This window comes from Candidatus Nitrosotalea bavarica (assembly GCF_900167955.1).
Taxonomy (GTDB): domain Archaea; phylum Thermoproteota; class Nitrososphaeria; order Nitrososphaerales; family Nitrosopumilaceae; genus Nitrosotalea; species Nitrosotalea bavarica.
This window is the reverse complement of the sequence record NZ_FUYK01000003.1, coordinates 1-57671: the sequence shown is the minus strand read 5'-3', so window position 1 is coordinate 57671 and position 57671 is coordinate 1. Positions and strand designations below refer to the sequence as shown.

Annotated in this window: 66 protein-coding genes, 1 tRNA gene and 1 pseudogene (1 of these 68 running past the window's edge); 36 read left to right on the top strand and 32 right to left on the bottom strand. The window is 36.7% G+C overall.

What is annotated here, in order from left to right; genetic code table 11:
* Positions 1-477, top strand: the 3' portion of a protein-coding gene (locus tag C0Q33_RS01310; RefSeq protein WP_133120969.1) for a cupredoxin domain-containing protein. The gene continues 15 nt to the left of window position 1, outside the view; 477 of the gene's 492 nt are visible here — the last part of the coding sequence; its start codon lies beyond the left edge, outside the window; its stop codon occupies positions 475-477.
* Positions 478-522: 45 nt separating this feature from the next.
* On the opposite strand, the gene C0Q33_RS01305 is transcribed toward C0Q33_RS01310, so the two are convergent.
* From C0Q33_RS01305 to C0Q33_RS01280, 6 genes are all read right to left on the bottom strand, one after another.
* The gene (locus tag C0Q33_RS01305) at positions 523-1293 is read right to left on the bottom strand and encodes an ABC transporter permease (protein WP_245867278.1); all 771 of its coding nucleotides are present in this window, start codon (positions 1291-1293) and stop codon (positions 523-525) included.
* On the bottom strand, positions 1290-2297 hold the full coding sequence (locus C0Q33_RS01300) for an ATP-binding cassette domain-containing protein (protein ID WP_101476801.1): 1008 nt from the start codon (positions 2295-2297) through the stop codon (positions 1290-1292). The genes C0Q33_RS01305 and C0Q33_RS01300 overlap by 4 nt, the downstream gene beginning before the upstream one ends.
* 230 nt (positions 2298-2527) lie before the next feature.
* Complete coding sequence (locus C0Q33_RS01295; RefSeq protein ID WP_101476800.1) at positions 2528-3022, bottom strand: hypothetical protein; 495 nt, start codon at positions 3020-3022, stop codon at positions 2528-2530.
* Between the two features lie 96 nt (positions 3023-3118).
* Complete coding sequence (locus C0Q33_RS01290) at positions 3119-3883, bottom strand: CBS domain-containing protein (protein WP_101476799.1); 765 nt, start codon at positions 3881-3883, stop codon at positions 3119-3121.
* Positions 3884-3976: 93 nt separating this feature from the next.
* Positions 3977-4606, bottom strand: coding sequence for a RuBisCO large subunit C-terminal-like domain-containing protein (locus C0Q33_RS01285; RefSeq protein ID WP_101476798.1), 630 nt, complete (start codon positions 4604-4606; stop codon positions 3977-3979).
* Positions 4555-4974 (bottom strand): hypothetical protein, encoded by a 420-nt coding sequence (locus C0Q33_RS01280; protein ID WP_101476797.1) that lies wholly within the window; start codon positions 4972-4974, stop codon positions 4555-4557. The genes C0Q33_RS01285 and C0Q33_RS01280 overlap by 52 nt, the downstream gene beginning before the upstream one ends.
* Between C0Q33_RS01280 and C0Q33_RS01275 the strand changes: the two genes are divergently transcribed.
* Complete coding sequence (locus tag C0Q33_RS01275; protein ID WP_101476796.1) at positions 4973-5800, top strand: ATP cone domain-containing protein; 828 nt, start codon at positions 4973-4975, stop codon at positions 5798-5800. The two genes, C0Q33_RS01280 and C0Q33_RS01275, sit on opposite strands and share 2 nt — an antisense overlap.
* A gap of 80 nt (positions 5801-5880) precedes the next feature.
* On the opposite strand, the gene C0Q33_RS01270 is transcribed toward C0Q33_RS01275, so the two are convergent.
* Genes C0Q33_RS01270 through C0Q33_RS01255 form a run of 4 tightly spaced genes read right to left on the bottom strand, consistent with a single transcriptional unit; the run spans position 5881 to position 11335 of the window.
* Positions 5881-7221 (bottom strand): alpha/beta fold hydrolase, encoded by a 1341-nt coding sequence (locus tag C0Q33_RS01270; RefSeq protein WP_101476795.1) that lies wholly within the window; start codon positions 7219-7221, stop codon positions 5881-5883.
* Positions 7222-7265: 44 nt separating this feature from the next.
* Positions 7266-9719: a plasma-membrane proton-efflux P-type ATPase gene (locus tag C0Q33_RS01265; RefSeq protein ID WP_101476794.1), complete on the bottom strand. Its 2454-nt coding sequence runs from the start codon at positions 9717-9719 to the stop codon at positions 7266-7268.
* 6 nt (positions 9720-9725) lie between these two features.
* On the bottom strand, positions 9726-10175 hold the full coding sequence (locus C0Q33_RS01260) for a universal stress protein (protein WP_101476793.1): 450 nt from the start codon (positions 10173-10175) through the stop codon (positions 9726-9728).
* Complete coding sequence (locus C0Q33_RS01255; protein WP_101476792.1) at positions 10172-11335, bottom strand: site-2 protease family protein; 1164 nt, start codon at positions 11333-11335, stop codon at positions 10172-10174. Before C0Q33_RS01255 ends, C0Q33_RS01260 begins: the two co-directional genes overlap by 4 nt.
* A gap of 199 nt (positions 11336-11534) precedes the next feature.
* Here C0Q33_RS01255 and ppsA point away from each other — a divergent pair, with 199 nt between their 5' ends.
* Positions 11535-13769, top strand: coding sequence for a phosphoenolpyruvate synthase (gene ppsA / locus C0Q33_RS01250; protein WP_101476791.1), 2235 nt, complete (start codon positions 11535-11537; stop codon positions 13767-13769).
* Positions 13770-13889: 120 nt separating this feature from the next.
* On the opposite strand, the gene C0Q33_RS01245 is transcribed toward ppsA, so the two are convergent.
* Positions 13890-14360 carry an SRPBCC family protein gene (locus tag C0Q33_RS01245; RefSeq protein WP_101476790.1) on the bottom strand — a complete coding sequence of 157 codons (471 nt, stop codon included), beginning with the start codon at positions 14358-14360 and terminating at the stop codon, positions 13890-13892.
* A 124-nt stretch (positions 14361-14484) separates the two neighbouring features.
* Between C0Q33_RS01245 and C0Q33_RS01240 the strand changes: the two genes are divergently transcribed.
* Complete coding sequence (locus C0Q33_RS01240) at positions 14485-15021, top strand: hypothetical protein (RefSeq protein WP_101476789.1); 537 nt, start codon at positions 14485-14487, stop codon at positions 15019-15021.
* 37 nt (positions 15022-15058) lie between these two features.
* On the opposite strand, the gene C0Q33_RS01235 is transcribed toward C0Q33_RS01240, so the two are convergent.
* The 3 genes from C0Q33_RS01235 to C0Q33_RS01225 form a co-directional block, all read right to left on the bottom strand.
* On the bottom strand, positions 15059-15367 hold the full coding sequence (locus C0Q33_RS01235) for a hypothetical protein (protein WP_101476788.1): 309 nt from the start codon (positions 15365-15367) through the stop codon (positions 15059-15061).
* Positions 15368-15522: 155 nt separating this feature from the next.
* Positions 15523-15951 (bottom strand): DoxX family protein, encoded by a 429-nt coding sequence (locus C0Q33_RS01230; protein WP_245867277.1) that lies wholly within the window; start codon positions 15949-15951, stop codon positions 15523-15525.
* A gap of 83 nt (positions 15952-16034) precedes the next feature.
* Entirely contained in the window at positions 16035-16409 is a 375-nt protein-coding gene (locus C0Q33_RS01225; RefSeq protein ID WP_133120968.1) for a hypothetical protein, read from the bottom strand.
* A gap of 262 nt (positions 16410-16671) precedes the next feature.
* Between C0Q33_RS01225 and C0Q33_RS01220 the strand changes: the two genes are divergently transcribed.
* From C0Q33_RS01220 to C0Q33_RS01205, 4 genes are read left to right on the top strand one after another with little or no spacing between them, the layout of a single operon-like run.
* Positions 16672-16968 (top strand): hypothetical protein, encoded by a 297-nt coding sequence (locus C0Q33_RS01220; protein ID WP_133120967.1) that lies wholly within the window; start codon positions 16672-16674, stop codon positions 16966-16968.
* A 56-nt stretch (positions 16969-17024) separates the two neighbouring features.
* Positions 17025-17273 (top strand): hypothetical protein, encoded by a 249-nt coding sequence (locus C0Q33_RS01215; RefSeq protein ID WP_101476784.1) that lies wholly within the window; start codon positions 17025-17027, stop codon positions 17271-17273.
* The gene (locus C0Q33_RS01210) at positions 17258-17476 is read left to right on the top strand and encodes an Lrp/AsnC ligand binding domain-containing protein (protein ID WP_101476783.1); all 219 of its coding nucleotides are present in this window, start codon (positions 17258-17260) and stop codon (positions 17474-17476) included. Before C0Q33_RS01215 ends, C0Q33_RS01210 begins: the two co-directional genes overlap by 16 nt.
* A gap of 42 nt (positions 17477-17518) precedes the next feature.
* Entirely contained in the window at positions 17519-17929 is a 411-nt protein-coding gene (locus C0Q33_RS01205) for a VOC family protein (protein WP_101476782.1), read from the top strand.
* On the opposite strand, the gene C0Q33_RS01200 is transcribed toward C0Q33_RS01205, so the two are convergent.
* The 4 genes from C0Q33_RS01200 to C0Q33_RS09550 all read right to left on the bottom strand — a co-directional run bounded on the left by C0Q33_RS01200 (position 17926) and on the right by C0Q33_RS09550 (position 19941).
* Positions 17926-18318 carry a hypothetical protein gene (locus C0Q33_RS01200; RefSeq protein WP_101476781.1) on the bottom strand — a complete coding sequence of 131 codons (393 nt, stop codon included), beginning with the start codon at positions 18316-18318 and terminating at the stop codon, positions 17926-17928. The two genes, C0Q33_RS01205 and C0Q33_RS01200, sit on opposite strands and share 4 nt — an antisense overlap.
* Before the next feature lie 38 nt (positions 18319-18356).
* On the bottom strand, positions 18357-18725 hold the full coding sequence (locus tag C0Q33_RS01195) for a hypothetical protein (RefSeq protein WP_101476780.1): 369 nt from the start codon (positions 18723-18725) through the stop codon (positions 18357-18359).
* A 289-nt stretch (positions 18726-19014) separates the two neighbouring features.
* Positions 19015-19803, bottom strand: coding sequence for an adenylate/guanylate cyclase domain-containing protein (locus C0Q33_RS01190; protein WP_101476779.1), 789 nt, complete (start codon positions 19801-19803; stop codon positions 19015-19017).
* Between the two features lie 6 nt (positions 19804-19809).
* Positions 19810-19941: a hypothetical protein gene (locus tag C0Q33_RS09550; protein WP_281258808.1), complete on the bottom strand. Its 132-nt coding sequence runs from the start codon at positions 19939-19941 to the stop codon at positions 19810-19812.
* An 85-nt stretch (positions 19942-20026) separates the two neighbouring features.
* Between C0Q33_RS09550 and C0Q33_RS01185 the strand changes: the two genes are divergently transcribed.
* Positions 20027-20863 carry a hypothetical protein gene (locus C0Q33_RS01185; protein ID WP_101476778.1) on the top strand — a complete coding sequence of 279 codons (837 nt, stop codon included), beginning with the start codon at positions 20027-20029 and terminating at the stop codon, positions 20861-20863.
* A gap of 305 nt (positions 20864-21168) precedes the next feature.
* Entirely contained in the window at positions 21169-22377 is a 1209-nt protein-coding gene (gene ilvA, locus C0Q33_RS01180) for a threonine ammonia-lyase (RefSeq protein WP_101476777.1), read from the top strand.
* Between the two features lie 23 nt (positions 22378-22400).
* Here ilvA and C0Q33_RS01175 read toward each other — a convergent pair whose 3' ends face one another.
* On the bottom strand, positions 22401-23663 hold the full coding sequence (locus C0Q33_RS01175) for an Nramp family divalent metal transporter (RefSeq protein ID WP_165776403.1): 1263 nt from the start codon (positions 23661-23663) through the stop codon (positions 22401-22403).
* Between the two features lie 153 nt (positions 23664-23816).
* Between C0Q33_RS01175 and C0Q33_RS01170 the strand changes: the two genes are divergently transcribed.
* The 6 genes from C0Q33_RS01170 (at position 23817) to C0Q33_RS01145 (ending at position 28170) form a co-directional block, all read left to right on the top strand.
* A complete protein-coding gene (locus C0Q33_RS01170; protein ID WP_101476775.1) occupies positions 23817-24221 on the top strand; it encodes a phosphoribosyltransferase in 405 nt (134 codons plus the stop codon).
* Positions 24222-24400: 179 nt separating this feature from the next.
* Positions 24401-24874: a zinc ribbon domain-containing protein gene (locus C0Q33_RS01165; protein WP_101476774.1), complete on the top strand. Its 474-nt coding sequence runs from the start codon at positions 24401-24403 to the stop codon at positions 24872-24874.
* Positions 24875-24937: 63 nt separating this feature from the next.
* Positions 24938-25012: transfer RNA gene (locus C0Q33_RS01160), tRNA-Val, on the top strand.
* A gap of 137 nt (positions 25013-25149) precedes the next feature.
* A complete protein-coding gene (locus C0Q33_RS01155) occupies positions 25150-26673 on the top strand; it encodes a porin PorA family protein (protein WP_101476773.1) in 1524 nt (507 codons plus the stop codon).
* 329 nt (positions 26674-27002) lie between these two features.
* On the top strand, positions 27003-27431 hold the full coding sequence (locus C0Q33_RS01150) for a CBS domain-containing protein (RefSeq protein ID WP_133120966.1): 429 nt from the start codon (positions 27003-27005) through the stop codon (positions 27429-27431).
* Between the two features lie 226 nt (positions 27432-27657).
* The gene (locus C0Q33_RS01145) at positions 27658-28170 is read left to right on the top strand and encodes a PepSY domain-containing protein (protein WP_101476771.1); all 513 of its coding nucleotides are present in this window, start codon (positions 27658-27660) and stop codon (positions 28168-28170) included.
* A 67-nt stretch (positions 28171-28237) separates the two neighbouring features.
* On the opposite strand, the gene C0Q33_RS01140 is transcribed toward C0Q33_RS01145, so the two are convergent.
* The 3 genes from C0Q33_RS01140 to C0Q33_RS01130 form a co-directional block, all read right to left on the bottom strand.
* Positions 28238-28657 (bottom strand): universal stress protein, encoded by a 420-nt coding sequence (locus C0Q33_RS01140; RefSeq protein ID WP_101476770.1) that lies wholly within the window; start codon positions 28655-28657, stop codon positions 28238-28240.
* A 118-nt stretch (positions 28658-28775) separates the two neighbouring features.
* Complete coding sequence (locus C0Q33_RS01135) at positions 28776-29555, bottom strand: ABC transporter permease (RefSeq protein ID WP_101476769.1); 780 nt, start codon at positions 29553-29555, stop codon at positions 28776-28778.
* Positions 29533-30489 carry an ATP-binding cassette domain-containing protein gene (locus tag C0Q33_RS01130; RefSeq protein WP_245867275.1) on the bottom strand — a complete coding sequence of 319 codons (957 nt, stop codon included), beginning with the start codon at positions 30487-30489 and terminating at the stop codon, positions 29533-29535. The genes C0Q33_RS01135 and C0Q33_RS01130 overlap by 23 nt, the downstream gene beginning before the upstream one ends.
* 311 nt (positions 30490-30800) lie before the next feature.
* Between C0Q33_RS01130 and C0Q33_RS01125 the strand changes: the two genes are divergently transcribed.
* The 5 genes from C0Q33_RS01125 to C0Q33_RS01110 all read left to right on the top strand — a co-directional run bounded on the left by C0Q33_RS01125 (position 30801) and on the right by C0Q33_RS01110 (position 34433).
* Positions 30801-31217 carry a response regulator transcription factor gene (locus tag C0Q33_RS01125; RefSeq protein ID WP_101476767.1) on the top strand — a complete coding sequence of 139 codons (417 nt, stop codon included), beginning with the start codon at positions 30801-30803 and terminating at the stop codon, positions 31215-31217.
* 412 nt (positions 31218-31629) lie between these two features.
* Entirely contained in the window at positions 31630-32001 is a 372-nt protein-coding gene (locus tag C0Q33_RS01120; protein ID WP_101476766.1) for a PPOX class F420-dependent oxidoreductase, read from the top strand.
* 52 nt (positions 32002-32053) lie between these two features.
* Positions 32054-32302 carry a hypothetical protein gene (locus C0Q33_RS01115; protein WP_101476765.1) on the top strand — a complete coding sequence of 83 codons (249 nt, stop codon included), beginning with the start codon at positions 32054-32056 and terminating at the stop codon, positions 32300-32302.
* A 38-nt stretch (positions 32303-32340) separates the two neighbouring features.
* On the top strand, positions 32341-32472 hold the full coding sequence (locus tag C0Q33_RS09545) for a hypothetical protein (protein WP_281258807.1): 132 nt from the start codon (positions 32341-32343) through the stop codon (positions 32470-32472).
* A 110-nt stretch (positions 32473-32582) separates the two neighbouring features.
* A complete protein-coding gene (locus tag C0Q33_RS01110) occupies positions 32583-34433 on the top strand; it encodes a threonine--tRNA ligase (protein WP_101476764.1) in 1851 nt (616 codons plus the stop codon).
* A gap of 6 nt (positions 34434-34439) precedes the next feature.
* Here C0Q33_RS01110 and C0Q33_RS01105 read toward each other — a convergent pair whose 3' ends face one another.
* Positions 34440-34670, bottom strand: coding sequence for a tetratricopeptide repeat protein (locus C0Q33_RS01105; RefSeq protein ID WP_101476763.1), 231 nt, complete (start codon positions 34668-34670; stop codon positions 34440-34442).
* 29 nt (positions 34671-34699) lie between these two features.
* Entirely contained in the window at positions 34700-35572 is an 873-nt protein-coding gene (gene speB / locus C0Q33_RS01100) for an agmatinase (RefSeq protein ID WP_101476762.1), read from the bottom strand.
* 560 nt (positions 35573-36132) lie between these two features.
* On the opposite strand from speB, the gene C0Q33_RS01095 reads away from it, so the two are divergent.
* Positions 36133-36678 carry a PepSY domain-containing protein gene (locus tag C0Q33_RS01095; RefSeq protein ID WP_101476761.1) on the top strand — a complete coding sequence of 182 codons (546 nt, stop codon included), beginning with the start codon at positions 36133-36135 and terminating at the stop codon, positions 36676-36678.
* 134 nt (positions 36679-36812) lie between these two features.
* Positions 36813-36995: a hypothetical protein gene (locus C0Q33_RS01090; protein WP_101476760.1), complete on the top strand. Its 183-nt coding sequence runs from the start codon at positions 36813-36815 to the stop codon at positions 36993-36995.
* A gap of 22 nt (positions 36996-37017) precedes the next feature.
* Here the strand turns inward: C0Q33_RS01090 and C0Q33_RS09465 are convergent, their stop codons facing one another.
* Complete coding sequence (locus C0Q33_RS09465) at positions 37018-40548, bottom strand: DNA-directed DNA polymerase I (RefSeq protein WP_101476759.1); 3531 nt, start codon at positions 40546-40548, stop codon at positions 37018-37020.
* 7 nt (positions 40549-40555) lie between these two features.
* The gene (locus C0Q33_RS01080; RefSeq protein ID WP_101476967.1) at positions 40556-41092 is read right to left on the bottom strand and encodes a deoxycytidylate deaminase; all 537 of its coding nucleotides are present in this window, start codon (positions 41090-41092) and stop codon (positions 40556-40558) included.
* A 118-nt stretch (positions 41093-41210) separates the two neighbouring features.
* On the opposite strand from C0Q33_RS01080, the gene C0Q33_RS01075 reads away from it, so the two are divergent.
* Together C0Q33_RS01075 and C0Q33_RS01070 are read left to right on the top strand one after the other, a co-directional pair.
* On the top strand, positions 41211-42719 hold the full coding sequence (locus C0Q33_RS01075; protein ID WP_245867274.1) for a DEAD/DEAH box helicase: 1509 nt from the start codon (positions 41211-41213) through the stop codon (positions 42717-42719).
* A gap of 64 nt (positions 42720-42783) precedes the next feature.
* On the top strand, positions 42784-43557 hold the full coding sequence (locus C0Q33_RS01070; RefSeq protein WP_101476757.1) for a hypothetical protein: 774 nt from the start codon (positions 42784-42786) through the stop codon (positions 43555-43557).
* 7 nt (positions 43558-43564) lie between these two features.
* On the opposite strand, the gene C0Q33_RS01065 is transcribed toward C0Q33_RS01070, so the two are convergent.
* Positions 43565-44026, bottom strand: coding sequence for a hypothetical protein (locus tag C0Q33_RS01065; protein ID WP_101476756.1), 462 nt, complete (start codon positions 44024-44026; stop codon positions 43565-43567).
* Between the two features lie 117 nt (positions 44027-44143).
* On the opposite strand from C0Q33_RS01065, the gene C0Q33_RS01060 reads away from it, so the two are divergent.
* The 3 genes from C0Q33_RS01060 to C0Q33_RS09155 all read left to right on the top strand — a co-directional run bounded on the left by C0Q33_RS01060 (position 44144) and on the right by C0Q33_RS09155 (position 45043).
* Positions 44144-44398 (top strand): Lrp/AsnC ligand binding domain-containing protein, encoded by a 255-nt coding sequence (locus C0Q33_RS01060; protein WP_101476755.1) that lies wholly within the window; start codon positions 44144-44146, stop codon positions 44396-44398.
* 119 nt (positions 44399-44517) lie between these two features.
* Positions 44518-44913, top strand: a complete 396-nt coding sequence (locus C0Q33_RS01055) for a hypothetical protein (protein ID WP_245867273.1) — start codon at positions 44518-44520, stop codon at positions 44911-44913.
* Entirely contained in the window at positions 44903-45043 is a 141-nt protein-coding gene (locus tag C0Q33_RS09155) for a hypothetical protein (protein WP_165776402.1), read from the top strand. The genes C0Q33_RS01055 and C0Q33_RS09155 overlap by 11 nt, the downstream gene beginning before the upstream one ends.
* A gap of 763 nt (positions 45044-45806) precedes the next feature.
* Here the strand turns inward: C0Q33_RS09155 and C0Q33_RS09150 are convergent.
* The 3 genes from C0Q33_RS09150 to C0Q33_RS01045 form a co-directional block, all read right to left on the bottom strand.
* On the bottom strand, positions 45807-45962 hold the full coding sequence (locus tag C0Q33_RS09150; protein ID WP_165776401.1) for a hypothetical protein: 156 nt from the start codon (positions 45960-45962) through the stop codon (positions 45807-45809).
* A 38-nt stretch (positions 45963-46000) separates the two neighbouring features.
* Positions 46001-46660 carry a hypothetical protein gene (locus C0Q33_RS01050; protein WP_101476754.1) on the bottom strand — a complete coding sequence of 220 codons (660 nt, stop codon included), beginning with the start codon at positions 46658-46660 and terminating at the stop codon, positions 46001-46003.
* 117 nt (positions 46661-46777) lie between these two features.
* Positions 46778-47824 carry an NAD(P)-dependent alcohol dehydrogenase gene (locus C0Q33_RS01045; protein WP_101476753.1) on the bottom strand — a complete coding sequence of 349 codons (1047 nt, stop codon included), beginning with the start codon at positions 47822-47824 and terminating at the stop codon, positions 46778-46780.
* Positions 47825-47967: 143 nt separating this feature from the next.
* Here C0Q33_RS01045 and C0Q33_RS01040 point away from each other — a divergent pair, with 143 nt between their 5' ends.
* From C0Q33_RS01040 to C0Q33_RS01005, 8 genes are all read left to right on the top strand, one after another.
* Positions 47968-48222 (top strand): hypothetical protein, encoded by a 255-nt coding sequence (locus tag C0Q33_RS01040; protein ID WP_101476752.1) that lies wholly within the window; start codon positions 47968-47970, stop codon positions 48220-48222.
* A gap of 179 nt (positions 48223-48401) precedes the next feature.
* The gene (locus C0Q33_RS01035; RefSeq protein ID WP_133120965.1) at positions 48402-48941 is read left to right on the top strand and encodes a DUF192 domain-containing protein; all 540 of its coding nucleotides are present in this window, start codon (positions 48402-48404) and stop codon (positions 48939-48941) included.
* Positions 48942-49066: 125 nt separating this feature from the next.
* On the top strand, positions 49067-52672 hold the full coding sequence (locus tag C0Q33_RS01030) for a hypothetical protein (protein ID WP_133120964.1): 3606 nt from the start codon (positions 49067-49069) through the stop codon (positions 52670-52672).
* Entirely contained in the window at positions 52641-53144 is a 504-nt protein-coding gene (locus C0Q33_RS01025; protein ID WP_133120963.1) for a hypothetical protein, read from the top strand. The genes C0Q33_RS01030 and C0Q33_RS01025 overlap by 32 nt, the downstream gene beginning before the upstream one ends.
* 72 nt (positions 53145-53216) lie before the next feature.
* Positions 53217-53732: a response regulator gene (locus C0Q33_RS01020; RefSeq protein WP_245867272.1), complete on the top strand. Its 516-nt coding sequence runs from the start codon at positions 53217-53219 to the stop codon at positions 53730-53732.
* Entirely contained in the window at positions 53729-54685 is a 957-nt protein-coding gene (locus tag C0Q33_RS01015; protein WP_101476748.1) for a matrixin family metalloprotease, read from the top strand. The genes C0Q33_RS01020 and C0Q33_RS01015 overlap by 4 nt, the downstream gene beginning before the upstream one ends.
* A gap of 128 nt (positions 54686-54813) precedes the next feature.
* On the top strand, positions 54814-55644 hold the full coding sequence (locus tag C0Q33_RS01010) for a cupredoxin domain-containing protein (protein ID WP_101476747.1): 831 nt from the start codon (positions 54814-54816) through the stop codon (positions 55642-55644).
* Between the two features lie 57 nt (positions 55645-55701).
* Positions 55702-56844 carry a 3-hydroxyacyl-CoA dehydrogenase family protein gene (locus C0Q33_RS01005; RefSeq protein ID WP_101476965.1) on the top strand — a complete coding sequence of 381 codons (1143 nt, stop codon included), beginning with the start codon at positions 55702-55704 and terminating at the stop codon, positions 56842-56844.
* On the opposite strand, the gene C0Q33_RS01000 is transcribed toward C0Q33_RS01005, so the two are convergent.
* Positions 56828-57343, bottom strand: a complete 516-nt coding sequence (locus C0Q33_RS01000; RefSeq protein ID WP_101476746.1) for a TIGR00725 family protein — start codon at positions 57341-57343, stop codon at positions 56828-56830. The genes C0Q33_RS01005 and C0Q33_RS01000 overlap by 17 nt on opposite strands.
* 61 nt (positions 57344-57404) lie before the next feature.
* A pseudogene (locus tag C0Q33_RS09440) lies at positions 57405-57671 on the bottom strand (hypothetical protein); the annotation flags it as partial.

Genomic DNA, 57671 nt, shown 5'->3' with positions numbered 1-57671 from the left:
GTCACTGTAATAATACTGGGCATATCTATTACTGCAATTGCAATTGCTGTTGCCTTGTTTGCTGTAACAATCCCACTCTTGGCCACATCGCATACAAATAATCAGAACACTCTCCAACCAAATAACACTGCGCAACAATATGTTGGAAAAAAGAAAGAATTTTACTTGTTTGATAGTGAAATACCTGGTTTTAATGAGACTGAAATGGGAATGCCGCATGATATTTACAGTATGCCTGTCATCGCAGTCTTCAAAGGTGATAAAGTTGTAATTCACTTTTTTAACATTGAAGAACCTGGCGGAGATAATCATTCATTTACTATCTATGACAAACCGTACAACGTTGATGTTATTGTACATCCACGTGAGAATAAAACCATAACATTTGATGCAAATACCACGGGAACATTTGCTTACATTTGCACATTCCACCAACCTACCATGAGAGGCCAGCTCATCGTACAACCTCCTCCATAGTTGACTTGGATGATCACGTGATTACATCATAATTGTAGTAAAAAATCATTCTAGTAATCTCTTGATTGTTATTGAAGCAAGTGCTACAAAAGTAACAGTAGCAACAAGTAATGCCAATATGTCAATTGGCAAATTTTCATAACTTCCAGATAGCAGCATGGACCTCATTGCATCCACTACATAGCTTAGCGGATTTACTTTGGATACATACTGGAGCCAAACTGGCATTACTGAAATTGGGTATATTGCATTGCTTGCAAAGAAAAGTGGCATGGTAAGTGCCTGACCAATTCCCATCATCCTGTCTCGAGTTTTCATAAATGATGCAAGTAGCATGGATAGACTTGAAAAACACATGGCAAATAAAATCACCACTGCAAAAACACCCAGTATGTCAGGTATATCAAGTCGTATCTTGACTCCAAGTGCAAGTGCCAAAGCAAATATCATTACTGCTTGAAACATACCTCTCAGACTTGCAGAAAGTGATTTGCCCAAAACAATTGATGCACGAGGGGATGGAGTGGATAATAACTTGGTAATTATTCCAACATCTCTTTCCCATACGACTGTAATGCCATAAAAAATTGCTATAAACAAAACAGACTGGGCCAAGATTCCAGGAGTGATGAACTGAATGTATGAGAAGCTACCAGTTGGCATCGCCTTGATGCTGTTAAAAGTAACTCCAAAAACTATAAGCCATAGTGCGGGCTGGACTATTCTTATCCAAAGCTCAGTTGTGTCATGGCGTATCTTTCTTGCCTCCATCTCTGCAACTGTAACAGCACTTGAAAGAAACCTTGCAATATTCATCTTGTATGCCTCACAAAATCGCGACGGGCACTGGTTGCATGTGGGGAAATTTCCTCATGAAGTCTCCTTTTAGCATATTTCATGAAAACGTCATCCAAGTTTGGTTTGTTGATTGAAATCGAATCTATTGCAATTTTTTGATCTCGAAAGAAATTACTAACAAGTGGAATTGCAATCTCTCCGTTCTCAGCCAAAATTTGAATGGATTTTTCATTACTATGCATTATTGTTCCTATCTCTTTTGGAAATGTAATGCTTGGATAAGCCACAGTGAGATTTACTGTGACTACATCTCCGCCGACAGATTTCTTCAATTCTATGGGACTTCCCAAAGCTGCTATTTTGCCATCCGACATGATTGCAATTCTGTCACAGAGTTCGTCTGCCTCACTCATATCATGGGTTGTGATTAAAATTGTGGTACCAAACTTTTCTTTGAGCTGCTTTATGCTTTCCCATACGTGCATCTTTGATGCAGGATCAAGTCCTATGCTTGGTTCATCTAAAAGTAAAATTCTTGGTCTATTGACAAGAGCTTGAGCTATTTCCAACCTGCGCATCATGCCGCCGCTGTAATGCTTGACAAGATCCTTGGCTCTATCAGTTAGACCCATGTATTCTAGAGCATCTTTTATTCTCCCATTACGTTGCTTCTTGTCTACATAGGATAGTTTGGAAAATATTAACAGATTTTCATATCCTGTAAGATCCGTATCAACTGAGATGCTCTGCGGTACATATCCCAACATGTTTCTAACAGTCTCTGGTGACTTTGAAGCGTCTATTCCAAAAACTCTCAAGTTGCCTGTAGTGGGGCGGGCTAGAGTTACTATCATCTTGATCATGGTAGTCTTACCTGCACCGTTTGGACCTAGTAGACCAAATATCTCACCTGGCTGAACTAAGAAAGTTACATCATCAACTGCCCTGATGCCTCCATGATATATTTTTGTTAGATTTTTTGTCTCTATTGCCTTTGTATTTTCAAAATTACTAGAATCCATATATTGAGACTTTTTTTTAAGAATATGTACCTATAGAGCAGAGTCTAACGACACACGCAAATTGTTTTAATGAATTCAAGCCAAGATCCGTCAATATTTTCTTGGTTGCTATATAATTTCCTTCTAATTCTATTCCCAATTATCCAAATATTTTAAACAATAATCACAGATTGGATACCCTGTTTCTTCTTGATATTCTGTTTTACATCTTTTGCATATCTTTTTTGACACTATTTCTTGTACTCGTTAAACCAAGAAAACATCTTTGAAAAATTGTTAATGTTTCTATTCATCATCTGTTCATAAAATTCCAATACTGTAAGCCTGTGACCTACATAGGACTGGATCACGTTTTCATTTATGTCTATTTGAAGTAGAACCATTTTTTTGACAGATTCCAAATAGACGTCAAACATTTCAAGTCGTGTATCACTTACTCCCATATTGCCAAAGAACTCTTTTTGAGCCAAATATGAGGCGGTGTAGAAATCGCTTGTTATGTGTAGGTATTTTTTGTACAGGTCAGAATAAAGTTTGACATATGTTGGAATTTTGGAATCAATCTTTTCAATTATCTCTGAAGTATTGTCTTTTATGATATTAGGTGAAGTTGTTTTTTGTTCGGGTGAATCCTGTTCCTTTTTATTCATCTTGATTGCATCTATGACTTGTTTTTTTGTTGCGTTCTCAATTGTGGCAATTCTTTCCAGTGTTTCTTTTGACATCTATTCTATTACGCTGATCTAACCATTAAAGATACCTCATAATTATCACTCAAACTTGGTACAAAAATTGAATTATTTTTCATATGGTACAAATATCTACATCTGATATGCATCAACAATATCTCTTGCAGTGACAATTCCGACAATGGAATTATTATCTGTCAAGCCTAATCTTTTGATCTTGTTAGATGACATGATTTTTGCAGCCTCATTTGCCAAAATGTCTTTTTTTGCTGTAACAAGTGGGAATGAAGAATAATCTCCTACACTGTTATCAAGTTTTTCTTCTTTTGCAAGAACTCTGACCAGATCTCTTTGTGTAAATATTCCGTGCAATGAATCACGTGTTACTAGTATGCTGCCGATGTTTTTTTCATCAAGGAGTTTTACTGCATCTAAAATCGTGGTATCAAATGGGCAATGATAGACTGTTTTACTAATCACCTTCTCAAGACTAGGAGCTTTATCTGTTTCACTAAATGCTCTTAGCATGTCAGATGCTGTGATGGTTCCAATTAGTTTGTCTGTATCTGCAAATACCAAAATCCTTGCCTTTTTAGATATCATCAATTTTGCAGCCTCAAGTATAGTAGTTTCTGGCGTGACTGAAAAAAATGGCTGGATGAGTTCTTGTTTGATACTTTGATTCATAGCTTTGCCGGATGCAACATGCTTGATGATTCCTCTTTCTGTAAATACTCCAATGGGAGTTGGGTTTGTTTCATCCATCACAATTAATGTTGAAAACCTACTCTCGTTCATAAAATCAACAACTGTCTCAAATGGAATTTCTGGCTTGACAGATATGGGATACTCTGACATGTAATTGCCAACTACCAGTTCGTCTATCTTCAATCCCATGAATATAATCTATAATTCATGGTATTTTACTTGAGCGATTAAATATCAAATATGATAATCAATCAATTCAGTTTTTTATTTGACTGGTATCTTTCATTTTGGCTTTCTAAAGCCCCATTTGCCAAGAGATTGCTTTAATTCAAGATGAGTTTTTGCATACACCTGTAAAGGTATTTCTTGCATGGTAGATTCAATTGCCTGCATTGCAGCCTTTGCACCAGATCTAGTCCCTTGTGGATGGCCATGAATTCCTCCGCTTACAAGTAGTCCTATGTCATCTCCAAGAATATTCATAACAGATGGCAGTAAACCTGGATGTAATCCGCCCGACGAGATGGGTAATACTGGTTTAAAGTTTGTCCAGTCCTGCGAAAGCATTTGCTGTTCTCCTTTGAGATTTTTTTCAAGTATGTTCTTGGATGTAATCTCATCTTTGATATCCAGAACTTCATCTTTACTTCCAACCAGTTTGCCAACTATAGTCCCTATGTGTATCTGATCAACTCCAATCATTCTCATTATCTTTGCAAGAACTAGCATTGTGATTCCATGTTTCGGATTTCTGTCAAAAGCCGCATGCATGGCTCGATGAGCATGAATTGCAAGTCTATAATCTTGACATACCTCACGCAAGGTCTGCACTGCAGATACTCCTACAGTTACTACATCTATCATTGCATATTCCCATCCAAGATCGTGTAACATTTTGGCTCGCTTTTCCATGAGTTTTGTCTAAGATCAAGTTTTTTTCTTACCTCGTCATTTACTCCAATGGAACCTTTCTTGACATAAGTTGTAGAAATATTAACAATTGCAGTTGTCTCTTTTCTTTTTGAATTTACTATGATTCTTCCTAATGCGGTCACCCCAACCTCGTCGGCATCATGCTTGTTTAGAAAAACTATTGGTTTTCCGCCCGATTCTATTCCTATAATATCAACTCTTAACTGCATTTTCATGATTTTTCTATTTTCTGTAGGATATATCATTTGAGTACAATTTTCATCTTTGATTGTAAACCTTGGATGTTCACGATGTTCTACAATAATTCTCAGATAACTTTTTACGACTAGAGTGGAGTTTCTCATCATGAGTCAAAAAACTATCTGGATTATCAAAGCAAATGGTGCCCGAGTGCCATTTAACAAATTCAAACTACGAGAAACATGTATCAGGGCTGGGGCAAGCAGAAAGGCTGCAAAGAGAATAGCTGATGGGATATCTCAGAAGATATACGATGACATGAAGACATCTGAAATTTACAAAATGGTTCTAAATTACCTCAAAATTGAAGACGACGGCACTATAATTCGACACAAGTATCGCCTAAAAGAATCCATCATGAGAATGGGGCCTGCAGGGTATGGATTTGAGACGTATGTGGGAGAAATACTTGGTGCCTATGGTCATAATGTTTTATCAATTGGAGCCATAGTACAAGGTAAATGTGTACATCATGAAATTGATCTCATTACAGAGCTTGTTTCTAGCGGAGAAAAATATCTAATTGAATGCAAATATCATAATCAATCCGGACTGTATACTGGACTCAAAGAATCCTTGTATACGCATGCAAGATTTTTAGATCTTGAAGATAAATACAAACATGAGATGTTGATATGTAATACTAAATTATCTGATGACGCACGAACATATGCTCGCTGCATAGGTCAGAAAATAATTTCTTGGCGATATCCTCCAGAGAAAAGTCTTGAAATGATGATTGAAGAAAAGGGTCTATATCCCATTACGATTCTTGGATTAAACAAATTTGAACTTGCATCTTTTGCAAGAAATAATATGATGTTAATAAGAGATTTGATAAAAGCAAATTTGGGTTTGTTATCTAATCGAACTGGAATATCATGCAGAAGACTAGAAAGACTACAGAGTCTCTCAAGACAAATTTTACAATAAAACAAATAAAATTTCAATGGTGTTGATATTTTTCTTGAAGAAAAATTATCGCCTACAAGAATTAAACCGCATGTAAAATCTTAGGACCTTTGGGCAAGCCACTTTCCAACCTCTGGCCATAATTTCTCATGTGCGCCTGTACCTATACACAAACCAACATGTCCTGTTGGAAATTCAATTAGTTTTTTGTCTGTACTACCTATCACATTAATTACAGATGTGCTTGCTGATGGAGGTACCAGATCATCACTGGTGCCAACTATATCCAGAACTGGTATTGTAATATTTTTCAAATTTATAATATCGGAACCTACCTTCATCTGATTTTTTATCAAAAGGTTTTTTCTATACACTTGATCAATTATCTCACGATAAACTCCTCCTATTATTGGTGTACTGTCGTATAACCATGTCTCAATTGCAAAAAACTGTGTAATCTCATCACGGCTTCGGGGTTCGCTGAAATACCTTGGATACTTTAGTATTGTTTGCACTGGATCACGTAAGAGAAATGCAAGGTTGATGAGCCAGCCTGGTATATTGCCAAATGTGTCAACAAGATTGTCGGCATTGAGATGGGCAGTCCAGTTTTCTATTATTGTCTTTTCCTTGTTGATGTCAACTGGAGTTGCATGCAAAATTAAATTCTTGACATTCTCTTGATGTGTGGAAGAATAGATTAGCGCAAAAATTCCTCCCCAGCAGTAACCTAATAGTGATACCTTGTCAGCACCTGTTACTTCCTTGACTTTTTCTACTGCATTTTCTACATATTCTTCTGCATATGTTTCAAGTGTCAAGTCCTTGTCAAATGACTTGGGGGTTCCCCAATCCGTTGCATAAATGTCAAAGCCTTGTCTTTGGAGATTTTTTATTATGCTTACATTAGGTAACAGATCCAAAATGTAGTATCTGTTGATAAGCGAGCCTACTACAAGGAGAGGGGTTTTGTGCATAGTGGGAAGATCGGATGTGTAATGGAGCAGATTGAACCTGCCTTTCATCTCTATGACCTCCGATGGCGTTCGATTGACGTTGTCTCTTAACGGTTCAAGCATTCTGTTTGCATAAGAGAAGAGGTCATAGGAATTTGCAGTAAATTGACTAAATCCAAAAAGTTCACATAGTTTTGTCCAAGCTTCGACATAATCTGTCATACTTGATGCCAGTGCGTCATCGTTTAGATCATCTCGTAGAGTAACATCAAAGGAAGATCTAATAGTTTTTCTTATGTTCTGTGCTGTTCCATTTCTTGTACTAAGAAAAGTCTCAAATGCCTTTGAGCCTGCGTCAAAAAGTGCAGAATTGTATTTTACCGCAAATTCAAATCCCTTTAACATGTAATCATAGTATGGATTGGACTCTAACATCTTGTTAAATGCAGTAAGGGGAAACGAAAGTGACACTGCCGTTGAAAGCACCTTCTCGAGTCTTAAACCATACGATTAATCTCAAACCTGAAAACCTACTTGAGCAAATTCGATCCCTTACGTTCCAACAACTTGTAGATTGGACCTTTCACAAAGTCCGTTATCAAAAACCATGCCAGTGCATACCCCCAAACAAATAACGCATTATTCCATCCTATTGCAGGTACCAAAATTCCTTGGGCAGTAATTATTGTCGCAATCGTCTGTGTTACAATGATTGCCAAAAATAATTTCAACGCAGGTTTCACTGTCCAAAAATGACCACGCGTTCTTGCAACAAAAAATAACATGTGACCTGCAACTGACAACTTCAAATAAATTAATGATTGCAATGGACCTGTCTTCAAATCAAAAACGTTCATTCCTATGTATAGGAGTACAAATGTAGAAACTACTCCTATTATGCCAAGACCTGTGGCAATTCCTAAAATTTTTCTCATATCCCATCTCTCTGGGCTAGTTGAGATCTTTACATTGTCATAAGCAATAGTCATAATGGGTAAATCGTTTAAGATAGCAAGCAAGACGATCATCAGTGGAGTAATTGGATAAAAGCTGAAAGCAATTATGGAAAATACTAAAAAGAAAAGGATCCTGATAGTTTCACTGATTCTGTATATCGCATAATTATTCATTCGCTGGAATATTTTGCGGCTTTCTTGGATTGCGTCTATGATGACCGAAATTCCAGGTTGGGTAAGAACGATATGTGCTGCAGATTTTGCAACATCGGTTGCACCAAAGACTGCAATTCCGACATCTGCCTTCTTTAAGGCGGGGGCATCATTTACTCCGTCTCCTGTCATGCCCACAATGTGTCCTTTTGCCTGTAATGCCCCTACTATCTTGTACTTGTGCTCAGGAAAGACTTGAGCAAAACCATCTGCCTGCTCAACAACACTTTGGATCTCCTGGTCTGTCTTGTCAATTATTTGAGATGCATCTTGTATGTTTGTACCAAGATTCAACTCTCTTGCAATCTCTTTTGCAATATCAATGTGGTCACCTGTTATCATCTTGATATTGATACCCAGGGTCTTGGCAGTCTTGATGGTCTCCTTGGAATCTTCTCTTGGAGGATCATGCAATGAGATAATTCCTACAAACTCCCAGACTCCTTGCAAATTTGTCCTTGCCACTCCAAGAGAGCGGTATCCTTTGGATGCAAGTCTTCTTACACTTTCATCTACTTTTGCAGATATGTCGTCTTTGTTTAGCACAAGGGCAAGTATTGATTGGGGTGCGCCCTTTGACACCATGAATTCTTTTCCCGAATTATCTTCTATTTTGGATTCAACTCTTTTTATTATTGGATCAAATGGTTTGAAAGAAATCTGTTTGTAAGGCTTGGATTTTTCCAAGACACCTGAGGCCTTGGCTCTTGCAATGATTGCATTGTCAATATGATCTGTATCTTCTCCCCTTGATGCAAGAGTAGCAAACATCAAAAGATCAGAGTCTGTGAATTTATCAAATGTAACAAGCTCTGCAACACTTAACTCGTTTTTTGTCAGCGTTCCAGTTTTATCTGCACATAAAATATCAACTCCTGCCATCTCTTCTATTGCAGTAAGCTTGCTGACAAGAGCCTGTTTTTTTGCAAGAACTGTTGCGCCCACAGCCATGGTTACTGACAATACAGCCGGTAGTGCTGCTGGTATTGAGGCAATCATTAGCACCAATGCAAATTGTAGAGTTTCAAGAAGGCTCTCGTGTCTGAACATTGCCACTAGAAAGACAAGTGCGATTAGTCCTACTGCAAGTGCAATAAGATAATTTCCTATTTTCATTAATGCTTTTTGGAAATGACTTTTAGTTCTTGCCTCCCCAACAAGTTTTGCAGTCTTTCCAAAAAATGTCCTCATCCCTGTGGAAACAACAAGTGCATTCATCTCACCTTTTTGTACGATGGAGCTAGAATAGACAACATCTTCTACATGTTTTTCCACGGGCAGTGACTCTCCCGTAAGGGCAGACTCGTCTACATCAAGATATTCACCATCAAAGAGTTTGGCATCTGCTGGAATGATATCCCCTAGTCGAACACGTATGACATCGCCTGGTACAATCTCTTGAGATGAAAGCTCAACCCATTTGCCATCACGTAGTGCTCTTGATCTAATGGATAGTTTCTGTTTTAGTAAATTTATTGCATTGTCGGCCTTGTGTTCCTGAAAGAATGCAACTATTCCATTTATCAAAAGCAGTGATATTATTATCCAAAAATCTTCCCAATGAGAAATAATCGCAGAGATTATTGCAGCTGCCTCTATCATGAATGGAATTGGGCCCCAAAAATAACCGAGAAGCTTTCTAAAAGGATTTATCTTTTTTTCTTCAATCTCATTGTGTCCATATTCTTCCAACCGGTTCTTTGCCTCATGAGAATTGATTCCAGTTTTTCCTGTGGACAAGACTAAAAAAAGATCATCCACTGTAGATTTTTTAATTTCGTCAGCAGTAAGAGACTTGTGAAAGGGACTTGTCATTGCAATCTATTTAATTACAAACACAGGATATTTTGAATATCTTACCACGTCGGTTGCAACACTGCCGAGTAAAAATTGCTTAAAACCAGATTTGCCAGTACCGCCTATGATGATGACATCTGCATCCTCTTCTTCAGCACGTTTGATAATTGCTCCTGGAACTGAATAGATTTCTTCTACTGTCTCAGCCTTTATTTCTACTCCCAGTTCTTTAGCTTTTTTACCTATTGCATTAAACCACTCTTCAGATTCCTTTTTGCTTTTCTCAATGAATTGTTTGAATATCGATTCTGTTGCATATGCTAGTCCTGCAGCATGTACATGAATGACATGTAAAATAATGAGTTTAGAGTTGTACTTTTTTGCAAACTCTATGGCATAATCTGCTGCTTTTAATGATAATTCAGAACCATCAATTGCAACGAGTATCTTTGACATACTTGCTACATTATTCATGAACTTGTCCTCTTTATCTCACGAAGATATTTTTGTCGCTCACTTGCAAGTTCTATAATGTCTGTTTTACTTACAACTCCAAAAAGTTTTCCATCTTTGTCACATACAAAGATCTTTCCAACACGCTTTTGTACCATTTGTATGAAAGCTTTTTCAACTTCTGTATCTGGCTGCATTATTGCAAGATGTTCTGTTTGAATCATTATATCCTGAACTGTAACAGTACCTCTTTTATTTTCTGGAATGTTTAGTGTGTCCTTTAGAGTGATCATTCCTAAAAGATAGCCTCGCTCATCTGTTACTGGGAGTTCGCTTTTCATACTGGTCATAAAAAAATTCTCTAGTACAAAATCAAGAGACATGTCCCGCCTAACAGATATTATTTCAGTGTTCATGATATTTCCAACAATTATTCCTTTTAATGCAGATGTTAGCTCAAATTGTGACATGTATGACTGGGCACCATTGTGCAAAAACCAGCCTATTAATAATATCCACAAACCGCCGACAAAATCACCATTGATGAGTATCATAAATCCCAATCCCATGAATGCATATGATATCAGTACGCCAATTGATGTTGCAATCTTTGTTGCATCATGATAATCCTTTTTCCATCTTACCAGTGCTGCTCGTAAAACTCTACCGCCATCAAGAGGAAATGCAGGAACTAGATTAAATGCACCAAGTATGATGTTTGCCATTGCAGCATAGAACAAGACTCCTTTGATTTGCGCAAGATATGAAATGACATTGCCAGAACTTTCACTTGAGACGGCCCAGTAAAAGAAAGCAAAGATTCCTCCTAATGCAAAACTTGCAAGTGGGCCTGCAATTGACATCTTAAACTCTTGATGAAAATCAGTAGGCTCTTTTGCAATATCTGATACTCCGCCGAAAATAAATAATGTGATACTTTTTACAGGTATGTTATACCTTTTTGCAACCATTGAATGTGCTAGCTCGTGTAATAAAATTGAGAAAAATAAAAGCACACTTCCAGCAGAACCCATTAGCCAGTAACTCACAGGTCTAAGACCTTTGACATAATCTGGCATAAAATATGTGGATAGAGTCCAATCAATTAGGACAAAAGTGATGATTAGCGTAAAATGTAAACGAATGCTGATTCCTTTGATATGACCTATTTGAAGAGACATGATATTACCTTGATACCTACTGTGTATATGATCCTTTTAGTCTGTCAGTGTAATTATCACAAATGATAATTTTACAATTCAACTAAAAGCAAGTTTGATTGATAATTTGTCAATGAGGCAGATGGATAGTTCTATCAATTAAAATTTCCAGCAGAAATAATGCCAAAATAGTTATCCATGCAAGAATCAACTATAACCAATGAAATATGTTCGCTGGCTTGAGGATGTAACAAAGGACGACATCCCTATTGCAGGTGGCAAGGGCGCAAACATGGGAGAAATGATTCGAATCGGTCTGCCAGTTCCATCAGGATTTGTTATAACTACAGCTGCATTTGAAAGATTAATCCAGTTTCATAGTGTTTCAGATAAAATCAAGATGATGTTAGAGGTGCTCAATGTTGAGGATACCAACATGCTAATGTCCACCTCCAAGAAAATCAAGGAACTAATTATTTCTCTTGACTTTCCTAATGAAATAAAGAGCGAGATTATAGTTTCTTACAAGAAACTGTCTCATGCAGACAATAAATCCGCGGCTGATTTGACTGAAGATGATGATGAATTTGTCGCAGTTAGAAGTTCTGCTACTGCAGAAGACTTGCCTGGAACATCATTTGCTGGACAGCAGGCAAGCTTTCTAAATATAAAACACGCCGCAAATCTTGTAAAATCTGTACAGGAATGCTGGGCATCTCTTTATGAACCACGTGCCATTTTCTACAGGGCGAAAAACAATTTCAAAAACCCAAGCATAGCAGTTGTTGTACAGAGAATGGTAAACTCTGACAAGTCAGGTGTGATGTTTACTGTAGACCCTATCTCGGGAGAAAATGTTATGATAATAGAATCCATCTGGGGTTTGGGAGAATATCTTGTACTGGGTGAGGTCTCACCTGATCATTACATGGTAGATAAAACAGGAAAAGTTTTAGAGAAAAAAATAGGTCAAAAACCAATTGCACTGGTTAGAGATCATGCTACTGGAAAATCAATTCAGGTAAAGATATCTGATGAAAAAATTAGTGCCCAAGTTCTAACTGATGACGAGATTTCTAAACTAGTAAAGTATGGAAAACAACTCGAAGAGTATTATGGAAAACCCCAAGATGTAGAGTTTGCAATTGAACAGTACAACATGAGAATTGTCCAGACCAGACCTGTTACAACAAAGGCAAAGACAAGTGAAGGAAAGATTACAGGAGTCAAGATATTGCAGGGAATGGGCGCATCTCCTGGAATTGCAATTGGTAAAGTAAAGATTGTAAAAAATATCAGCGAGATTGCCAAGATTGAGGAGGGGGATATACTGGTCACCATAATGACTTCGCCAGACCTTGTTCCAAAGATGAGCAAGTCTGCTGCAATTATAACAGATCTTGGAGGCGCCACATCTCATGCTGCTATTGTATCACGTGAGATGGGATTGCCAGCTATAGTCGGCACTGGAAATGGAACAAGCATTTTGAAAGATGGACAAATTGTTACTGTAGATGCATATGCTGGCATAGTTTACGAGGGATCTGTTTCTATCAGTACAACAAAAACAAGTGAACCAATACATGTTGAAAAAACACAAACCAAAGTCAAAGTGAATCTTGTTTTTGCAGACAAGATGGATGTTGCTTCAAGAACAGATGGTGTTGGATTGCTACGAATAGAACACATGGTCACTAAATCTGGAATCCATCCTGCAAAACTTGTTCGTGAAGGTAGATCTGAGGAATACATCAAGATTTTGACAAATGGGATAAAACCAATAGCTGCTAAATTTTATCCAAAGCCAGTATGGGTTAGAACTTTGGACGCAAGAAGTGACGAGTTTAGAAATCTGGAAGGTGGGGATGCAGAGCCTCATGAAGATAATCCGATGCTTGGATGGCACGGAATAAGGAGGAGTTTGGATGAACCTGAATTACTAAAAGCAGAATTTGAAGCAATAAAGAGAATGCGTGCAGAAGGGCTTGATAATATTCATGTGATGCTTCCATTTTTAATTTCAGTTGATGAGTTTAGAAAGGCAAGAGAGATTGCTAATGAAATTGAAATGGGCGACAATTTTGATTTGGGGATAATGGTTGAAACTCCGGCTTGTGTATTAGATATGGAAGAATTCTGCAAGGAAGGTATTGACTTTGCAAGCTTTGGAACAAATGACCTAACTATGCTTACCTTGGGAGTTGATAGGAACAATACAAAGATTGCAAAGTTGCACTCTGAATTTCATCCATCTGTTTTGTACATGCTTCACCATGTAATTGACATTTGTAACAAGTATAACGTTGAGAGTTCGATATGTGGCGAAGCTGGGAGCAATCCAGAAATGGTAAAACAGCTTGTCAAGTGGGGGATAAGGAGTGTTTCATGTAACATGGACGCAGTCAACAAAATCCGTAAAGCTGTTTTATCGGCAGAAAAAGAACAACATCAGTAATGTTTCAAACTGTGTAATATTTTTAAATCTAGAAATTATATTATAGCAAAAAATCGGGTGGAGTTTAATTTACGTCACGCCGCAGTGCGTAAATTCCTCCTTTGTTCTGCGGGTTTGTCGCTATCCTCTTATCATGTCGGCCCAGAATTTTCTAGGCTCCATTGGGATGAAATGCGCCTTGCCCTCCGATTTTTCCTTGATCAGGTCTAACGCATACTCGGCCTCGATCTGCAGTTTTTCCTTTAGCTTTCCAGGGAAGAAGCGAGATGGACCTGAAATGGTATAATCCATCTTGACTTCAAGAAGTGTTGCACTTCCAAGCATGGTCAAAGACATATCCTTTGTACCAGTTATCACTCCTTTTGTCCATTTCACATGTACTGCTTCTTTTGGTAGGAAAGTTATTGTCTGACTGCATTTGTCGATCTTGTCTATCATTATCTCTCGCACTATCTCGTTTTCTTTCTTTGAGATGTTTCTTTGCACTTTGGTAATATTCCAAAACTCGGAATCATTATCAACCTGCGAGATGACATTCCAGACTTTTTCTATTGGTGCGTCAATCTGTATCTTGACTTTTATTTCTACCATGTATACATATTAGTGAAACTAGAATAAAGCATGGCAGTATACATTGTAAGACAAAGTATGTGTTGGAACCGTAAATCATGCGACAAGTTTATCATTTTCAAATGGACAAAAGATTGGATATATCATGAAAGAAATAACTGACAAGAAAAAAACAGCCACTATCACATTTAGATTTGATACTGAAATTATTGACAAGCTTCAGAATGAGGCAAAGAATCATCAAGTAACAACCAACACGCTTGCAACTCAGGCCTTGAAGCGATTTCTAGAGTGGGATATTTATCAGCAAAGAGTTGGCCTTGTAAGTCTTAACAAGCCAGTGTTTGTCAAGATCTTTCAAAATTTGAAGGAAAAGGAGATAATAGAAATTGCAAGCACGATGGGCAAGGACGAGATGCGAGATGTTGCACTCTTTATGAAAGGAGAGACTGATGCCAAATCATTTATGGACTGGTTTGAAATGCAGATGTTAAACTCGTCTGTTCATGTCAGCCACATGATTGATGATGGCACACATACTTTTGTTATGAAGCATGATCTTGGCAAAAATTGGTCATTATATAATAAAACTATCTTGGAACTAATTTTTGAGGAACTGTTTCAAAAAAAGATTGATGTAAAATATGACAAGAACATGTTTGCTCTCCGATTTTCTGAATAATAAAAAAAAGCCAGTGTCTTGTCAGGGCATGGCATTTCTATGGGGCAAATGTGTGCATTCTCTGCTTTATCTTCAGGTCATAAGTTCCCATGATGTGGTCACCTTGTGAAACATTGTGGTAAGAGCCAGTTAGTTTTACCAAATAGTTGTCTTGAGTGTCTGCCCAGACTCCGCTTTGATCCACTGAAACAACCTTGACTTGTTCAGTGATGTATTGTGGAATTAGGTTCCAGACAGGCCAGACAGCTGTCATCATGACACCTATGATTGCAAGACCTATTACCCATGCAAGCAATGGCTGTAGATTTTTGTGTGTCGTGTATTCTTTTTGATCCGATGTGGTCATGATATCATTATGCACTTGCAAAAATATAACGAGGGCGTACTCAATGTAAGACAACGTATGACGCAAACTAGACTTGGTCATGTAATAAAAAATTAAAGTTTTGTAATTAAAAGCAGACTATCATCATACGATGTAATCTAGTCTGAATGTGAAAATTATTGTAAAATTCGAGGTATCTTTTTGATTATATGAGATAAGGATATTCTTCCAGGTCCTAACACCATTATGGTTAACAAAATGATAAATGCCAACAATTCAAGTTCTATTCCATTTTTACCTGAAAATGATTGCGCCTTTTTAACATAAATTATTGCGCCAAGCATGTCTATAGCAATTACTGCACTTGCTATCCTTGATAGGACTCCTACTATCAAAAGAACACCTCCTACTGATTCTAGTAATCCTATGAGTATTGCCATCTCTGAAGGAAGACCTATGCTCTGAAGAAAACCGCCAAACCCACTACCAAATTTCATCTGACTGTGAACTATGAAGAACACACCAACTACAATTCGTAATCCAAATTGAGAAAGGTCGTGGAATTTGTGTGTTCTAAGATTGGCATCCATTCTATTTTGTATCAAAAAATGTTGTATATACTCGTTGTTAAGTTGTTTTTCTTAATTCTCAGCTAAAATGTTTGGCCTTGAAATGACATATTGTAATTTTAGACAGTTTTATTATTTGATATGGCCTGCTTGTATTTTTTGTAAGCCATTGCATTGGTAATTAGGAGCAATCCTTGCAAGATGTAACCTCCTACAATCAATACAATTCCATTGTAAAATGGATGTAATGTAGACATGATCTCAATATGTTTTGGGGAAAGTGTATTTCCAACAATCACTATTGTTGCAATGATGAAATTTGGAATGTACGCATATCTGAAATTTTTAGCAGCGACTATGGCAAGGGCAACAAATGAAAATTCAAGGGAAAATGCCTGAATGAGAAACTTGGGATCTCCTAGGGGTATCCCAAATACCCCTGTAATGCAAACTGCAACTAGAACTACAACTACGCTTCTTTGGAAATGATTCATTTTTGATTTGAGATGCATCTGTATTCTTAATAAAATTAATTATAATTTGGATAAAATTCAAAATATGCCATAAATACATTGACATTATTGGACCCATGAAATATTGAAACTATGTTTCTGGACATGTTTGGAACTTGTAAAAACCCATGACTTGTAAGCCCTAATTATAAAACACCTGCGAATATCGGCGTATTTCCTTTGGTGGGTGAAGGAAAAGGGCTAGTGGCTCCATTCTAAGACAAGTTTAAAAGGACGATGTTACGTGTTTGATAATCGTCTTATGACAAAGGACAAGAAAAAAGAAGCAAAAAAGCCTGCTAAGAAGGAAGCTCCAAAAAAAGAACATGCCAAGAAGGAAGCTCCAAAAAAAGAACATGCTAAGAAGGAATCTCCAAAGGGTAAGGTAAAGGAGAAGACAAAACTCAAAGAAGACATAGTTCAGGAAGACGACGGCATAATAGTTGTTGAAGATGATACTGGTCTTGACAAGGAAGCAGAGCTCGAAGCAAGAAAGGCATACCTAGAAGAAGCTCGCTCCCAAGAAGCAAGCGACGATTAGATTTCTTCATAATTTTTCAACATAATGCTTATCCGTGATCATTCCATTACAGGAATATGCGATCTCTTTGTTTGATAGCCGTAAAACCTGGCAAAGTTGATGCTGTTATTACATCTCTGAAAAAAGCAAGAAAGATTGTCAAGGAAATCATGGTTGTAACAGGAAGGGCAGATATTGCAGTTGTATTACAAGGAACAATGGAAGAGATTAACAACGTGGTCATAGACTTTAAGAAAATAAAGGAAATTGTTTCAACAGAGACTTTGATTGAAGTGGAGGTAGATATGGGTTGGTCAAAGCCGTAGTTCTAGTTAAATCTCCGAAAAAATTGATAGCGGCACGACTCCGCATGGTAAAATCAGTCTATGACTCTTTTCCAGTGAGTGGTCAATTTGATGCAGTTGCACTAATCGAAGTCAAGGAATTATCACAGATCAAGGATGTCACGACTGATATTCACAATATTACGGGCGTAGAGCGCACCGAGACACTCGTACAAGTAGTATAAGGTACCAAAATCCTTTAACACCTCCACGTGTTTACTTGGGGTATGAATATCAGACACCTTGGGAGCGTAATTATCGCAGTTTCAGACCTTGAAAAATCTCTGAAATTTTACCACGAGATAATTGGTTTGCCAATTAAGAATTCCCGAGAAAATTGGGTAGAATTGGCAAAAGAGGGTGCAACGGTAATACTACATCCTGCAATCAAGGCCATTAACACTGGAACATCCATTGAAAATGGCATAGTTGTAGGACTTGTCGTAGGCGATATAGACTCTGCAGTAAAAGAACTCAAATCGAAAAATGTCCCAATTTACAGAGACATTATTTCACACAAGGCGGGCAAAAACTGTATTGTGTTAGACCCAGACAAATACATGGTGTCATTATTTGAGCCCTCATTTGATGATGGTGCAAAACAAGCACGTGGTTTCCACGGATTTGCTCCACTCTAAATAATTTTTTTAATTTTTAACATTATTTTAACTACAACATCTGGAGATGTGTTCTTGTTTATTGAGATGTAGTAAATTCCTTCTTTTCTTTGAAATGCAATTACCGTGATTTTTTCATGTCTGAAAACTACGTGGTCCATCTTTCCAAGGGCCGAACTTGCTTTATTTCGCATTGTCAATAAAGTCGAAACAAGAAAGAATTCATTTCTTGCAGATTCACGTGATAACAAAGTGGTTAGTCCTGGTTTTAAAATTCCTGTAAGTGTAGTCCCGTATTCATTTACCAACCCAACATATCTTATTGATTTTGATATCTCTAAAATGCTCTGACACTTTTTCCTATATTGAATAATCTGTTCTTTCCATTTTTGATCTGGTGTCTTTTGCATGTTTATAGTAGAACATTTAAGCTTTAAAAAGTAAGAGGTTACTTTTTCTTTTCTTTGTCAAGGCCTGATTTTAACGAAAGATTTTCCTGTCGTAATTTTTCGTTTTCTTCTCTTAGTGTATCAACTGGTTGCATCTTTGCATGCATTGGATGTCCTGGCATGAATGCATTTGGTGTCATGTTAAACAAGCCTGCTGCATATCTTTGAAACATTGTGTGATAACCTGTTAGTTTACCCATTGTCATATCTGAATCATGTACAATCTGGTCCTTTATTCTTCCAGCATTGGCAATTCCTAGTGGAGGATTTGCACGCGGTGGTAATCTTGGAAATGCAAATGGTGAATTTATCATATCAAGTGGTTGTCCAAAAGTTTCCATGATTCTTCTTGCATCGTAATACCACATGAATGCAATTCTTGCTCTCCTCTATTTCATGTTTACTCACAAAATTACTCGTTAGATATACAAAAGTGTCAAGTATCAGTCGTTTTTTATCAAATTCCGTCGATCACTGATCCTTATAGAATGCCCAGATCGACACAAGTTTAATGTCAAAAACAATATCAATGGATTGTATAAAATGTAAAAAAAATATTAATTCTACGGATTTATACAAAATTGTAATGTATATTGTAGACCAAAAATTTACAGATCATCACTATGAACATGTAGAATGTCCAGACAGATTTACTGTCTAGGCATGCATTGCATAAACACGGTATAGTTTTCCAGTCTTCTTATCTTGGTAAGACCAGTGATTGTCTGGCCATTCAACTGTTTCAAAAAGATTCTTCAAGTTGGGGTGAAGTTTGTCGTAAATGTCATGACCGACAAGAATCTGATTTGGTTTTGATAACGCTGTAATCTTGGCAGCGATACTCACTGCAGGACCTAGAATGTCAACATGTGATCTTACTTCATCAGCCCCATATCGTACTATGACATTCTCTCCAAAGTCCATTCCTATCTTTACTCGCAACTCTGGATAATCATATTCACTAAGAATTGGATTTATTCCTCTTTCAATTATATCAATCATGGTCCTTGCACAGTTAACAGCATTATCTGACACAACAAGGGGGCTTTCTTCTGCAATGAAGTATCCTATTACAGCATCCCCTACATACTTTAAGACATAACCTCCATGGTGACGAATAACTGAACGCATCTCTTGTGAGAATGAACTGATAATGATTCCAAGTTTTTCTGGTGGAAGCAGTAGTGCCATATCTGTTGAACCGACAAGATCTACAAACATGACTATCATGTGCAGTTTCTGGGACACGTGGTTACGTAGAAACTTGTCAGACTCGTCGACAGAATAATCATACTCGTATCCTTTCTTAAGCGAACTCCACACTCTTTTTTGTGTCTCTTTGATGAGGCTCTCAGTATCTAACGTACCAGACTTGCCTCCTCCCAACATCATGTCAATGATGTTCTTTGTGGGCACATCTTTTGGTGGACTAGGGGGATCACTCATTGGTATCTACTCTAACGGGAAATTGACTCCACATACTGGACATACTCCTCTTTCTCCCTTGTATTTTATATCAAAGTATTGTATGATTTCTACATCACAATTCCAGCATACTATCTTCTTAAACGAGGGTTTTGGCATTATCCTTAATCCTATGATGAAATTGGCTTTATAGCGTATTTAAAGTACCTATCGATTTTATGTGGATGTTTTCTGTGGATAATTTGTGCAGATTCCAACAAGCAATCCTGATCCTTTTATAAAATCAATGAGTGACAAGGCAGAAAGTGTTCGTACCTTGTTTTCAGAACATATGACTCGTCTTACAACTAAAGTTCCACTAAAGGTAATGCTAGGGGATGGTACAGTTACAGATCAGGAATCATTTGATCCTGCCCTTGTTAGAAAGTTCTTTGATGATATATTGCAAAAAATTCCAGACTGGAGCAATCAGGGCGTTTCTGCAACTGCCGAGAAAGATCTTCGAAGAAGTTTTATAAAATTTGAGATAAAGGAAGGAAACTATCTTCTTTCTGGACACATGTCGTTACAGTACCATGCGTTGTTATTCTACAAGCTTGACCATAGAGTAATCGAGATTCAAAAAGAACTCTCGGACATATCTGATATGATTGCAAAACTTCAGGTAAAGGTGGGACCTGAGAATGACAAGATCATAGAAGAAAAACTCAAACAGGAAGGATACCAATCCATGGATGACCAAAAATTATTTGAAGTATTGTTTAATCGTGAAGACATAACACAGGATATTGTCCAATCAATTGAGGTGTCACACGCTGAACACACAAAACTTGTTTCAAACAGGGATAGATTGTTTGTAGAGCTTGACAATATGTTAATTGAAGTATATCACACAACATCTGTTATGATCGATGAAAACAGGATGATCGCAGCAGAGGAAGGGTGTCTCTGCAACTTTAATTTAGAATATCTGAAAAATAACATACGACAGGGAAACATCAATCTCTCAAGAATCTCCGAGCAGACAAAGACTAACTTGCCTGTGTTGATGGATAGTGTCATAAGAGCTCTAAAAAATTAAAAAATTGTTTATATGATTGTATATTTTAAAATCAACATAATTTAGCCAAGGGGCCTGGACTGTATCATCGGCGCCAGAGTTTGGGGAGTTGACGCAAGATGACGCAGCGTTGACCCCTTGACTTAGATCTGTAAGGTATTCATGATATTATTTAGCCCTTTCCAGATCGTTGAAAATTCTATTAAATTATTAACTAATTATCCATTTTTTGCTTAAAATCGTATTTTGTAATCAAAAATACATGACACATTTTGAAGTAATAGTATTCAACAAGCCAAATATACCGAGATGGGTTGAAAATTCTGTTGAACATCACACTTGAAGATATACTAAAGTCTCAAAGGATCCAGAAAAATGTTATCCGCAGAACTCCACTTGAGAGTTCCTACTCTTTTAGTATCATGACAGGTTCCCAGGTTTATCTAAAATCTGAATGTCTGCAAAAGACTGGCTCGTTTAAGGTACGCGGAGCTTATGCAAAGATTGCAAGTCTTTCCAAAGAAGAAAAGAAAAAAGGAGTGATTGCAGCTTCAGCAGGAAATCATGCGCAAGGTGTTGCGTATGCATCAGCACTTGAAAAAATTCCATGCACTATAGTGATGCCTGTAAACGCTTCACCTGCCAAAGTTTCAGCCACCAAGGCATATGGTGCCAAAGTAATCTTGGAGGGTTCCATATATGACGAGTCATCTGCCAAGGCAACAGAGATTGCAAAAAAAACTGGTGCAACAATGGTTCATGCATTTGATGATGAGATAGTAATTGCAGCTCAGGGAGTAATAGGTCTAGAAATAATTGAGGATCTTCCAGACGTTGATGAAATCTATGTTCCAATTGGTGGAGGAGGACTAGCTGCGGGAGTTTTAAAAGCAGTCAAGGCAAAAAAGCCCAAAGTCAAAGTGATAGGAGTACAATCATCAGGATTTCCAGCAATGAAAAAATCATTTGATGCAGGAAAGTTACAATCAGTTTCAGGTCATAGGACAATTGCAGATGGAATATCTGTCAAGACACCGGGATATTCTACATTTAAAATCATAAACGAATTAATTGATGATATCGTTCTAGTTGATGATTCTGCAATTGTAAAAGCAATGTTTCTTTTAATGGAAAGAGCAAAGATGGTTGTAGAACCAGCTGGTGCTGTAGGGTTGGCATACCTACTTGACAAAAAACCTGCCAAGGGCAAAAAGGTCGTCCCAATATTATCTGGAGGAAATGTGGACATGTATCTTCTAGGCCAAATCGTAGCCAAAGGTTTGACTGAGATGGGTAGGATGGTCAAAATATTCATACTTTTAACAGACAAGCCAGGGGCACTAAAGGAAGTTGTAGACCAGATATCTTCTCTTAGTGTAAATATTGTCGATGTAATCCATGACAGACTATCTTCAAGCATTCCTGCAGGAACAGCTGGGGTAACACTAAGCTTGGAGACACAAGACCAGACACACGCAGAACAACTAGTTGCATTCCTCAAAAAGAAAAATATCCAGTTCAAGGTAGTTACCTAGGATATTTTATTTTTAAAATTATTCTAGGATGTTGGACTTATCAAAGATAGCGCATTGAATACTAGAACTATTCCTACAAAAAGACATGCAATTATTGTAGTTATTTTTCTATTGACAAAAACTCCCATTAATTTTTTGTCCATTGTAAGCATTACTACAGGTATTACTGCAATTGGTATCATCAGACTGAGAAGAAATTGACTGTACACTAGAATGTGCAAAGGATCAAAACCTAACAGTATGGCAACTGTGGTTGGTATGACATTTACAAATCTTGTAATTATTCTTCGCAGCCACATGTTGACTTTTTTCCCCAAGAGTCCCTCCATTATGATTTGACCTGCCAGGGTTCCTGCAGCAGATGATGCTATACCTGATGAAAGTAATGTGATTACAAAAATTGTTCCAGCAGATATTCCAAATAATGGTACAAGTGTCTTGTAGGCTTCGGCAATTGATGCAATTTGAGAATTGTTGGGATAAAATGCAACTGCGGCCATTAACAATATTGCAGCATTTACCAAGGCAGCTATGGTAAGCAAGAATATCGTCTCTGCAAGATGTAATCTTCGCATCTTCTTTCTATCCTCAAGTGTCTTGCCGATTGCCTTTTCCTTTGTAAGAAAAGAATGTAGAAAAACAACATGTGGCATTACAGTAGCGCCAATTATGCCAACTGCAACAAACAACGCACTAGAATTTGCAAAGTGAGGCAAAAATGAACCTGCAAGTATTCCGTGTATAGTTGGTGGTGCCACTAACATCTCATAGACATATCCAAAGCTTATGATTGAAACAAAAAGCAAAAAGAGCTGTTCCATTAGACGGAATTTTCTTGATGTGAGAGCTAGTATTATGATGACATCCACCGCTCCAAAGATTGCGGCATAAATCATTGGCACTCCAAATAATAGATTTAACGCAATAACCGTTCCAAGATATTCGGCAAGGTCTGTCGCCGCCGCTGCAACTTCTGCACTTAGCCAATATGGTATGATGAATAACTTTCTACCTAATTTTTCCCGCAAAATTTCAGCCATGCTTCTCTCTGTTGCAATTCCTAATTTTCCAGATAGGTATTGAACTAACATAGCTATGGCACTTGAAAGCCATACCACCCAAAGTAATGAATACCCAAAAGCAGCTCCTCCTTGGAGATCTGTTCCATAATTTCCTGGATCCATGTATGCTATGCTTACAATTAGTGCAGGACCAGAATATGCAATGAATTTTCTTAGAAAACCTGTAAAATGAGATAATTTTGAATATAATTTAGATGTTGTCACGATTGCATGCTGGTATGGTCTTCATATAAAAGTTAGCTAGGGCTAAATTATTTAGCCAGATCTAAATTTATAAAATATGTTTTTGAAAATGATTATTAGACAACCACATCAAGTATTTGCAAGTTGGCCTCTAATTGGAAAGGAAAGTCTAGTATGTCTTGGTCAGAGATTGAATCATGTGTAGAGATTCTCTCAGCTGAAATCAAAAAAACACGTTTTGAGTTTGATGCAATTGCTACTATATCGAGAGGGGGACTGGTTCCAGCAAGACTGATTGCTGATCATTTTAATATAAAAAAAATACTGGTAGACAGAAATGTCATTCCCAAAAGAACGCTTTTTGTTGATGATATATATGATTCCGGCACTACGTTTGAAAAAATAATTCCTCTCGTTAAAGATCCTAAAAATTTTGTATATGCTACTCTGGTAGCAAGAAAAGGAGCATGGTATCCAAAACAGCTAGTCTATGCTAAAAAAACTCGAGGTCAAGAATACGTGGTATTCCCATGGGATAAATTGGAATCACAAGTGGCTCCAAAATCTGCTAAAGATTAAGTATTACAATATCATATAAAAAACATGAATCCATTTGCATGCTCAAAATGTTTTGTTGGGTATAGGCCTGGAGAATTGATATCGTGCCCCCGATGTAGTCAGGAATTCTGCGGCACGTGTTTTAAACAGCATACTCACTAGATCAAAAAATTAAGTAGTGGTCTTTGTTCCTTGATAGCATGTCAGCTTTTGGTGGGGATGATGTAGATACACTTGCTTTAATGTTTGACAAACTACAATACATTTTTCGAGGTTATGACTCGTATATCCAGACATTTACTGAAATGCATTCTCTATACAAGCAAGGCCAGTTATCTGAGCGAGAATATTATCATGGAATGACTGATGCGGTTTTGAAATATTCAGCACTTGAATTTCTTGGACTCAAATCCATGTTTGAGATAAAAAAAGCGCTAAATCGAATGAACCGGTCCTTCTCCGCACGCACTTTGACATCGGGCTTGGCATCAGGAAGTGTCTCGGGACAATCTGGTCCTCAAAATTCTATTGCCTCATTTGTTAGCGCAAAAAGCCTTCAAGGTAGGGATGATTTGATGCAAAAAACCTCTATGGATGGCAAGCCATGTGATTCATGTGGTACATTTTCCCATCTGGCAACAAAGTTTTGTAGAAACTGTGGAAACAAATTCTAATCTGTTTGATAAATTATACAATAATTCAAGAACTAAATAATACTCACTCTAAAAATAATTTGCGGATCGGTAGTCTAGCCCGGTTAGGATATCGCACTCACACTGCGGGGGTCGCTGGTTCAAATCCGGCCCGATCCATCTTTTTTAAACTAACCGAAAACTGTACACAGTCATGAAAAATTACAGATGTGAAACTACCTGATGGTTATACTGGTACATGTATGTGCATAACAAACAAGCTTGGTCTTAAATCAAAAATCTAGAAAAATCCATTTGTGAGAATTTCCAAGTCTACTGTAAAGAGAATTTCCTTATTGTTTGCTACAACTTTTGCTGTATTAGTAATATGGTTTGGGGTGTATATTCCAGAATTTGAAAAAATACACAATGATTATCAAGTGTATGTGGAACAAGAAGGCCAAGACCAAGTTGCAAATGGTGTTGGGACAGAGTTATCACAACCTTTTCACCTTAGAGAATCATTAATTCAAAAAGTAATTGATACAAAAGAAGAATTTATAACAATTTCATCCGTAATAAGCGGAACAAGAAATGATAATGGCAAGGAGATCTTTCATTCTGAAAAAGAGTATCAGGTAAATGCCTATTCAAGAACATATCAGGATATGCCAACAAAACAATTTGCGTTCAAACCGGGAGTAGAAAAACATGATTATGAATTTTATCACCCATTAGTTTTTGCAGACAGTCCACTAGTTTATAAAAAAATAGACAATATCAACGGTCTTGAGGTGTATGTCTTTCAAGCAGAAACACATGATGTAGATCTCACAGACGCATTTCCTAAATATGATGGCGTAAGGGTTCTCTCTGATACAGTCTCAACTTTCTGGATAGAACCAATAACAGGACAAATGATTAAATTTGAAAAGAGCTGGGATGATCATCAGGTTATAAACAACAAGAAAATATCCCCGATGGAAAAGGGATGGAAAAAGACTACAGATTATTCTGTTTTTATTTTATCCCAGACAGCCAAGACAAAAATAGATAACATCAATTTCAACAAGAGTGTGATCCCGGCATTTTTGGTATCTATGACAATTGGGCTGAATATAATTTTCATTTTAAGAAGCAGACTAAAACTCTCAAAGGAGATAATGCTCAAAAATGAAAAACTAGTAGCTATTGGAAACTTGGCAGCAAGAGTATCACATGATTTGAGAAATCCACTCTCAGTCATCAAAGCAGAAGTGGATATCATGGCGCTCCGAGGGCCTAAAGATGAAAAATCAATAGCTAGGATAAATCGATTAAAACGAGCAATTGATAGAATGGACAGGCAGATAAATGGAATTTTAGATTTTATAAGGGAAAAACCATTAACAAGTGAATGGATGTCATCAAGACTTCTAATAGAATCCGTTCTTAGGACCATCAATATTCCTTATGGAGTACAGATTGTTGTACCCAAACAAGATGTACAAATATTTGGAGATGTGGCACAGCTTGAAACAGTCTTGTCAAACATCATAACAAATGCAATTCAAGCAACAGGCGATACTGGTAAGATTATCATATCGACTGAAGACAAGCAAGATTTAACAATGCTTGGCGTATCTGATTCAGGTCCGGGAATACCTGAGAATGATCTTGCAAAAATATTCGAGCCATTATTTACTACAAAGCAAAGAGGAACTGGCCTTGGCCTATCTAGCTGTCAAACAATAATAGAAAATCATGGTGGAAAGATTATGGTAAAAAATAACCCTACTACGTTTACTGTACAATTGCCTAAAGTAAAACAAGAGTTTGAAAAATTAGTAATAAACGGCTAGTAGTTATGTACAGGACAAGCACAAAAATATCAAGTATGATAGTATCCTAATGAGTTTAAACTTGGATAGGTGATTTTATGAATACCCTGTTAAAATGAAGAATTTACGCACAAATGGAACCAAATAATACATTGTACCTAAGCATGTCCAGCCCCATTCCTCCATTAGTATTATTTTTTAAAACAACAGATTTGGACTAGACAGATATTTGTTACATGGCAAGTGCAAGTCCATTAAAAGAAAATTTAGGCACATATGCTGGCATGATTGATTATCGCAAATGATAATCAAATTCGACATTTTTATGGAATGAAAAATAGTACGTGGTAATGGATACTTTTGTAAAAGATATGATGAAGAAACAAATTGTTTCAATTGATGTAACTTTGACAGTCAAAGAAGCTGCCAAGATGATGGAAGATACCGGAGTTAGTTGCCTGGTTGTTACCAAAGAAAATGTACCTGTTGGCATAATAACAGAAAGAGATTTTGTAACAAAAATTACCTCTCTTGACAAGTCATCATCTACTCTAGTACAAAATGTAATGTCTGTACCCTTGATAACATCTAGTCCTAGTGATACTGCAAAAAAACTTGCTGAACTGATGAAAGAGAAAAAGATCCACAAGGTACCTGTGATGGAAGGAACGCGTCTAGTGGGAATTGTTACAGCAACGGATTTGATAAAAAAGTGTATTATTGATTCGGATTTGGAACTGAGACAAATTTGTAATTCTTTTGCTCAAATGGCATTTTGATTATTTTATACATGATCTAATTCTAGACATAGAATACAACACGACTCATACCTATTATTGATTTTTAAACTAGAATTAACACATGCTCACTATTTTTAACAGGTATTGTACCGTACACTAAGAAATTAATATTGTTAATGCATGCCTTGTGCATTCTTGACAGAAGTAACATTGTTACTGAACAATGTGTCACAATTCTTTATATCGAGTTTCAAGTAATTACGGCATGAATACATCAAGCCTATCAGCACACAAGAAGATGCTTGCAATCATAATTGGTGTGGCAATATTTGCCACAGCAGGAATGGGCGCAGCGTCTGCACAGAGTGCTCCAGCTACAACAAGTACAGCACCAAAAATCCAGGGTTCAATCAATATTGAACAGCTACTTTTGTCTAATGTCAAAGTAGACTTTTCTACTGCAGCAACAACTGCAGCAGGCGGTTCATCAACTGCACCAATTATTGGTGGAAAAGTGATTAGTGGAAGCTTGAAACCAATGCAAGGTTCTCTTGTATACGCCTTCAAGGTAATTGACGGTAACAACATGGTATATTCCGTGATTGTCGATCCTTCAAGCGGTTCAGTACTCTACGCCTCAGCAGGCCACGCATTTCAAATGGGCGGCTTTGGTGGAGGACATGCAGGAGGAATGAATGGCGGTTTCAAACATGGTGGACAGGGATGGAATAAACAAACTCCATCTACCAGCACAGCACCATCAGGAACAACTTCATAATAGTTTCGCAAGAAACGCTCTTTTTTTATTTTTTAACTAGAAGGAAACTATTTTTATTTCTAAAAACTCATTTGACTAGCATTACTGGAATCTTTGATTTGTGTAATACATAACTTGACACACTTCCAAGAAAAATATTCTTAAAGGTATTGACTCCTCTTGCACCTATCACAATCAAATCTATGCCATGAGTATTGGAATATTCAACTATGGCATGTCCGGGATCCCCTGTTAACACTCTGCTAGAAAACGGTATCTTGTTTTTCATGGCAAGTTTTTTTGTCTGAAGAATAAATGATGGTGGAACCTCCTCTTCTCCTGATTTTTGTTTGACACTTGCTTTTTGCGAAAGGGTGTGAATTACATGAATGACAACAAGTGATGCTTCATTCTCAACTGTGAGATGAATTGCAGTCTCTAAGGCGTTTAGTGAATTTTTTGAACCGTCCAAAGGTACCAGGATTTTTTTAAATCGTTGTGCGGACATTAGATCTCACATATGCGGTATTACTGGTTTGTTATATTCTAATCTGTGAGTGTGATATTGTGTAATTACAAAGATTTTCAGTTGTGACGTCTTTTGTCGATTATTATTTAAAAAAGAACTAGACTGCTTTCATTCTTCTAAAGGAGTAAGTACCCAAGGCTCCTAGCGCACAGCTGTATAATAAAAGAACACCCAAGTCAAGACCTAGTCCATGACTTCCTATTCCTAATATGATATTTCTAAGAGCATCTACTGCATATGTAACAGGATCTATGGTTGTTAAAATTGAGAGCCACTGAGGTAGTTTGTCAATTGGAAATAATGCGCCACTAAGAAAGAACAAAGGAAAGACTACAAAGCTTACTATCATCTGAAATCCTTCAAGACTTGTCATGTAACTTCCAAGAGTTAGTCCAAGAGATGTCAAAGCAAATGAGAGCAGCAGAACAATTACTACTGTTTGTACTAGAGCAAGTGGACTAAATTGTACTCCGATGATTAGGCCTACTATGAGAAGTATTGATACTTGAATTAAAGAATTTGTCATACCGCCAAATGTCTTGCCAGTAAAAATGGTGGATCTTGATACCGGCGCTACCATTACGCTTTTTAAAAAATCAAATTTTCTATCCCATATGATGTATGAGCCAAAAAATACTGATGAAAAAACAACCGACATGCAAATTATTCCTGGAAATATGAATTTCTGATAATCTACTGCATGTGCCGATATTGAAGTTGAAGAGCCAAATCCACTGCCTATGACAAACAACCATAAAAGCGGAGTAAAGGTTGATGCAACTAGCCGGCTTTTTTCTCTAAAAAATACCTTTACTTCTCTTAGCCAGAGTGCATAGATCTTGTCAAAGTAAATCCTAATGCTTGTCGTATTGTACATATCTCTCCATAAAACCGCCTTCGGCTTGTTCTTTGATTGGTCTTCCTGTTAGTTTCAAAAATACATCGTTTAATGTGGGACTAGTAGCTTCAACAGATTCAACTTCGACATGCTTTAAAATTTCTGGAATGTTTCTTTTTGCATCATCAACACTTAACAACAGATATCCATCAACTGACTCAATTTTACTAATACATTCTAGATTTTTTAGAGCATCTGTATTGGAATCTTGTTTTAGTTTGAGTTTGACAATATCTCCTCCTAACATTGATTTTAGTCTAGCCGGAGTATCTAGCGCGATAATTTTTCCCTTGTCTATTATGCCAATTCTGTTGCATAACATATCCGCCTCTTCCATGTAATGTGTCGTAAGAATTATCGTAAGTTTTTCTTGTTTTACAAGCTGTTGTATATACTTCCACATTGTCTCTCTACTAGAAGGATCTAGTCCTAATGTTGGTTCATCTAGAAACAATACTTTGGGATTATGAATTAGTCCCCGTGCTATTTCCAGTCTTCTTCGCATTCCTCCCGAGTATTTTTTTACTTGATCCTCCTTTCTTTCTGTCAAACCAACTAGTTCCAGAGCCGCACTGATACGTTTTTCCCTAACGTCTGGTTTTACGCCATAAAGCAAGGCATGAATTTTGAGGTTTTCATATCCTGTAAGAAGGTCGTCGCTACTTGGAACCTGAAAAACAACTCCTATGCTAGACCTGACTTTTTCAGGATCTTCTAGTATGTCAAAACCATTGACTGTTGCAGACCCAGATGTTGGATTGAGCAGGGTAGCAAGCATGTGTATTACTGTAGTCTTGCCAGCCCCATTTGGCCCCAATAATCCAAAAACCTCGCTTTGTCCTATTTCCAAAGAGAGATTGTCAACGGCAATTAATTTTTCATAACGTTTTGTCAAATTACGTATCTGTATCAATTGATTCTTGGATGGATTGACCACATATTATGTTTAGATTTGAATCATTTTGTAAAAAACTAGATTTAGAATCCCCCGTCCTTGCGCTATTTTTACTCTTAGTCGACAAAAAGGACAACTCGTTGTAATGTTGTGTCTCACAAGTAGAATTCTTGGTCAAAGGTTATTCGTATAAATAAATGCAATTTTAAGAAAAAATAATCAATTTTTTAATGTTTATAGTAGCATTATTAAATACAATATGGAAAAAATAACGTTTGAAAATAGATTGTTCAAAAAAATCACATTGGTGTTCATAGCCAATCAAGTACATGATAATTGCAATGACATATGAGAATAAAAATTTCCCAAAAATTAGTGCGATAGTAATTGAAGACGATATTGAACTAAGGGAACTTTTTGTAGAACTTCTCAAAATACACAATATCCATGTAATGGGAACTGGTTCCAACGGAAAAGAAGCATATGAGTTGTATCTGGTTTATCATCCCGACATTGTGTTCACGAATTTGGATATGCAAAAATATGATGGATATTATGGAATACAGAAAATAATAGAATATGACGAAAAAGCAAAATTCATAGTAATATCAGGACCTGTTTCAAATAGGATTTTGTTAGAGGAGTGGAATGTGTTGCACATTATGGAAAAACCCATTGATATGAAGAAAATAGGTGTCATGATAAACAAAATTATGCATGATTCAATCGTAAATAAGATGAAGTGATGTAGTATGATCGCAATTACGGTCTGTTCCTACGAACGATATTTTAAAATTGTTATCTTTGTTTGGATGATTTCCTTTCAGAATTATCTGTTCCAAGGCAAGCATGTAGCAAAATGAATGAACAAAACATTCCAAGTTTAAATTGTCTAATCTAATCATATAAAATCCCCATCATTCTAAAGAATATCTCATGAAGAAAACTAAGCATTCCAAAGAGTTTATCCAGAAAAAATTTGATGAATTAATGAAAAAACGCAAGAAAGAGGAAAATAACTAGTCACAAGTTATTTTATTTTTTGATCTCTGCTCCGATTCTTTTCAATCAAATCAATTAAATTAAAATAATTTTAAATATTTTTGCAGCAAGTTTGACAAGACTAGGCTTTAATCTGGCATATTGGGTTGTCATTTCATGTCATCCGAAAAACTGGCCCTCTTTGAAGGACAAAAATATCTCTGCCTTGAGACATACAAAAAGAATGGTCAGGGAGTAAAGACACCTGTCTGGTTTGTAATGTCTAATGGGATTATCTATATTGCAACAGCCGCGTCCTCTGGCAAAGTAAAACGGTTAAACCACAACAAATCTGTCAAGATATCTCCATCAAATTTTAAAGGTGAACCAAAAGGGGAATGGATGGAAGGTCAAGCATTTTTTGGAGATGAATCTGAATTAAATCTGACCAAGTCATTGCGCAATAAAAAATATGGTCTACTATCAAAAATAATTGGCAAGTTTGTATCAAGAAATGGAAAGATTGTATCAATTGGAATTAAACTATAGATGTCATTCATAACGGAACCATTTTTATAATTGCCAACTACAAAATTATCACATGTCCTCATCTGAATCAAATTCTATTGGTTGTTCATTACTCATCGATCTTAAAGGCTGTCCTGAATTAAAAAAACTCAAGAATGGAACACAGTATGTCATAGATATTGCAAATGACCCTAGTATTGTATTCAAAGACTCGGTAGGAAATAAAAAAGAGATGAAGTTTAAAAAAAACTGTACTATTACAATAACTCTAGAAAAGATTCTCTATAACCGCGAGGATGTCACAATGAAATCTATACAATGACAATGCTTATGGCTGCCTTGGAATTAGTAGTGACATAGATGGAAAATCTACTCAACACAGAAGAGATAGACTGGCTCATCAAATTCTTGTCAGGAAAGGGTAGTAATGATGAAGTGATTGAAAAGATAGTCAGGATTACTACAAAGCTTGAAAAAATGAGACGACGATAAACTATTCTCATCTAGTAAATTAGCTCTTAAAATTTTCCAATATCTAGTATCGTTAATCATAGTTCGTGTTGGCATAAAGTTTAATTCAACAACCAAAACAAAAACAAAACATGCGAATATTGCAGTTGCACTGTGATTACGTAGAATATACTCCAGTAAAAAAGGAAATAAAATCTGCTGAAGAAATTGACCCACAATCAAAACGCCTCGAAGAGGTAGTTGTTGCATTTGTAGCAGTAGAGGAATCAGACAATGTAGATGTTGCCAAGAGGGCAATTGGTGAAATTTCAGAATCCATGAAAAAAGTAGGCTGTGCCAAATTATTGTTATATCCTTATGCTCATCTAAGCTCAAAACTTGCATCCCCGACTACTGCTTTACTATTACTCAAAGAAATGGAATCTAATGCAACAGGACTTGAGGTTCATCGAGCTCCGTTTGGTTGGACAAAGTCATACAAACTTCAAGTCAAGGGACATCCTTTGGCTGAAAATTCTAAAACAATAACTGCCGGTGAAGAAAAAGAATCATCGTCAAATGCACTAAAAGCCGAATCCAAGATACAATCATTTTGGCACATACTGACACCTGACGGTAAATTGCATGAAATTGAAAAATTCAACTTTGCAAAATATCCAAACCTTGAGGTATTGGCAAAATATGAGGCAGCTAAAAAAAGAGCTGTTGACGAACCTCCACCACATGTTAAATTAATGAAAAAATTAGCAATTGCCGATTATGAACCGGCATCAGATGCTGGCAACATGAGGTTTTATCCAAATGGAAGGTTGATGAAATCACTAATCGAAAGATATGTCACAGATAAAGTAATGGAGTATGGCGGATTTGAAGTAGAAACTCCGATAATGTATGATTCTCATCATCCTAGCATGGAAAGTTATTTCCATAGATTTCCAGCACGACAATACAGCATTGATTCTGAAGGTAAACACCTGTTCTTGAGATTTGCAGCATGTTTTGGACAGTTTCTTATGGCAAAAGACTTTCAGCTCTCATACAAGAATTTGCCATTAAAATTATACGAGCTTACAAGATATAGTTTCAGAAGAGAACAGTCTGGAGAACTTGTAGGTCTTAGAAGACTGCGTGCATTTACCATGCCGGACTGTCATGCGATGTGTGCGGACATGAATCAAGCAAAAGAAGAATTTAGAAAAAGATTTGAGCTATCTCGCGATGTTATCAAGGGACTAGGTATTGATGATATAGATTATGAAATGGCAATTAGATTTACTGAAGAGTTTTACAATGAACACAGGGACATAATTGAAGAGACTGTAGCAAAGTTGGGCAAGCCCGTTCTTGTTGAAATGTGGAAGGAGAGATTCTTTTATTTCGTACTAAAATGGGAGTTTAACTATGTTGATAGTTCTGGGAAAGCATCTGCATTATCCACTGATCAAATCGATGTGGAAAATGGAAAAAGATACAATATTGATTTTATGGATGCTGAAAACAAGCCTCAAAATCCTATAATCTTACACAACTCTCCAAGTGGTGCAATTGAGAGAGTCATATACACATTATTGGAAAAAGCTGCAACAGATCAAAGAGAGGGAAGAAAACCAATGTTTCCATTATGGCTGGCACCAACACAGGTAAGACTTATTCCTGTCAAACCAGAGTTTTTGGAACACTGTGAAAAACTTGCTGATACTCTAACTGAAAGTAACATTCGTGTTGATGTGGATGATAGAAACGAGAGTGTTGGAAAAAGTATTCGAGATGCAGAGACTGAATGGATTAGGTATATCATAGTCATAGGCGAAAAGGAAGTAAATTCTACCACACTGTCAATTCGAGATAGGAAATCAAAAGACCCTAGAAATCTCTCCGTCGCAGAATTTATTGCAGATATTCAAGAAGAGACCAAGGAAAAACCGTTTATGCGAATAAACATGGGTCGAAGTGTTGCAAAAAGGCCGCAAATTATGGTCTAATGCAAATCAAGACGCGTCTAAATCTCTTGGGTCAAGCTGTAATGATCTGTTGAAACATTCTATAGCTTCGTCATATCTGCCAAGGCCACGTAATGCAATTCCTTTTTTGTTTAATAAATCGGGATTGTTTGGTTGCATAATAATTGTTTGATCAAAGTAACTCAATGCTTCTTCAAAATTCCCATCTATGATTAACTGTGAACCTTTTTTGATTAATTCAGAAATGTCTCTTTCCACTAGATATGATATCTATCTTCTACCTTAAGTTACTTGCGGGATAGATTCATTGCAATGACTTCGGACATTAGTTTTGCTGCAACAGATGCGGTTGCACCGTTGTCATATGGAGGACATAATTCTACGATATCCATACATCGAATTGTATTTCCTTCTAATGCATATATCATGTCAAATAGTTCACGTGAGGTAATTCCCATAGCTTCTGGGTTGCCAACTCCTGGTGCAAATGCTGGGTCTAACACGTCTAAATCAATGCTTACATAGATTTTATCAAAAGTTGACATGAAATCCTTGACCATTTTAGGTCCCCTGCCTTCTCTAATGTCTTTGTCAGTAACAGTATTTACTTTATGTTCTGTCTTGAATGCAAGTTCTTCTTTTACAAATGATCTTGCACCAACATGAACAATGTTTTCTGGACCTCTTTTTTCTATAATTCTTCTAAGATAAGCTGCATGACTTAACTTGATATCCGCATATTCGTCTCGCAAATCATAATGTGCATCAAATACGATATATCCAGTTTCTTTTGGAAATGCCATGTATGTTCCATAAGTTATCAAATGCTCTCCTCCTAAAATTATCATCTGTTTGTCTCTTACAGCAAGTTCTGCGGTAATTTTTCCTATCATGTCAAGAACCTCGGTTGCAACTACAGTATGATATGTATTTCCAAGGTCTTCGATATTGACACTTTCCAAGTCTACGTTGAATCTTGTTGAGAAAATTTCTATATTGTTAAAGGCTTGTCGAACTGCATCTGGGCCAAATCTTGTACCTGGTCTAAAAGAATGAGTTGAATCAAATGGAATTCCATATACTATGGCAGATACGTCGCCGTCTTCGCTTGGACTGGTAATTAGCGGATTGCGATTCATGTATAAATCAAGAAAACTCATTTGTAACGCTCATCATTTTGTGGTAGTATAATAATATTTCAGATCCTGTTTTTGGTGTGGATTCGAAATATGGCCATATGGAAAGGAAAATCGTTTAACTAGTTTTGAAATTTTGATAACTGACTAATTTAGGACAAGTTCTCTTGTGATATGACTGCATTCCATGTGAACCTGTTCATCACTTGCTCTTCTACAGTGGGCGCAAACGAACTGGTTTACTACGTTACATACGGTGCAATGTTGAAATTCCTGCATAGTTACACCACAGTTTCTACATGAATCTTTTCGCATAGTTGTAATTTCTATAACTTTCTTTATAAATTATAGTAATGATTGTCTTGACACACAGGTGTAATGTTTTGACCAATTTACTGGTTTTATAGGTTTTCTGACAATTACCATGCCTGTAAGCATGAAGATGGAAACGTGCTCTTCCTGTCAACACATGAGATTTCATGCGTGCCTTTGAAGACTTTTAATGTCATATTTAAGATATTAGTTAACATTGTTACTGAACAAGGTGTCACAATTCTTTATATCGACTTTTCAGTAATTACGACATGAATACACAGAGCCTAGTAGCACACAAAAAGTTGCTTGCTATCATAATTGGTGTGGCAATAATTGCCACAGCGGGAATGTCAGCAGCATCTGCACAAACTACTCCGGCAAAACCAACAATCCAGGGTTCAATAAATATTGAACAGTTACTTTTGTCAAAAGCTACAGTAAGCTTCTCTGATGCTGCAAACACAGCTGCAACAGACTCAGCAATTACTGGTGGTGGCAAGGTAATCAGTGGAAGCTTGAAACCAATGCAAGGAGATCTTGTATATGCCTTCAAAGTAATCGACAGCAATAGCATGGTATATTCCGTGATTATTGATCCATCATCTGGAGCTATACTTTACACCTCACCAGGACACGCATTTCATATGGGTGGCTCTGGCATGGGTCACGCAAGAGGCATGATGCATGAACACCAAATGGGTCCAGGCGCATGGAAATCAAACAATGCTCCATCTGGAGGAACAGTTACACCAGGTGCAACTACACCGGGCACTACAACTGGTTCTGACTGGACATATCAAAGCGGATCGCAATAGCAATCCCAAAATCTTTTTCTCTTTTTTTACTCTTAAATTAATTTTAAAACCTTACGTATGACTTGATAGCAAATACAAGTTCGGTCAATTAAAATCCCCTGTGCCCTTTTATCGCCAGAATCATACTCTCAGTATTGAGAATTGAAGTTATAACAACGCATGACCAATTGGAATTTGTAACATCAATCAACAAAGCAATCTCCGATGGAAAATACGTCAAGGACGTCAAATATTCTCATAGTTTTGACAAAGACAACAATATGGTATATTCTGCCATGATTTTGTCATACGAATATCAAGAATTGGAACAAAGATAGGCCTTCTAAATCGGATGCTAGGCTATTTCCAAAAGAATTGGTCCAATCCGGTCTGCTTGGGGGCACCAATTAGGCTTGCAAAATCAAGGTCCATTGAGGATAAAATCTGGTCAAACGTACTTTCCATGAACTCCATGTATTTTGGAGTATCAATCTCATCGGGCCGTGCCATCTCCACAGGTTTTACCCCCGGCTTGTTGATGATTTTCACATATGATATGATGTCTCCTTTTTTTATTTCTCTTGTTTGTTCCAATAATTTTGCAGCTCGAATATGTTGCGGTATAGTTTTTACATATTCTGATGGCGCCTTGCTTATCATGACATTAAACGCAAGGTCTGTCAATGGAATTTGTTTTGCCTTTAATCTCTTGGCATATCCTGCTATCATATCACCAATCTTTGCCTTGGATTGTGAGAATTCTTGCTCATTTTGAACTTGGGACAATATGTCCAATATTTCATAAAACAAATGTCTGATAAATGGAGGCGTATGGGATTTTTTTCCTGTTAGGCCCTTGACATCAACTTTACCGTCTTTTTGTACTCCGAGATAATTTTTCTTTCTTGTGCTAAATACAACATAACGGTATTCTTTGTCCAAATCCAAATCAACTCCAAACTCTATCTTTGCCCAATCAACTACTAGTTGCACTTGATCTCTTGATGGTGCTTTTAAAAATAATGAATCGGTGTTGTGAAGTAATATGTTGCCCAATCCACCACAAAAGTGATGATTTTTTGTTTCCAAGTCGTACACATACCCGTTTATGTCAAATGTTTCAATTTTCTTGATAATGTCAGATTGTTTTATTCTTGTGTCTGTTTGGTCTTTGATTATTCTGAGTCTGCAAACATTTAGTTTGTCCTTTCTTATTTGTAAAGAATATTCTAATCCAAGTTGTTCGAGCATGATTACAATACCAGTCATTACTGTCTTGTGAATTTGATCAAGTATTGTTAATCCATTTATGTCAGTATGTCCATCACCTTCTAACATTCCATTAATGAATGCCTTTTTTGCTTCAATGTTGGCATTTAGTATGGATTGAGGTATGCCCTTTTGATCACCACGATAACAAAGAAATCTGAAATAATCAACAAATAATTTATGATTACCTTTAGGAACAAGCGCATATGTAGAACTACTTTTACGTATGTCCATGATGCTTGTTTCCAAAGATAAATGTTCTAGTATAATTTTCTGTGCTTTTTGTAATAATTTTTTGTTTTGATTTACAATTCTCCAGGAATTCTTTGTATTCTTTTCATATGTGTAGATACCACATGTACCTTCCGCAATAAAAAGTCCAAATAGCCAGCTCAGGTCAGGACTTACATTAACTTTAGATTCTGCTTTGAATTTAATCAGATTAATTTTATCTCCGCTTTTTAGTTCTGATGGTTTTACATTATTTCCATCTATGACAAGACTATGATCCTCTGTGCACTCTACAAACCCTTTTCTAGTAAGAACTCTGTACCCTTTTTTCTTTACCTTGTGTCTGTAGACATATTTTATTTTAGTGAATCCTTTTTCTGTTAACACTTCGACATCTCCAAATTTATCGTATCTTGAACTGGTTACAGTTTGTGGCATCAATGATTCTATAGGTATCACATCTACGACTCCTTTTCTACGAATTATGATGGGTGTGTCTGGAAGTACACTGTCTCCATACAATACCTCGATTCCAGATGATTTGCATTTTTCAATTGTTTCTAAAATTGTATATCGTCCAACTGCCGTTGTGGCTTCAGCAACTGGTAAACAATACAGTGGAAATATTTCTGCACCCATTACCCCATAGCTTGCATTTAGAATAACTTTGAGTGCTTGGCTAACCACTGTGTATAGCTGCTTTTGATCTGCAGAAAGACTTGGGTTTTTGGACAAACTCTTGTAATAGTTTACACGCAAGTCCCTCAGAGAACCAATAAGCATGGCAGTAAGTCCATTCTTTTTGGTACATACCCAGTGACTTGTTCCTGGAATGGTGTTTTTTTTGCATTCGTCATGCGTACAGCGTACTGTCTCATAGGACAAGTTTCTCACTTTTATTATACTGGGATATAGACTGGCAAAATCCATTACAGAGACATTAAAGTGAATTCCCTCTGTTGGTTCTACAACCAGCCCTCCACGATATTTTTTATCTTTTATTATTGCTTCAGTTGATGCGGCTCCTGATTTTAGATCAAGCTCATCCCTTCTTGGAATCAAAAAATTGTGCTTTCTATGTTCATAATAAAATAAACTACGAATCCACTGTGATACTCCCATTCTTGATATGTCATCAATTGGCATTCTTCCAATCCTTGTAATTACGACAAGTAGATTCATCAGAAGATCATTGTTAAAACTAGTAAGCTTTTGCGTTATTCTTGCGTCATTAAAACAATAATTTGCCAATTCATAAAATGACAAATCTTCCAATTCGCCTTCATACTCTGTCTTGGACTCTTCGATGAGTCCTTCACAGATACTGTTTAGTGAAAAATCATTATACTTGTGTGAGAATGCATAGATTTGAAATGAACGATTGGAAAATGCACGGTACAAGTCAATATGAACTCCTTTTTTGAGCGTAGCAGAATCACGCATCATTATTAGCGGAATCTCTTTTAGTGGAACACCTAGACGTTCTGCCCTGTTATACATAAAAGGCATATCAAAATCATCTCCGTTAAATGTCATAACAAATGGATAGCTTTCTAAAATTTTGAATGCGTCTTTTATCATATCTGCTTCTTTGTCTTCTTCATAAAAAGAAATTTTAACGCCTTCTGGAAGTTCGTTTGTTCCCATCGGACGCCCTGCCCTTTTTAGAACAAAGACTGCCTTGAAATCATCACTTGCACAAAATCCAATTGCTGTGATTTTTTTATCTGCAATTTTTGCATCTGGAAGTCTTCCAGTCTCAGATTCTACCTCAATATCAAAAGTAATTCGTTTTATGTTGGGTATGGGTTGGTTGAGAAGGTTTGCCCATTCACTTATGTGATTTTGAAATTCTTTGGAATCTATGATTCCCATGTTTGTTACTTTGTCAAACAGCAGACCTTTGAGTGCAAGTTGGACCTCGTCTGGTATGGGATAATTATATTCTTTGAGTTTACCCTCTTCTACACTGTAATATCTTCCAACAATTAGAGAATTATCATATAAATAATTTTCATAATATTTTATGTCAGATTCCCATGTCTCCATTATATTTCGTATGCTCTTGTCAGTCTGTGTTCCACCAATTGCAAGCGGATCTGATACTGTGATTTTTGTAACGTTGATCATCCTGTCTTTTAGCAAGTCTTGTCGTTGCACCCGTTCTAGTTTTACCACATCAGTTCTACTTGACAAAAATTTTAATTCTTCAGGATCTAATTTTGAGTAACAATATGGTTTGTGGCCGGTATTGTCATACCAGAGTTTTAGTGTCTGTGATTTTGGTTCATAAAATTTCAGTACCGCACATTTTTTCATTCCATCATATGATGCCGAAACAAGTAGTGCAGGTGGCATTGTGGTGGTTACTTCTTCTACTGCGTTTGACATTATATCATCACTTTGGTGTTAGATTGACACTTGGTTCTTCAAGTAATACCTTTATCCAATAATTTATTCTACTTCTATCTAAAACTACAACTTCCAATCCGGCTTCATGTAATAGATCATAATCTGTTTCAGGATAACTCCCAAGGCAGACTATTCTTTTGATCCCTATTGTAATTGCCATCTTACTGCATTCAAGACATGTAACAAATGTAGTATACAGCGTAGAGTCTTTTGTGCCAGACCCTACTCCCAATATGGCACAATGCATTATTGCATTGGCTTCTGCATGATTGCATAAACATCTGTCTAGTCCTTCTCCTGAAGCAACTTTTCCCTCCATACGAAGCTGACATCTCTTGCAGCCGCCCTCAAAACAGTTCTTGACACCAGGTGGTGTTCCATTATATCCTGTAGCAATCTGTCTATTTCCTCGTACAATGACTGCTCCCACATGTCTTGTAATGCAATTAGAACGTAATTTTGCAAGCTCTGCCTGAAGCATGAAATATTCATCCCATGTTGGACGTTCAAATGTCTTGTTCACAGTCAAACTGTATCGTGCTTCAATATAAGATTACAAATTTGTGAAAACAAAAGTAAGCAAAGCTTAGCTCTTAATTTTAAACAAGCTTTTTACCCAAGATTACCAAATGTGGATACAATTGACTGACAACTTTGTAGAGCATCGGTATATAAAAAAATCAAGTATTGAACATAGAGCATATCAGGATAATTTGGCAAAGCAGGCAATCTCTGAAAACTGTTTGATTGTCTTACCTACAGGATTGGGAAAAACAACAGTAGCATTACATGTGATTGCAGAATTTTTGTCTAGAGGAAAAGGTGGCGTGCTGTTTTTAGCACCAACTAGAGTACTTGCACACCAACATTATGAATTTTTAAAAAATAATTTGTTAATTGACGATGTCACACTAGTTACCGGTGAAGACCTTCTTGCTAAACGAAAAAAACTTTGGATTAACAGTGTTATCTGTGCAACACCTGAGATTGTAAAAAATGATTTAGATAGACAAATAGTATCACCAGAACAGTTTTCGTTAGTAATATTTGATGAAGCACATAGAACAGTAGGCGATTATGCATATTCTGGAATTGCGGAAAGATTTTCGAACATGGATGTTAGAATCATTGGAATGACTGCCACATTGCCTAGTGAAAAACAAAAAGCAGAAGATATGGTAAGAATATTAAAAATTGCAAGTATTGCACAGAGAACTGAAGAGAGTCCAGATGTAAGCCCATATGTTCAGCAGACTGATACTCAATGGATAACAGTAGAACTTCCACCTGAGATGAAAGAGATCCAGGCCTTGATCAAAGATGCCATTGATTCGAGATACTCTGAATTGAAAAAATTGGGCCTAAATCTGTCTGGGAATAGGTCTATGTCTGAACTTTTACGTGTACGGGAATTTGTAATACGACAGAATCGCAGAGCTGCCAAGCCACTTTTTACTGCAATACGATTAATTCATGCACTACATGTCTTTGAATCCCACGGTGTAACATCATTTCTTAGGTTCTGTGATAGGACGCAAGAAAAGAAAGGGGCCGGTATAAAAGATTTATTTGAAAATGACATAAATTTTGGAAAAGCGGTACGTCTTGCAAGAGAAGCACAGGCAAAAGGAATTGAGCATTCCAAGATGGAAAAACTAAAAGAAGTTTTACATGGAATTTCTGGTAAGGCACTTGTTTTTACTAGCTATAGGGATTCTGTAGACGTAATACATAAAAAATTAAATGAAATGGGAATTCCAGCTGGATTTTTAATTGGAAAGGCAGGGGAGACTGGGCTTAAACAAAAAAAACAGATAGAGACAATACAGAAATTTCGAGATGGTGAATACAAAGTACTTATTGCAACCCGGGTGGGGGAAGAAGGTCTGGATATTTCTGAAGTTAATCTGGTGGTATTTTTTGATAACGTCCCAAGCTCGATTCGTTATGTTCAGAGAAAAGGCCGTACTGGAAGAAAAGACTATGGCAAATTGGTCGTATTGATTGCAAAAGATACTACTGATGAGACCTATTACTGGATAGGAAAACGTAAAGTTACAGCTGCCAAAGGCATGGGTGAGAAGATGACTAAATTCTTAGAACAGCAAGAGATACCAAAGACAAAGGCAGGTCTTGACTCATTTTTCTAACATTATATCAGTTGTACGAAATTAAATCACAGTTAAATATCATATGGGCCCCAAGAGCTTTTGGATGAAAATTGAAAATAATGTAATTATTCTGCTATCTTTTCTTGCCATATCTTCAATTGTTTTTCCAGCTTATGCAGATACTGGAACAATCACTGCAACATCAGACAAGAGTTCGTATGAGCAAGGGGATAAGGTGACAATTACCGGCTCAGTTCCACAGGTAGTAGATAGCAATCCAGTCACGATAATCATACGAAATCCCATAGGAAATGTATATGATGTTGGTCAAGTTGACTTGTCAAACAATCTCTTTGTTCATGATTTTGTGATAAGTGATGATTCTATTGGTGGAGATTATACTGTCAATGTAAAATATGACACCCAGACATTACAGTTTCATTTTACTGTTACCCCTAGTACATTGACTATAATTCCAGTACTTGACAGTCAGATAGCAGTTAGAACAATTGGAACAAATTTGGTACAATATGGTGAAGTCTCAGTATCTACTACAGATAACAAGATTACAGTTGCAATGAATACCTTCAACGTTACAACAAGTACGGTAGAACAAAAATATCAAATTCCAAAGGAAATAGTGGATACATCGGGTGGGGATATTACACTCACGGTTGATGGAAATAATATTCAATGCACTCAAAGTGAAACTGACACCATGCGAATACTTGATTGTTACCTCCCAATAGGCTCTAAAGAACTTGAATTATCTGGTACATCTGTAATTCCAGAATTTGGTCAATTTGCCACACTTGCCATTTCTATTGCCATGATTACAGTGATAATATTGTCTAGAACCAGGAAGATTTCGGTTTAGGTTTTTACTAGTTTTGCAAACTTTGGCCTATTGTTATGTCCTTTATCTCGTCTTTTAATTGTTGAATCTTTGTATAATATTTGACAATCTCTTTTTCTGAGAGATATTTTTCATTTTCAAACTTTTTGACATGAGATTCGCATATCCATAAAAATTCTAGATCATACGATATGGAATCCTGTGGATGGTTTGAAATATCTGCTGACGGGTGATCTTTCTCAAATTGTATCATTTCGGGCATGCGTTCTACGTTGTTTTTGACAAGATTCAGAAATGAATCAAGCTCAATTTTTATAGATTTATTATCTTGAATCTGCTGGGTCCATACGGGTTTTGTCTTGTCATGATGAATTAGTTCTTGATGAGACAAATCTATTCCAAAAGTTTCCATAACATCACGTGTAATCTCTTCCCGTACTGTTTCTGACATTTTGATCAGTTCATCTGTAGAATTGTTCTTTATTTTCATGTTTGACTTTTTGGTTATAAGATGATACCATGCTATGTTGAAACAATCTAACAAATTGGTTTAGAGGTGATTCTTTTTCAAAAGATATTTAACATCAGATGTTGGTTATGCTTGTGTATGATTACATACATTCTTGCAACATGCATTCCAGGAAATGAAAAAGAGGTAATACAAAAAATTAAAGAATTGTCAAATATCGTTGAAGTAAATGGAATCATGGGTAAATATGATGTATTTGTTAAAATTGTAGCAGATGATGTGACAAAAGTAGATTCCACCATAAGCAAAGTAAGAACTGTTCCGCATGTCACAAGTACAATCTCAATACCTGTACTTTATGGTCAAGGCGGAACCATTGACGACGAAAAGTAGAATCCGATACATTTCAAAATAATATCTTCCATAGGCATAAAATCTCGAAAAGATGAGTCGGGATGGGATATAGTTTGTCTGCCTGCAAAGATTATCTAGATTGGTTACGTAATTAGTATGTGAAAAAGGTAATCGAAGTTGCAGATCCTGAGAGAATGGACAGGACACCTGATAAAACAATTGCATTAATGTCTGGAGGGAAATTCTTGGAACAAGGACACGTCGTAAAAAATGTGACCTTGAATCTATACATCCAAAAAAAGGATGATGCTCTTGGACCTTATTCTCTGATTACGGCACTTGTTGAAACAGACAAGGGGATAATAGAAATGACATATGATGAAGGATGGAGGGGCGCAAATGCACTGGAAGAAGCTGCCGCGTTTCTTACATCACACCTGGGTATTTCTGGTCTGATCCTACGTTCCATTATACAATTAGACCAGTCGACGAACAAAAATAATTTATTGGTGATAGAATCAGATTATCAAGATCCTGAATATTATGAAGTTTGAAAGAAAACCAATAGAAATTATTCCTACATGTGCCATGTGTTCACGACCTGTAAAAGAGCACACCCCAGAACAAATGAAATCTTGTACTGAAGAGCGAAGAAAGTCAATGCAGGCAAAAAAGATTCAATAATAAAATAATTGACTACTCTGAATGTAGATTAATTGGTCGTATGTGACAAGTTATAGAAGCATTCCACATGTTCTTACCTTCGTGTAAAAAAAGGATTGCAAACTGATCAAATGGTGTTCCAGCCTCCTCATTTCATGAATCCACGTATGACTCGTTTGAAATTATCTCTCTAGATGGAAAGGTCGCAGTGTATTATTGCAAGGATGGTACACTTGCAATTCGAGATGATGAGAAAAATCCATTATATCGTAGAATAATACGACTGGTCAACAAACTTATTCTCAAAAAAGATTATCTGTAAATAAAAATTTACGAATTTTATTCATTTAGATCTATAGATTCTATATAGGTAGTCCTTTTATTTCACGATGCAGCATACTATGCTGTCATCCGACCGACAAATGTGAAGACTCGCTTGACAATAAAGAACTTCAGGTAAGGACTTGATTTTCTTGTTAGGTGATGTTTGAACATTTCTGGTTAGGGAAGAGGTGTATGAAAACACCGTTCTTCAGAAATGTACGACAATGGCAAGGAGGGAAAGGTAGTACGATGCGTTGGCATGTTATTACTAGGAATTGCCATGCCCACTCAAGGACGGATGACACTTTTCAATACAATTATGTATTATCTTTATTTGACATTGCTTTTATCTTAAAACATATTTTGAGTAATATGGAATAGTTCACAGTTTGGGGTATTTTTTATAAATACGTCATTTTAGATTCTCAACATGTCATTCGTACAACTGAAAACTAAATTCTCACATGTCTTGCTTTTTTTTCCAGTGTTCTACATCAAATCCAAGACAATTTCCTGCAAATTCTTTTACCATGATGATTTTACAGATTTGTTCTTGCAATTCAGAATGCTCTATGAATTTCTGTCTACAAATTGGACATTTTATACTCTGAATCATTATATACACATAAAAAAAGAGTTAATTGAAATTTTCTCTCATAGGTCTAATCCACTTGCGTCTTGGAGTTTTTCTGTAAGTTCAAGATATGTGTACGGGTCTAGCTGTTTTGCAAATCCCTTGTCTATATTGATTAGATATATTGAATGCAGATGTGCATTTAGTATGTCGTCTGTATCGATTGGCGGATTTTTATAAAATCTATCTACTAGTGATTTGATTTTTTGAATTTCTTCTGGTTTTCTATCCTTTGGAGGTTTTAAGAATAATTTTGGAATTGGTAAAATTCCAACAACTGGTGTTGCTAACGCAAACTTTGAGCAATGCTTGCTATATCTTGCAATTTTACTTGATATTCTTGCTACATAGTAGTCTATAGTATCTAGTGCATGATCTGGTGGGGTAAACCCAGTTTCAATTTCCATAATAAATGTGCCATCTCCTTTTGTTGCAAATACGTCACAGACTAGAATATTGGAAAGTTGTTTTTCTATATCCACAGTGTATCCATGCGCTATCAGATTTGAGGCGCAGATTATCTCCAATACTGAATGGTTAATTTTTACAAGATTTTTCTTGTATAGTTCGATTAGTCTCTCTCTCACGAAATTTATCTTGGCCTTGATTTCCGGCGCCTGCCCAGTTGTTAGGTTTTCAGCCACAGTGTATACATCTTCAGTGAATTTCTCTAAATCCAAAATCTACTCTTATACATCTAGTATGGGGTTTAAGAGGATAGCTGAATTACATGCATAATCTACCGAGTGGATTTTTTATCTGAATGTGTGATGAAAAATACATTCTGTATTAACTAGTCATTTGAGTGACTTCATGTCTATGACAAATCTATATCTAACATCGCTGTTTAAGATTCGTTTGTATGCCTCATCGACTTTTTGAATTGGAATTATCTCAATATCACTTACAATGTTGTTCTTGCTGCAAAAATTGAGCATCTCCTGGGTCTCTAGAATTCCGCCAATAAGTGAGCCTGCAAGACTTCGACGAGTACTAATTAATGATACAAATCCCACCTGTGTTTCCTTTTCAGGAAGACCGACTTGTACCATTGTGCCATCAAGTGTTAACAAATTCAAAAATTTATTCAAATCAAAGTCTGTCGAGACGGTGCTAATTATCAAATCAAAGTATCCTTGTAGTTTCTCAAATATTTCAGGATCTGATGTAGCATAAAATTTGTCAGCCCCCATTTTTTTACCATCTTCTAGTTTTTTGAGCGAGTGACTCAGTACGGTTACTTCAGCACCTAACGCATGTGCAATCTTTACTCCCATGTGTCCTAGGCCTCCAAGGCCAATTATTGCAACTTTCTTTCCCGGACCTGCTTGCCAATGCTTGAGAGGAGAATAGAGGGTAATGCCTGCACATAGCAGAGGAGCTGTTTTATCCAGTGGTAAATTGTCTGGAATTTTGAGAACATAGTTTTCATCAACTACAATTTTGTTCGAGTATCCTCCTTGAGTTGGCGTCTTTCCATCCCTTTCTACACCATTGTATGTTGTAGTCATTCCTTCAAGACAATATTGTTCTAGTCCTTTACTACATGGAGTACATTTGCGACAAGAATCTACAAAACACCCTACCCCCACCCTGTCTCCTATTTTATAATGAGCCACTTGTTTTCCAACTTGAGAAACAACTCCTACTATCTCGTGTCCTGGAACCATTGGAAAAACAGAACCGCCCCACTCATCATTTACTTGATGTATGTCCGTATGACATATACCACAATATTGGATATCTATTACTACATCACAATCACGAGGTTCACGTCTTTGAAATACATGTGGGGCCAGTGGCGCTTTTGCTTGATCTGCGGCATATCCTATAACTTGAATCATAATTTTCTCTTACCTGACTATTTTGTACTATTTGATGCTATTTCTAATTATTGGTGCTAGAGTAATATGACACTTCGATAATTTTTCTAAGAAATTATGTTTTTTAAAAAGATTTTTTATCAAGATAAAACTGATTATAGTGAATGACGGATTTATCCAACGAAGACAAACTGATACTTTTACAGCATGCCATTAGCAAGTATGAAGATGAGAACACCTTGCTTGAAAAACTAAAAGCGGTTTTACCTCAAAAGGATATAGACCGTGGCATTGCTACATTAATTGGGACCCAAAGAGTGAGGAGAATAGGTCCAGATGTGTTACAGAATAACATCAGCCACATTGGTGAATTACCAGAGATTCCACTCCATATTAAAGAGATTATAGATACACTGTAAAAGAAAACAAGGTAGTGCTTGAGATAATTTGCAGACAACATGCGATTTAAAACACATATTTGAAAAAAGATCAGTAACTTTTAGACTTGATTTATTGAAAAGTTAATTTTCTACCCCCGACATGTAAGATATAATTGAAAAAATCGTTACTTTTTTCAGCATTACTTGTATGCCTGCTCTTGCTATTTTTTGTTAAATATGCCCAAGCCGATAGTAGTGCTTCTACAGCATTTGTATTATCATCTAACCAAAGTACTTTTTCCAGTCAGGAAATAACCCTAGATAATGTTACTCTCAATGTGAAAATAGCTGATACGCCAGATAAAATGGAACAAGGATTGCAGAATAGTGATCCGCTTCCTTACACTGAAGGTATGCTTTTCATACCTAATGCCCCTCAAGTTCTTGCCATGTGGATGCCAAACATGAAATTTTCACTTGACATGATTTGGTTTGATAGTAATGGAAATGTATTACACATAGAACAGAACGTTCCACCTTGTACTTTTGCTGACCAGTCTACATGTCCAATCTATAATCGAACCGGACAACCATCTCAATATGCGCTGGAAGTAACTGCAGGCTTTGTAGACAAATACCACATTACAATGAATTCCAAACTTGCTATGCCTATACCAGAATTTGGTTCTCTTGCAGGCATGATTGTAGTCATATCTGTCATTGGTGTCTTGGGAATATCTCGAAAATTTAGATTTTAGAAAGATAATTCACGGGATTAATTCTTGAATTCTCCCATAATGAATTGTTACACTTTTATCAGTAACAATGTTACCGAACAATGTGTCGTAATTCTTTATTTATTGAATTGCCCATATAAAGCAAAATGACATTTACACTACTGATCTTTATTTTCTTTGTGGCAATGTTAGTTTTTCCACAATATGCATTTTCCATGGAATCACTTGGTAATTCTAGCATTATCAATTCGTCAAGCGACTCAGTTTCAAACATATCTACAAATAATGGATCCTCATCATTTCAAATTATTTCAGTAGATGGCACTACAAATTCTCAAAATAATGCTAACAGTTCTACTATACAACCTAGTACTAGTCAACCAACTACATCTCCAAGTACTAACAGTTCTACTATACAACCTAGTACTAGTCAACCAACTACATCTCCAAGTACTAACAGTTCTACTATACAACCTAGTACTAGTCAATCAACTACATCACCTGCCCCACGAAATAACATGACTTCACCTTATCACGGTATACCGCAAAGAGCATTTTCAAACAATACTGCCGGATATAACATGACTTCATCTCATCATGGCATGCCACAAATATCTAATCTGCCAGTAAATTTCATACATTTCACATCAGTTGTTGTAACACCTAATTTTGTGATGAATCAAGGATCTCCAACATCCTTTATTGTGCAAGTCACTGACACATCAAACTTGCCAACCATTCCTACTGGCATAGTATCATGGAGTGATGGAAATGTGGGAGGTTTGTTTAACTCTGCTACATGCGGAATATCATCTGGTGTTTGTATCGTATCATATATGCCACCTCAAAATTATCCAAGTACAATAATAATAACTGCACACTATGGTGGAGATGGTACACATTCTGGTAGCTCTAATACCTCCACTTTAACAGCAAATGTACTTCATGTAGTTTCTACCACCATCATACCAAATATCATTCCAATAACCCCTGGTTCTGAGGTCCAGTTTACTGCAACACTTATGGATACATCCAACTTGCCAACCATTCCTACTGGGACTATATCCTGGAGTGATGGAAATGTGGGAGGCACATTTAGTACGTCATATTGTATTTTATCATCAGGAATCTGTTCTGTATCATATACGCCGCCACAAAATTATGCAAATACGATAATTATCACTGCAAACTATGGCGGAGATACCTCTCATTATGTGAGTGTGGGAACATATTCTGTGCCACCAAATCTACTAAATAATACCACTACCACCATCGTACCAAATATTGTAATGATAAATCCTGGATCTCAAGTTCAACTTAGCGTGACAATAGATGATACATCCAACTTGCCAACCATTCCTACTGGGACTATATCATTAAGTGATGGTAATGCAGGGGGCACATTTAATCCAGTTTCATGCATACTTTCATCTGGTAACTGTATTGTATCGTACACCACTGCAATCAATCATCCAAATTCAATAGTAGTGACTGCCGCATATGATGGAGATAATTTACACTCTAGTAGTACCGGTACATCATCTGTAACTATCTCTTCCAAATCTAATACTGTCACAACGGTCACACCAAATACAGGAACCATAGCTAGAGGGTCTCACGTACAGTTTACTGCAACACTATCTGATACAACTATTTCACCAGAACAAATTGCTGGTACTGTATCATGGAGTGATGGTAATGCAGGGGGCACATTTAATCCAGTTTCATGCATGCTTTCATCTAATGTGTGTGTCGTATCATATACTCCATCCATATCGTCTACAAATCAAGTAACAGTAACCGCAACATATGGCGGGGATAACACACATTCTGGTAGTTATGGCACATCCCAGTCATCCGTAATTCTACTTCCATCATCTCTCTTGTTGAATACTGATCAATTGTATTATGCATATGGAGATGTAGTCACTTTATCTGTAAATCTTCCAGGCCAAAGTCTCCAAAGTATTGCTGTAGGAGTTTCAAATCCAAAAGGTGACAATATCATATCAAGAACGATAACGACAGATGATAATGGAACAGGGTACATTCAATTCAAAATTCCTGACACTTATCAAACTGGAATCTATCATGACGTTGTCAATACCCTTGTGGATGGAATGAATTATACCAACTCTACCCAGTTTACAGTACTCAAATCTCATGGTGTTACAATTGACTCGGTACAAATCACAAATCAACAAGGAAATCCTGTTTCAATGCTACCAAAGGGTCAAAATGGATTTATCAAGGTCTCACTTTCATCCGATGAAAAAATGCCGGCACTCTTAACACTTAACCTCTTTGATGCCAATCAGAGCAGTCTTGGTACTACCTCTATCCAATCAACTGTAACCCCTGGAACTTCACAACTGATCTTGTCATTTTTCATTCCTTCTAGTGTCCAAGCAGGACTAGCAAATGTTTTTACCGACGTATATTCGGATTGGCCTAACAATGGAGGTATACCGTTAAGTCCAGAGTCATGTCTTGCAACAGATCTCCAAGATCCTTCAACACTTCCCATATCATATGTTCCAGTTCCTCCGCAAAGCTGCACAAGTTCATCGAATGGACTATCTTCGGGGACAGGAAATACAATATCTACAGTAATGACAAATAACCAAGCTTATGCAACACTTGGAGTTGTAATTCAAAATGATACTATGACATTCATGAGTCCTAGTGAGGCACGTCTTCTCGCACTTTCATATGAGAACGGCACTGCAAAAAATACTGCAATCAATTCTGTAGGAACAGTGAATGTTGATCTAAGCAGTATTAATGTAAACGGTACAAGTATCCCAGTTTCTGGAAATCAATCCAATTCAAGTTCAATTCAATTCACAACACTAGCAGGCCCAAGTCTTCAAAACAATCCGATGGCAATGAAAATTTTGCAAGAAATCAATACGTCCAAACGACAGGTAGCAAATATTTTAGGAAATGAGACTGCTGATACTCTAAACCAACAATTGGTTTTACAACAAAGACAGGCCGCATCTAGCCAACTCAAACAAGATCTTACTACACTTGAACAGGCAAGTGCGTCCACTACATCTAATGTAGCATACTCAAACTTTCTTACAACCGTGAGTGACAATAGAACTATCCCAGTATTCCAAGCCGAATTTAATTTTATGAAACAGAGAATGTCTGTGGCAAATACTGCAATGCAGAATACACTTAACACCGGAGGAAATTTAGATCAAGCACTTGCAGTCTTTAACCAATATGCTACCATAAACCATGTTCAAATGGTTAGTCTTAACAATGAACTAAATGTTGCATATGGTCTTGCAGACAATAAAATCCAGTCATGCTTTAATGGGATGGGACAACTCACAGTCATAAATGGAATAAATCCCTGTGTTACAAACGTAGAAAATAATTCTACTGGACCAAGTGGAATCACAATTATATCAGTCCAACCCACTGATCAGCAAGGTAATCCGATATCCTTGATCCAAAGAGGACAGACAGGATATGTCAAAGTCGTAATTGACTCAGCAGTAACTGCACAATCTCTCATAACTGTAAATATCTTTGACTCTAACGTGAGCAGTCTTGGTACTGCGTCTGCCCAGTATGCATTAAGCCCAGGGCAATCAGAAGTAATTCTTCCTTATTATGTCCCCTCAGATTCTGGGATTGGATTAGCCAGTATCTATGCCAATGTATTTACAGACTGGCCAAATAAGGGGGGTGTACCACAATCCAATGAACTATCATACTTTGTCGGACTTTCATAGGCAAAATCAGAATAGATTCCTATCTTTTACCGTGATAGCATTGCTTGCTTCTTCAGGAGTCTTGAATTCTTTTGCTCAGGTGGATCAATCAATAACTCTTGTAACTAACAAGGGCGCTTATCTTCCAGGAGATATAGTTCAACTAAGCGGTATGGTGACAGGACAACCAAACGTACTGGTTGCATTACAAATCAAAGATTCTTCTGGAAATCTCATACTCATCAGAACCATATCCTCTGATCAAAACGGAAACTTTGCACTACAGTTTAAAATTCCGCCTACTGCAACGTCTGGTAATTTCAATATAGCAGCTAGTGCAAAGATCAATGGCTTCATTGTCACACAGACCAAGACCATGACTGCAACAGTTCCAGAGTTTGGCACTTTTACCATACCCATGTTTGGGATTTCATTTATCCTGATTGTTACAATATTTACTTTTTCGAGCAAATTCAAAAATTATCTGAGATAGATATTCAAAAAAATCTTTTGTAAACTGAGAACTATAACTTTATTCAAATTAACTTTTTGTACAACATGCGGTATGAAATATTCTGATCGGTCAAAAATTAGGAAAAATTTGTTTGTTCAATCTAAACAAAATTCATCTAATATGCATACTCTGCATTTCATAAAACAAATGGTAAGTTATTCTCAGCCTTATCCGGTAAATGACAAAAACTCCCTTACTGCCACAGTGATTGATGATGATAAGGGAGTAGTATCTATCCTGTCTGATTTTTTACAGATTAAGGGAATCCAGGTAATCGGAAAGGGGTATGATGGTTCTGAGGCAGTAGAGACGTATAAAAAACTTAGACCAGACGTGGTATTTTTAGATGTCTTGATGGAACGATATGATGGATTTTACGCATTTGAGAAAATCAGAAAAATCCAACCAGATGCCGCAATCATAATGATGACATCTGATTCGTCAGATATTATGCGTGAAAAGTTGTTTTCACTCAACGCGTCTGCAATAATTTACAAGCCTTATGATATTGACGAGATAGTGCATGTCCTGAATAAAATATCTCCGGTAAGGGCAATTACTCTATGAAACAAGAGTTTCTTGAAGACCTAGTATCCCAAAAAAACTTACTTCAAGAAATGAATTTGGATCTTAAGAAACGTTTGGATGCATTAGAAACAACTACAGTTCATCTTGAACATAATATTGCAGAGAAAACTAGGACCATTGAAACTCTACACGAAGACAAGAAAATTTTAACTGGATTATTAAGAGAACCGCGTAAAAATAAGATTTTACGAAATATTACAATAGTAGTGGCGCTAGGACTTGCAGTTTTTATTTTTGTTTCTTATGTTCCAAGTGATTTACAGTTATATCGTAATTCTAACAATGCTCCACTCAAAACACAATTTCTGATACAAGACTTGAGGAGTAACACAATTGACACATGGAAGCCATGGCATTTGACAAATAATCAAATTCTTAACGTCAATATAGTAAATGCAGATGATATTTCAAAAGAAAAGATTGACGCCATCAAGAATGCAATTCTCTCAGAAGAATCTATGAAAATAGATAACTCTTTGGTAGATAGGGGCCCCGTTGGTACTGTTTCAACTTATTACAAAGGTTGGCAAGGTGCAATCGAGTCCATAAAAAATGAAAATTCTAAATTTTACATGCCAACCAAGTTTAACATAATCCAATCTCCAATGGAAGAGGGGGACATAACAATAACTCTCTCCAATCTTGAAAATCCAGATGGGTATCACGGATATACAAAAACTACAACAGACGGGCAGGAGATACTCAAATCGTCCATAACTGTTTATGATGTGGACCACCTTTCACCAGAACGACTGGGGGCAGTAATCAGGCATGAATTTGGCCATGCGTTGGGACTGGGGCATTCAACTGTTCAAGAAGATTTGATGCATTATGTGATTGAGACAGATTTTCCATTCATATCAGACTGTGACACTAATGCCATAAAGGAACTTTATGATGGAAAAGATTTAAACGATATAGCCTGTGTATAGCACAAATTCATTTGGACTTTTTTTTGAAATGAAATATCTTTTTTACTCTTTTACTCTTGGGTTCAAAGTTTTTGCTTTCCTTACATGTCCAATAAAACGATATATTCCAGTATGAAACAAATTATGAATTGAATTATTTTTGTATTGTATGCTGTGGAATAATTTCACTGTGTACAGCATTTGGAGTTTTCACTGTCATTCCAGCGTTGGGACAAGTACAAGCAGAGGTGGATATTCAGACAGGCGCAAGTTCTAGTGCAAACGCTCCTTGTGTAATTGCAAACAATTGTTTTTCATCAAATCCACTAAATGTTGTACCTGGAACAACCGTAACTTGGAAGAATTTAGATTCTGTGAGTCACACAATTACAAGTGTAGGTAATCTATGCAACGGACCTCATTTTACAATTCAAGTAGAAACCGATAGCAGGAACGTAGATCCAACGGTAATGGTTCGCACATCTCTTACTGAAACAATTTATGCAAAGCTTGCCCAATACCAACCATATGCTGCAGATAATGTAATTGCGCCTATACGAAAACTGGTCTATGAGGCCTACGTCTCTCCAGCAGCAAAGTCGTTTGAAGTTGTTGTAGTTGAAGGAATTGGTCAAAATACGTACTCTGTACATAAAACAGTAAATGTTTCAGGATGTGATGTAGGTTCTTTATTTGATAGCGGTGTTATCCCGTCTGAAAAGACATTTGAATTTACATTCGCAACATCTGGCAATTATAATTATTTTTGTGCAATACATCCGTGGATGACTGGTCAGGTGATTGTGGGAAATCTTGCATCTGTGAATCAAGCAAACTCTACACAGTCTAATGTGATAGAGATGTCTAATGAAACAATTCAAGCGATAATTCCAGAATTTCCAGTATCAACAATATCTGTAATGATAGTAGGGTTTGTGTTGCTATTGCTAATAAGATCCAACCCCTTGGGAAAAATATGATAAAATAATCGATTATCTCCAAAAACTTACAAATAGATGCAAATTAGACTAGTAAACATGACGATAAAAAACATCACGGTTTTGGGGTCTGGAATAATGGGTCATGGTATTGCCCAGGTATCTGCAATGGCAGGATACAATGTAATTTTGCGTGATATAGAACAACAATTTCTTGATAAAGCCATGGAAAAAATCAAATGGTCTTTGGATAAGTTAGTATCAAAACAAAAGATAACAGAACAACAAGGACAAGAAATATTCTCAAGGATTACACCGATAGTTGATTTGGCCCAATCTCTCAAAGACTGTGACTTGATGATTGAAGTAGTACCTGAAATAATGGAATTAAAGAAAAAAGTATATGCCGAGGTAGACAAAGTTGCTCAACAAAAGACAGTCTTTGCATCAAACACCAGCACTTTACCTATCACCGAGATTGCAAACACTACATCAAGACCAGAGCGATTTATCGGGATCCACTTTTTCAATCCCCCGCAATTGATGAAGCTAGTAGAAGTAATACCGGGACAAAAAACATCAAAGGAATTGTTAGATATGACAATTAATTTTGTAAAATCAGTATCGAAAGAACCAGTCGTATGCAAAAAAGATGTACCCGGATTCATCGTAAACAGATTGTTTATTCCGCTAGTGCATGAAGCTGCATATGCAATGGACCGTACAGGTGCTACAAAAGAAGAGATTGATTCGGCAGTAAAATTCACATTACACTTCCCAATGGGCATATTCGAATTGGCAGACTTTACAGGAATGGATGTAATTCACAAAGCTACGATAGAGATGCATTCTAGAGACAAAAAGGTCATCAATCCGCATCCATTAATTGAAAAACTATACAATGAAAAGAAACTGGGACAAAAAAGTGGGGAGGGGTTCTACAAGTATTCTGGTGAGCAATATGAGAGAATCAATCTAACTGAAGATCTGGCAAAGAAATTCAATCCAATACAGCTACTGGGAAACATACTAAATAATGCGGCATGGCTTGTAACAAATCAAGCAAGTGATGTCATAGAGATTGAAAAGGCTTTGTCTCTTGGAATGGGGCTCAAAAAGCCATTGTTTGATACCGCAAAAGAGTTCGGCATACAAAAAATCGTAGATGAATTACAAAGATTATCTAAAGAGAACAAGTTCTACGAGCCAGATCCGTATTTGAAATCTATGCAGCAAAATTAATTTTCTCTAAAATTACTTTAACAGCTTCTTTTGGAGTATCTACTCCGATTATCATGACATTTTTTCTATGATCTAGATACTGGTCGGCATATTTTTCTGCAACCCCTCCACTTGTTTTGATTGCCACAATTGGTTTTTTGTGCATGTACGCAGCACAAGTCTCAGATAAAGTTCCAGAACCTCCGCCGATAATTATGACACCATCACCTGATAATGCAGTAAGAAAATCTCTTGCAAGGCCCATGCCGGTTGGAATTACGATATCACAATATTCATTTGCAAATGATGCATCATTTTGGGGTATAATTCCAATAGCTAAACCTCCACCATCTTTTGCACCATGACTTGCAGCTTTCATCACACCATCTAACCCTCCTGTAATTAAAACCGCTCCTGATTTTGCAATCTCAATTCCTGTTTCATATGCAATCTTTACAAGTTCAGGAGTAGTTCCATTTTCGTTATTTCCAATGATTGTAATCTGTATCTTTCTTGGCAATCAAATATGATCAAAAATGCGATAATAAAAATGGTATTTAGAAAATGAAAAGAGAAAATACCTAAGATGAGGTACTTGTTTCAGTCTTTGAAGTCTCAGTTGTAGAAACTGTACCTTCTGGCTTTGTTGCAGCAGTTTCTGCTTTCTTCTTTCGTGGTGCACGTGGTTTCTTTACTTTGACTTCAGTACTAGACTTTGCAGTTTTTGATTTTTCAGTTGTAATTGTTTGTGGTTTTGGCTGTGATGGTTGTTGTGGTCTTTGTCCTTGTTGTGGTCTTTGTCCTTGTTGTGGTTTCTGACCTGGTTGTTGTGGTCTTTGTCCTTGTTG

Coding starts and splice junctions, on each gene's coding strand:
- C0Q33_RS01255 (WP_101476792.1), bottom strand. CDS start 11,335: ATGTCTCTTCAAATAGGTCATATCAAAGGAATCAGCATTCGTTTACAT.
- C0Q33_RS01225 (WP_133120968.1), bottom strand. CDS start 16,409: ATGAATCATTTCCAAAGAAGCGTAGTTGTAGTTCTAGTTGCAGTTTGC.
- C0Q33_RS01015 (WP_101476748.1), top strand. CDS start 53,729: ATGAAACAAGAGTTTCTTGAAGACCTAGTATCCCAAAAAAACTTACTT.
- C0Q33_RS01030 (WP_133120964.1), top strand. CDS start 49,067: ATGACATTTACACTACTGATCTTTATTTTCTTTGTGGCAATGTTAGTT.
- C0Q33_RS01005 (WP_101476965.1), top strand. CDS start 55,702: ATGACGATAAAAAACATCACGGTTTTGGGGTCTGGAATAATGGGTCAT.
- C0Q33_RS01235 (WP_101476788.1), bottom strand. CDS start 15,367: ATGACCACATCGGATCAAAAAGAATACACGACACACAAAAATCTACAG.
- C0Q33_RS01110 (WP_101476764.1), top strand. CDS start 32,583: ATGCGAATATTGCAGTTGCACTGTGATTACGTAGAATATACTCCAGTA.
- C0Q33_RS01140 (WP_101476770.1), bottom strand. CDS start 28,657: ATGTCCGCACAACGATTTAAAAAAATCCTGGTACCTTTGGACGGTTCA.
- C0Q33_RS09545 (WP_281258807.1), top strand. CDS start 32,341: ATGGAAAATCTACTCAACACAGAAGAGATAGACTGGCTCATCAAATTC.
- C0Q33_RS09550 (WP_281258808.1), bottom strand. CDS start 19,941: ATGCCAAAACCCTCGTTTAAGAAGATAGTATGCTGGAATTGTGATGTA.
- C0Q33_RS01070 (WP_101476757.1), top strand. CDS start 42,784: ATGAAAATTGAAAATAATGTAATTATTCTGCTATCTTTTCTTGCCATA.
- C0Q33_RS01295 (WP_101476800.1), bottom strand. CDS start 3,022: ATGTCAAAAGAAACACTGGAAAGAATTGCCACAATTGAGAACGCAACA.
- C0Q33_RS01190 (WP_101476779.1), bottom strand. CDS start 19,803: ATGAGTGATCCCCCTAGTCCACCAAAAGATGTGCCCACAAAGAACATC.
- C0Q33_RS01200 (WP_101476781.1), bottom strand. CDS start 18,318: ATGCAAAAGACACCAGATCAAAAATGGAAAGAACAGATTATTCAATAT.
- C0Q33_RS01045 (WP_101476753.1), bottom strand. CDS start 47,824: ATGATTCAAGTTATAGGATATGCCGCAGATCAAGCAAAAGCGCCACTG.
- C0Q33_RS01020 (WP_245867272.1), top strand. CDS start 53,217: ATGAAATATTCTGATCGGTCAAAAATTAGGAAAAATTTGTTTGTTCAA.
- C0Q33_RS01280 (WP_101476797.1), bottom strand. CDS start 4,974: ATGATGAGAAACTCCACTCTAGTCGTAAAAAGTTATCTGAGAATTATT.
- C0Q33_RS01290 (WP_101476799.1), bottom strand. CDS start 3,883: ATGGGATTGAAGATAGACGAACTGGTAGTTGGCAATTACATGTCAGAG.
- C0Q33_RS09155 (WP_165776402.1), top strand. CDS start 44,903: ATGAAGTTTGAAAGAAAACCAATAGAAATTATTCCTACATGTGCCATG.
- C0Q33_RS01265 (WP_101476794.1), bottom strand. CDS start 9,719: ATGACAAGTCCCTTTCACAAGTCTCTTACTGCTGACGAAATTAAAAAA.
- C0Q33_RS01120 (WP_101476766.1), top strand. CDS start 31,630: ATGTCATCCGAAAAACTGGCCCTCTTTGAAGGACAAAAATATCTCTGC.
- C0Q33_RS09465 (WP_101476759.1), bottom strand. CDS start 40,548: ATGTCAAACGCAGTAGAAGAAGTAACCACCACAATGCCACCTGCACTA.
- C0Q33_RS01065 (WP_101476756.1), bottom strand. CDS start 44,026: ATGAAAATAAAGAACAATTCTACAGATGAACTGATCAAAATGTCAGAA.
- C0Q33_RS01275 (WP_101476796.1), top strand. CDS start 4,973: ATGAGTCAAAAAACTATCTGGATTATCAAAGCAAATGGTGCCCGAGTG.
- C0Q33_RS01305 (WP_245867278.1), bottom strand. CDS start 1,293: ATGAATATTGCAAGGTTTCTTTCAAGTGCTGTTACAGTTGCAGAGATG.
- C0Q33_RS01115 (WP_101476765.1), top strand. CDS start 32,054: ATGTCCTCATCTGAATCAAATTCTATTGGTTGTTCATTACTCATCGAT.
- C0Q33_RS01040 (WP_101476752.1), top strand. CDS start 47,968: ATGACGGATTTATCCAACGAAGACAAACTGATACTTTTACAGCATGCC.
- speB (WP_101476762.1), bottom strand. CDS start 35,572: ATGAGTTTTCTTGATTTATACATGAATCGCAATCCGCTAATTACCAGT.
- C0Q33_RS01165 (WP_101476774.1), top strand. CDS start 24,401: ATGTCAGCTTTTGGTGGGGATGATGTAGATACACTTGCTTTAATGTTT.
- C0Q33_RS01205 (WP_101476782.1), top strand. CDS start 17,519: ATGAATATCAGACACCTTGGGAGCGTAATTATCGCAGTTTCAGACCTT.
- ppsA (WP_101476791.1), top strand. CDS start 11,535: ATGAAATATGTTCGCTGGCTTGAGGATGTAACAAAGGACGACATCCCT.
- C0Q33_RS01300 (WP_101476801.1), bottom strand. CDS start 2,297: ATGGATTCTAGTAATTTTGAAAATACAAAGGCAATAGAGACAAAAAAT.
- C0Q33_RS01135 (WP_101476769.1), bottom strand. CDS start 29,555: ATGTACAATACGACAAGCATTAGGATTTACTTTGACAAGATCTATGCA.
- C0Q33_RS01170 (WP_101476775.1), top strand. CDS start 23,817: ATGTCTTGGTCAGAGATTGAATCATGTGTAGAGATTCTCTCAGCTGAA.
- C0Q33_RS01195 (WP_101476780.1), bottom strand. CDS start 18,725: ATGTGGTATTACGATGCAAGAAGAATCATGGAAACTTTTGGACAACCA.
- C0Q33_RS01260 (WP_101476793.1), bottom strand. CDS start 10,175: ATGAATAATGTAGCAAGTATGTCAAAGATACTCGTTGCAATTGATGGT.
- C0Q33_RS01125 (WP_101476767.1), top strand. CDS start 30,801: ATGATAATTGCAATGACATATGAGAATAAAAATTTCCCAAAAATTAGT.
- C0Q33_RS01095 (WP_101476761.1), top strand. CDS start 36,133: ATGAATACACAGAGCCTAGTAGCACACAAAAAGTTGCTTGCTATCATA.
- C0Q33_RS01285 (WP_101476798.1), bottom strand. CDS start 4,606: ATGGAAAAGCGAGCCAAAATGTTACACGATCTTGGATGGGAATATGCA.
- C0Q33_RS01245 (WP_101476790.1), bottom strand. CDS start 14,360: ATGGTAGAAATAAAAGTCAAGATACAGATTGACGCACCAATAGAAAAA.
- C0Q33_RS01145 (WP_101476771.1), top strand. CDS start 27,658: ATGAATACATCAAGCCTATCAGCACACAAGAAGATGCTTGCAATCATA.
- C0Q33_RS01150 (WP_133120966.1), top strand. CDS start 27,003: ATGGATACTTTTGTAAAAGATATGATGAAGAAACAAATTGTTTCAATT.
- C0Q33_RS01215 (WP_101476784.1), top strand. CDS start 17,025: ATGCGATCTCTTTGTTTGATAGCCGTAAAACCTGGCAAAGTTGATGCT.
- C0Q33_RS01240 (WP_101476789.1), top strand. CDS start 14,485: ATGAAAGAAATAACTGACAAGAAAAAAACAGCCACTATCACATTTAGA.
- C0Q33_RS01025 (WP_133120963.1), top strand. CDS start 52,641: ATGAACTATCATACTTTGTCGGACTTTCATAGGCAAAATCAGAATAGA.
- C0Q33_RS01060 (WP_101476755.1), top strand. CDS start 44,144: ATGATTACATACATTCTTGCAACATGCATTCCAGGAAATGAAAAAGAG.
- C0Q33_RS09150 (WP_165776401.1), bottom strand. CDS start 45,962: ATGATTCAGAGTATAAAATGTCCAATTTGTAGACAGAAATTCATAGAG.